This window comes from Delftia sp. WY8 (assembly GCF_018437695.1).
GTDB classification, from domain to species: domain Bacteria; phylum Pseudomonadota; class Gammaproteobacteria; order Burkholderiales; family Burkholderiaceae_C; genus Comamonas; species Comamonas tsuruhatensis.
Window position 1 is genome coordinate 1430008 of the sequence record NZ_CP049795.1, and the last position, 56135, is coordinate 1486142.

The window sequence follows — 56135 nt, forward strand, 5'->3', positions numbered from 1 at the left end:
ACCGCGAACTGGTCTACGAGGAGGCCCCCCAGGCCTACAAGGACGTGGACTCCGTCGTCGCCAGCCTGCAGGAAGCCGGCCTGGTGCAGCTGGTGGCGCGGCTGCGCCCCCTGCTGACCTACAAGAAGGGAGCCATGCAATGCTGCTGATCCAGCTGACCGCATCCCACGGCCCCGCCGAGTGCGAGCATGCCGTGCGCCTGACCCTGCGCGAGCTGCTGCGCGACTGCGCTGCCAGCGGCATCACCGTGGACGTGCTGGAAGAAACGCCCACGCCGGCCGGCTACAGGTCCGTGCTGCTGCGCTGCGAGGGCGACACCGGCCTGCTTCACGGCACGCTGGGCGCCTGGCTGGGCACCATCCAGTGGGTCTTCGACAGTCCCCTGCGCCCCCACCACCCGCGCAGGAACTGGTTCGTGGCCGTGCAACAGTGCGAGCCGCCCCGGCAATTGCCGGCCGATGGAGAGATCGTCTTCCAGGCCTGCAAGGCCTCGGGCAAGGGCGGCCAGCATGTCAACACCACGGACTCCGCCGTCCATGCCCTGCATGTGCCCAGCGGGATCTCGGTGAAGGTCATGAGCGAGCGCAGCCAGCACGCCAACAAGCGGCTGGCGCGCGAGCTGCTGGCCCTGAAGCTGGCGCGCCTCAACGCGCAGGGCGAGGGCCAGGCCCGGCGCACGCGCAGCCAGCAGCACTGGGAGGTGGAGCGCGGCAGCCCCGTGAAGGTTTTCCGCGCCTGAACGCCCCGGGGCTAGCCCCTGGCGCACATGTAGATGCCCAGGGCCAGCAGGCCCAGCATCAGCACGCGCTTGAAGACCTGGGGCGACAGCGACTGGCGCAGCCGCTCGCCCCAGGCCATGCCGGCCAGGGCGGGCAGCAGCATCAGCGCGGAAACCAGGGCCGTGGCCCCCCAGCCCGTCCAGGACGAAGCGGCATGGCCCGGCCCCTGCGCCAGCGCCATGCCCGCGCCCAGCGCCAGCGTGGACACCGTGAAGCACAGGCCCATGGCCTGCATCAGCGCCTGCCGGCCCAGCGCCAGCGATTGCAAAAAGGCCACGGCCGGCACCACGAACACGCCGGTCAGCGCCGTGATCCCGCCCGTCAACAGACCACACAACAGGCCCAGCCAGGCCTGATGCCTCTTGGGCAACTGCAGGTCCGGCCCCCACAGGCCCCAAAGGGCATACACAACCAGGGCCACGCCCAGCGCCGTGCGCGCCACGGCGGCCTCGCCCACCGGGCCCCACCACAGCATGCCGCCCACCGTGCCCGCGACAATGCCCAGCTGCATCCAGCCCAGGCGCCGCAGCAGCGGCCGCAGCGATGGCATGGGCCGCATCTGCACCACATTGGTCACCAGGGACGGCAGCAGCAGCCAGGCCGCCGCCTGCCCGGCCGGCATGAACAGCGCCAGCAGCGCCATGGACACCGTGGGCAGGCCCAGGCCCACCACTCCCTTGACGACACCGGCCAGCCCGAACACGGCCACCGCCGCCGCCAGCACCCACCACGCATCCCACATCACGGCCACCCTGCACTTTCCACCGACTTGGCTCAGGCCCTTCCTGAACCTCATGGCGCCATGCTCGTGCACCAACAAAAGGATCACAATCGGGAATCTTCAAACCAAGGCTCAGGCATGGCCTGATCCTTCAGCACCACAGGCCATGCGATTCGACCTCACCGACCTGCAGCTGTTCGTCCATATCCTCGACTGCGGCACGCTCACCGCGGCGGCCGGGCGCGCGCACATGACCCTGGCCTCGGCCAGCGAGCGCGTGCGCGGCATGGAGGCGCAACTGGGCTGCGCCCTGCTCGCGCGCCAAGCGCGCGGCGTGCGGCCCACGGCGGCCGGCCACACGCTGGGCCAGCATGCGCGTGACGTTCTGGCCCGGATGCAACGCCTGCGCGGCGACATGGCCGAGTACGGCGCGGGCCTGGCCGGGCATGTGCGCGTCTGCGGCAACACCTCGGCCGTGGGCGAGCACCTGCCGCTGGCCGTGTCGGGCTTTCTGCGCAGCCACCCGCGCGTGGCGCTGGAGCTGCAGGAATGCGGCAGCGCCGAAGTGCTGGACCGGCTGCGCCAGGGCCTGTGCGACATCGGCGTGGCCAGCGATGCGCAGGACACCACCGGCCTGCAGGCCACGCCCTGGCGCCCCGACCCGCTGGTGGCCGTGCTGCCGCGCGGCCACCGCCTGGCCCGGCGCACGCGCCTGGCCTTGCAGGAGCTGCTGGCCGAAGACTGGGTGGGCCTGCCGCACGATGCCGCCCTGCAGATGCTGGTGCGCCAGCAGGCCGCCTTGCTGGAAGGGCCGTCGGGAGGGCAGTTGCGCTGGCGTGCCCAGCTGCAGCACCTGGACAGCATCTGCCAGCTGGTGGGCCAGGGCGTGGGCGTGGCCGTCATGCCGGCGGCAGCCGCGCAGCGCCTGGCCCCGGCCAGCGGCGCCCGCGCCGTGCCCTTGAGCGATGCCTGGGCCCGGCGCCAGCTGCTGCTGTGCACGGCCCGGGAAGACCAGTTGCCCGCCCATGCCAGGCAGTTGCTGGAGCATCTGCAAGGGCTTGGTTCGCCTGAGCCTTAGCGAACCATGTTGGAAAGCGCTATGCAGGACAATACGGGGATCATGACCCTCAAAGCCCCCGAACTGCTGCTGCCGGCCGGCTCGCTCGACAAGATGCGCGCGGCCTACGACTTTGGCGCCGACGCCATCTACGCCGGGCAACCCCGCTACAGCCTGCGCGCACGCAACAACGAATTCCGCCTCGAACAGATCGCCCAGGGCATCTCCGAGGCGCATGCGCGGGGCAAGAAATTCTTCGTCACCAGCAACCTGATCGCCCACAACGACAAGGTGCGCACCTATATCCGCGACATCGAGCCCGTGATCGAGTGCAAGCCCGACGCGCTGATCATGGCCGACCCCGGCCTGATCATGATGGTCAAGGAAAAGTGGCCCGAGACCGAGGTCCATCTCTCGGTGCAGGCCAACACCACCAACTGGGCCACGGTGAAGTTCTGGCAGAAGGCCGGCGTCTCGCGCATCATCCTGTCGCGCGAGCTGTCGCTGGACGAGATCGAGAAGATCCGCCAGGAATGCCCGGACATGGAGATCGAGGTCTTCGTGCACGGCGCCCTGTGCATCGCCTACTCGGGCCGCTGCCTGCTGTCGGGCTACTTCAACCGGCGCGATCCCAACCAGGGCACCTGCACCAATGCCTGCCGCTGGGACTACAAGACGCATGACGCGGCCGTGGACCCCAATACCGGCGAGGCCCTGGCCCAGACCATGGAGCAGGACTTCAGCTTCGAGAAGGCCCGCGAGGAGGCCGACAGCCAGTTCACCAGCACCTGCGGCGACGGCGCGCGCCACCCCAAGGCCGAGCAGGTCTACCTGCTGGAGGAAAAGGGCCGCCCCGGCGAGCTGATGCCCATCATGGAAGACGAGCACGGCACCTACATCATGAACTCCAAGGACCTGCGCGCCGTGGAGCATGTGGAGCGCCTGGTGAAGATCGGCGTGGACTCGCTCAAGATCGAGGGCCGCACCAAGAGCCTGTACTACGTGGCCCGCACGGCCCAGGTCTACCGCCGCGCCATCGACGATGCCGTGGCCGGCCGCCCCTTCAACCCCCACCTGATCACCGAGCTCGAAGGCCTGGCCAACCGTGGCTACACGGGCGGCCTGCTGGAGCGCCGTCCCTCGCAGGACTACCAGAACTACGAGACCGGCCACTCGGTGCTGCAGCGCAGCCACTTCGTGGGCGAAGTGCGCAGCTATGCCGACGGCATGGCGGAGGTGGAGACCAAGAACCGCTTCTCGGTGGGCGACACGCTGGAGATCATCCACCCCCAGGGCAACCGCCAGGTGCTGCTGGAGAAGATGTTCAACCTCGACGGCGAGCCCGTGCAGGTGGCCCAGGGCAACCCGGTGCGCGTGCGCATCCCCCTGGAAGGCCCGGCTGAAGGCGCGCTGATCTCGCGCCTGCTCTGAGGGCGGGCTTCGCCCCTGCTTCCAGTTTTTCTTCTTGGCGGCCGTCCAGGTCCATTGCCGCAATGGCCTGGAGCGGGCGCCTTTTTCTTTCATTCCTCATTTCTGCACTGCCATGGACATCGTCGTCAACGAAGAACTCAAGGCCTACATCGACCCGCTGACCCCCGATGAACTCGACGCGCTGGAGCGCAGCATCCTGGCCGAGGGCTGCCGCGATGCGCTCGTGCTCTGGAACGACCTGCTCATCGACGGCCACAACCGCTACGCCATCTGCCAAAAGCACGGCCTGCCCTTCAACACCATCCAGGCCACGCAGTTCAAGAACATGGACGACGTGCACCTGTGGATGATCGACCAGCACCTGGGCCGCCGCAGCGTGTCCGACTTCCAGCGCGGCGTGCTGGCGCTGCGCAAGCGCGAGATCATTGCGGCCCGCCGCTCGGCCGCTGCCGCCGCCGTGATGGCGGCCAAGGCCGAGGCGCCGGCCCAGCCCGAAGGCGAAGCGCCCTGGGAAGGCGAGACCGACCCCGTGGTCGCCGCCGCCCTGGCCAGCGTGGCCAAGGTGCCCGATGAGGCCCTGGACACGCGCGAGGCCCTGGCCCGCGTGGCCCGCCTGTCCAGCAGCCAGGTCAAGCTGATCGAGACCATCCAGCAAAAGGCCGCGCCCGAAGTGGTGGCCGCCGTGCGCTCGGGCGACATCTCGCTGAGCACCGCCGCCGTGGTCGCCAGCCTGCCCGTGGATGAGCAGCAGGCCGTGGCCGCCGCCGGCGCCGACGAACTCAAGCAGGCCGCCAAGCGCGTGCGCGATGCCAAGAAAAAGCCCAAGGCCGCCAAGCCCGAAGCCGACGCTGCCGACGGCGAAGGTGCGGCCGTGACCGCCTCGCCCGAGGAACTGCAGCAGCGCGTGAACGAACTTGAAGCCGAGAACGAGCGCCTGCGCCAGCAGATCAAGGCCTTGCAGGAACTGCTGGCCGAACAGGGCTGATCCCCGGGCCGCGACCTCCCCAGGCATGACGCGCTACCAGGAACTGGCCGACGATATCGAGGCCTCCATCGCCGCAGGCGTGCTGCGCGCGGGCGACAAGCTGCCCTCCGTGCGTCACACCAGCGAGCGGCGCGGCGTCAGCGCCTCCACGGTGTTCCAGGCCTACTACCTGCTGGAGGCACGCGGCCTGGTGCGCGCGCGCGAGCGCTCGGGCTACTTCGTCGCGGCGCGGCCGCACAGCGCCCCGCCCGAGCCCACGCAGCTGTCGGCCCCCCCGGGCGAGCGCTTTGCCGTGGTCGATGTGAGCGAGCGGGTGTTCGAGGTTCTGGAATCGTCCATGGACCGCGATGTCGTGCCGCTGGGCTCGGCCTTTCCCTCGCCGCGCCTGTTCCCGCTGCAGCGCCTGGGCCAGGCCCTGGCCCGCGCCGCGCGCCAGGCCGATCCGCGCAGCGCCCTCGATGACCTCACGCCCGGCAGCATGGCATTGCGACGCCAGATCGCGCGGCGCTACCTGGCCGACGGTCTGGCACTGTCACCGTCCGACCTGGTCATCACCAATGGCGCGCTGGAGGCACTGAACCTGTGTCTGGCCGCCGTCACGCGGCCCGGTGGCGCCGTGGTCATCGAATCGCCCTGCTTCTACGGCGCGCTGCAGGCTCTGGAGCGCATGGGGCTGTCCGCCATCGAGGTGCCCACGCATCCCGGCGAAGGCATGGACCTGGCCGCGCTGGAGACCGCCGTGCAGCGCCACCGGCCCCAGGCCATCTGGTTGATGACCAGCTTCCAGAATCCGCTGGGCAGCCTGATGCCCGAGGCGCGCAAGAAGGCCCTGGTGGAACTGGCCACGCGCCACCAGCTGCCGCTGATCGAGGACGATGTCTACGGCGAGCTGTACTTTGGCGAACACCGCCCGCCACCGGCCAAGGCCTTCGACACCGAGGGCTGGGTGCTGCACTGCGCCTCGTTCTCCAAGTGCCTGGCGCCCGGCTGGCGCGTGGGCTGGACCGCTCCGGGCCGCTTCACGCGCGCCGTGGCGCGGCAAAAGCTCACCACCACGCTGGCCACCAATGCCCCCAGCCAGCAGGCGCTGGCCGACTACCTGGAAGGCGGTGGCGTGGACCGCCACCTGCGCCGCCTGCGCCAGAGCCTGGCCCTGCAGCGGGACCACATGGCATCGGCCATTGCCCGCCACTTTCCGCAAGGCACGCGGGCCACGCGGCCCGAGGGCGGCTACTTCATGTGGATAGAGCTGCCGCCGTACTGCGATGCGCTGGCCCTGCACCGCGCAGCGCTGGCGCGCGGCATCAGCGTGGCGCCGGGGCCGATCTTCTCGGCCTCGCAGGCCTTCGGCCATTGCCTGCGGCTGAACTACGGCCATGACTGGAGCGACGAGACCGGGCAGGCCCTGGCCACGCTGGGCGAGCTGGCCCGCGCAATGCAGTCCCTTCCCGCAGCAAAAGCAGCAGGGTAAGCGCCCGCTGCGCTGGAGGCACCTGCTGCGCTGTAGCGCCCGGGCAACGCGACCCCGCGCAGCTGCTGCCAGCCTGGTGCCGGCTGGATGATTCTCATTTAGACTCGCGCACCGAACCGGCATTGCCGCCATGCATGCTGACCGGTCCTTGTCTCCTGCTTCCGCCTCGCCCGCCGCCACGCGTCCTGCAGCCTGCCAGCCGACCCTTCAGCGCTGCACCATTCCCAGAGGCACAAAGGAAGTTTTCCATGGTTTCCAGCAATCACTGCGCCACGCTCACACGCTGCGCGGCCGCTGTCGCCGCCGCCCTGCTGTCGCTGCAGGCGTCGGCACAGGCACCATCGCCCACCACCACCGCACCCGAGGCCGGCCTGTCCACCATCACCGTCACGGGCAACTGGCTGGACAACCCCAGCGAGGAAAAAGTGCTGGACCATGCCGGCGCGCGCACCATCGTCGAGCGGCCGCGCATCGAGGAAACCGGCTCCTCCAGCCTGCGCGACGTGCTGCGCCTGGTGCCCGGCGTGCAGGTGCAGGACAGCAACGGCACGGGCGGCAGCGATGTGTCCCTGAACATCGGCGTGCGCGGCCTGACGGCACGCCTGTCGCCGCGCTCGTATGTGCTGATGGACGGTGTGCCCGTCTCCTACGCGCCCTACGGCCAGCCCCAGCTGTCGCTGGCGCCCGTCTCGCTGGGCAACCTGGAGTCGGTGGACGTGATCCGCGGCGCGGGCTCGGTGCGCTACGGCCCCCAGAACGTGGGCGGCATCATCAACTTCGTCACGCGCGCCATTCCCAAGACCTTCGCGGCCGAGGCCTCGGTGGGCGCCGAGTTCTACAGCCACGGCGGCAATGCCAAGACCACGCCCAGCCTCTTCGTGGGCGGCACCAGCGAATCCGGCCTGGGCCTGGCCCTGCTGTACTCGGGCACGCATGGCGACGGCTGGCGCGCAGGCAATGACAAGACCGACATCGACGACATCCTGGTCAAGGGCGCCTACCGCATCTCGGCCCAGGACGACATCGCCGTCTCGCTGCACCACTTCGAGGGCTCGGGCCGCATGCCCGGCGGCCTGACCACGGCGCAGTACGCGGCCGACCCGTTCCAGTCCACGCGCTCCTACGACAGCTTCGACGGCCGCCGCACCGATGCCTCGTTCAAGTACAACCACAAGGACGGGCGCAACAACTTCGAGGTGCTGGGCTACTACGTGGACTCGTTCCGCGGCAGCCACATCGAGCAGGACAACGCCAACCAGCGCCGCCTGACGGCCGCGCCGCGCAGCTACCACTACTTCGGCATCGAGCCGCGCTACTCGCGCCTGTTCGAGACCGGCTCCGTGGTGCAGGAAGTCAGCGTGGGCTACCGCTACCTCAAGGAAAGCAGTTCCGAGGTCGCGCTGCGCACCGCCTACTACAACCCCGCCACCATGGCCAACGCCATGGCCCTGCCGATCACGCCCTACCAGACCAGCCAGGGCGGCACCACGGCCCATGCCTTCTACATCGATGACCGCATCGACATCGGCAACTGGACCATCACCCCCGGCGTGCGCTACGAACGCATCAACTCCTTCAACAACGTCAGCAACCTGGGCGCCGACGGCAGCACCGTCACCAGCCAGCTGTTCCCCAAGGCCGAGGCACGCGAGCTCCTGCCCACGCTGTCCGTGCTCTACCGCATGAATGCGCAGTGGTCGCTGTTCGCCAACGCGGGCAAGTCCTTCGGACCGCAGCAGTATGCGCAGCTGGCCCAGACCGAGCGCGGCCTGCATCCCGAATCGGCCAAGACCTATGAGGTGGGCACGCACTACAACAGCCCGGCGCTGAACGCCGAGCTGACGCTGTTCAACATCGACTTCGACAAGGAACTGCTGCTGACCCGCGTGGGCGTGGACGGCATCTGGACCGACCTGGGCGCCACGCGCCACCGCGGCATCGAGTCCTCGCTGCGCTACGACCTGGGCCAGTGGAATGCCGCGCTCAAGGGGCTGACGGCGGGTGTGTCCTATACCTACACCGAGGCCGTCTCGCGCGCCGGCGATTTCGCAGGGCGCGACCTGCCGCTGTACTCGCGCCACACGGGCCAGCTGTGGGCGCGCTATGCGCTGGGGCAGTGGACGCTGAATGCGGACCTGGCCGCGCAATCGAAGCAGCGCTCTCCGGGGTCGGGCACGCAGTATGTGACGCAGGAAGATGCTGCGGGGCGGCTGGGCGATATTCCCGGGTTTGCAACCGTGGGCCTGCGTGCGGGCTATGACTTTGGCAAGTCGCTGGGCAATCTGCGGGTGGCCGTGGGGGTCAAGAATCTGTTTGATCGCAGGTACTACACGCGGTCTACGGACAACAACGGGGGCAAGTATGTGGGGATGCCTCGGACGTTGTATGTGCAGGGGACGTTGCCGTTCTGAGGCTTTGGTTTACGTGGGTCTGTTTTTGACCCTGCCGGGTGGTATTTTTCTGAGGCCGGGTCTCGGCCCGGCGGCCGACTGCCCTTTCTTGATTCGCCAAGAAAGGTCAGATCAAAGCAGGCGACCGGTACGACTCACACTCATAGGTGACACATCAGTACAAGGACATGGGTAACAGATCCAAGCTTGGCAGCTGGAGCCAACAGCAGCCAAGGAGCGATCACCATGCCCTGGAAGGAGTGCGCACCCATGGACGAGAAACTGCTCTTCATAGCCGACCACCTGCGCGGTGGTGCGCCGCTGAGCGAGCTGTGCAGGCGCTACGGCATCAGCCGCAAGACGGCCTACAAGTGGGTTGAGCGTTACCGCCAACTGGGCATGGATGGATTGCAAGAACGCAGTCGCAGGCCCCACGGGAACAATCAGGCGATCAGCTATGCACAGCGCCGGGCCATCATTGAGCTGCGCACGCAGCAAAGGTCACAGATGGGGCCCAAGAAGCTGCACGCCTTGCTCCTGCAGCGTTGGGGCCCACAGGAGACACCCAGCAAAACCACCATCTACAACGTACTGAAGGCAGAGGGGCTTGTTTGCAGCAGGCGTGTACGCAGACGCTCGGTGCCTACGGCCCAGCCCTTGCGAACGAGCAAGCAGCCCAATGGGGTGTGGAGTGCAGACTACAAAGGCCAGTTCAAGACAGCCGATGGTCACTGGTGCTATCCATTGACCATCATGGACCACGCCAGCCGCTATTTGCTGGCCGTGCATGTCTACGACAGCCCCAACTACGAGGATGCCAAACGCAGCTTCGAACAGGTGTTTCGGCAATACGGACTGCCCGAGCGCATACGCAGTGACAACGGTCCGCCGTTCGCCACTACTGGCGTGGCGGGCCTGTCACGCCTGGCGATATGGTGGATAAGGCTGGGCATCAGGCCGGAGCGCATCGAGAGGGGCAAGCCACAGCAAAACGGTCGCCACGAGCGGATGCACCGCACGCTCAAGCATGCCCTGGGCAAAGAGCCTGCGGCGGACAAAGCGGCATTGCAGATGCAGCTCGATGCCTTTGTGGAGCACTACAACCAGCATCGCCCGCATGAGGCCTTGCAGCAAAGCATGCCGGCCCAGCACTACAGCGACTCGGCCAGGCCATATCCCTCAAAGCTACCCGAGCTGCAGTACCCGAAGCATTGGGAACGAGTTCGGGTCAGCCACAACGGCTTGATTTACTGGCGAGCGCTGCGGGTCTACATAGGCTACCTGCTGGCGGGGCAGTGGATCGGGATGCAGGAGGTGGCCGCTGGCCAGTGGGATGTGTATCTGGGGCCGGTGCGACTGGGCTGCTTCAACGAAGAGGATGTGCGAGGACCTCAGAAGGACTATGTGAGCTTGAAGTGTTACCCATGTCTGTGAGCTGAGTTGTTACCCATGTCCTTGACACGTACAACCCGAATGTCCGCGACCCTCCGCTTCGCTGCGGGCAACCTGCGCTGACATACGGGGAGTGGGGAGTGGGCATGGAGCGGGCCGTCGCTTCGCTCGGCCCATTTTGTTCTTTTTAGCCCTCTGCTGTGAATCCCACGCGCTTGACGATGGGGCCCCATTTGGCGAGTTCGGACTGCAGCAGCGCGGCCAGTTCGGCGGGGGTGGAGGATTGGGCGTCCAGGCCGAAGGTGGCCAGGCTGTCCACCACGTCGGGCGTGGCCAGGGCCTTGCGCATGTGGCCGTTCAGGCGCTGCACGGTCTCGGCGGGGGTCTTGGCTGGCACGAAGAAGGCGAACCATTCGCTGTGCGCCATGTCCTTGTAGCCCTGCTCCACCAGCGTGGGCACCTGGGGTGCGAAGCGGCTGCGCTTGGCGCCGCTGACGCCCAGGATGCGCATCTTGCCGCCGGCCAGGTGCTGCAGCATGTCGCCCACGGGGCCGCAGACGGCGGAGACGTTGCCGCCCAGCATGTCCAGCAGCGCCGGCTGGGTGCCGCGGTAGCCGGCGTGCTTGAAGTCCACACCGGCATGCTGGCCCAGCAGGGCGCCGATGAAGTGCGGCGTGGAGCCGGGAGCGGGCGAGCCGAAGTTGGCGCCTGCGGGGTTGGCCTTGGCCCAGGCGAAGAATTCGGGCACGGTGGTCACGCTGGCGGGCACGGCGGGGCCGACGGCAAAGCCGAAGTCGAAGATGCAGCCCACGGTGACCGGCGCCAGGTCGGCCACCGGGTCATAGGGCAGCTTCTTGTAGATGTGCGGGTAGATGGACAGCATGGACGTGGGCGTCTGCAGCAGGGTGGCACCGTCTGCGGGCCGGCCCTTGACGTAGCTGATGGCGATCTGCCCGCCCGCGCCGGTGCGGTTTTCCACCACGGCGGTCTTGGCATAGCCCGACAGCTTGGTGCCCACGCGGCGGCAGATGGCGTCCGAGGTGCCTCCGGCCGCGAAGCCGGTGATGATGTTCAGGGTCTCGATGGGGCCCTGGGCCTGCGCCCAGGCCTGCTGGCCCAGGCTGGCCAGCAGCGCACCCGCTCCAGCGGTGCCCAGCCATTGGCGGCGGTCGATGTTCATGCGTATGTCTCCGGTTGAAATTGAAACTCTGAAAAAAAACAGTGGGGGAACAGCGGGGGAAATGCGTGCCAGCCCGGCGGCTTCAACTGTCGTCGCGCAGCCAGACCACCTGGCCCGAATGCGTGACCGCTCCCTGGTGGGCCGGGCGCACGGTGAGCGCGTATTTTTCCAGCACGCCGCCCAGCGGCGGCATCTGGCGGCGCGCGGCGGCTGATTGTTCCAGACGTTCGGCCAGTTCGGCCTCGCCGATTTCCACCGTGATGCTGCGCGCATCGGCGCGGGCGTCGATGGCGATGAGGTCGCCGTCGCGCAGTGCGGCAATGGGGCCGTTGTCGGCGGCCTCGGGGCCTGCGTAGCCGATGCACAGGCCGCGCGTGGCACCAGAGAAGCGCCCATCGGTCAGCAGGGCCACCTTGTCGCCCATGCCCTGGCCATAGAGCAGCGCCGTGATGCCCAGCATCTCGCGCATGCCGGGGCTGCCGCGCGGGCCTTCGTTGCGGATGACGATGACATCGCCGGCCGCGTACTGCATGGCCTGCACGGCGGCCTGGGCCTGTTCCTCGGACTCGAAGACGCGCGCGGGGCCCCGGTGCACCAGGGTCTTGAGGCCGGCCGTCTTCAGCAACGCGCCATCGGGGCAGAGGTTGCCCTTGAGCACGGTCAGGCCACCGTCGCGCGTGATGGGATTGCCGGGCGTGCGCACCACCTCGCCATCGGGCGGCGCGGCATCGGCCAGTTCTTCGGCCAGGGTGCGGCCCGTGAAGGTGAGCGCATCGCCGTGGACAAAGCCCTGCTCCATCAGCGTGCGCAGGATCACGCCGGCACCGCCGATGTAGTACACGTCGCGCGCCAGGAAGCGCCCGCCGGGGCGCAGGTCGGCGATCAGCGGCGTGCGCGCGAAGATCTCGGCCACGTCGTCCAGGTGGAAGCGGATGCCGGCCTCATGCGCGATGGCCGGCAGGTGCAGGGCGGCATTGGTCGATCCGCCCGTGGCGCTGACCACGGCGCAGGCATTCTCCAGCGCCCGGCGCGTGATGATGTCGCGCGGCAGCGGGCCGCCGCCTTCGGCGCTGGCCCACACGGCCTGCATGAGCTGGCGCGCGGCGCGGCGCATCAGCGGTGCGCGCTCGCTGAACACGGCGGGCACCATGCTGGAGCCGATGGGCGCCAGGCCCAGCGCCTCGCTCACCATGCCCATGGTGTTGGCCGTGAACTGTCCAGCGCAGGCGCCGGCCGTGGGCAGGCAGGCGCGGCTCATGGCCTCCAGGTCCTGCGCCGTGGCGGTGCCGGCCAGCACCTGGCCGATGGTCTCGTAGGTATCGACCACGTTCAGGTCGCGCCCGTGCACGCCGGGCGCCTGCCCCGGCAGGGCCGAGCCGCCATGCACGAAGACGCTGGGCACATTGCAGCGCACCATGCCCATCATCAGCCCCGGCAGGTTCTTGTCGCAGGCGCCGATGGCGAAGATGCCATCCCACTGGTGGCCGCGCACCGAGGCCTCCACGCTGTCGGCGATCAGCTCGCGCGAGACCAGCGAGAACCGCATGCCCGAATGCGCCATGGTCAGCCCGTCGCTGACCGACACCACCGGGCATTCATGCGGCGTACCGCCCCCGGCATAGATGCCGGTCTTGGCATGCTGGGCCTGGTCGCGCAGGTTGAGGTTGCAGGGGCTCATCTCCCCGCCCGTGTGGAACACGCCGATGTGCGGGCGCTCTATGTCTTCGTCGTCCTGGCCCAGGGCATGCAGGAAGCTGCGCGTGGTGGCACGGATGGTGCCGGAGCGGATCAGGGCGGAGCGAAAGGACGTGGGCGTGGGCGTGGCCGCTGCCGGGCTGCTGCCGGTGGTGCTGGTTGTGGTGGTGGAGGCGGCCAGCGATGCGGAGGCGCTGGATTCGGAAAAGACGTTGTCGGGGGAGGCAGGTTTCTTGTTCATACGCGGGACGGAAAACAGCCGCCCACCATAGCGGGGTCTGCGGATTTCCCTATGAGCATTTACACCAGATCGTGTCGCCCGGGAGTCGCCCGCATACCACCCTTGTGTCGCCCCGGCTCAGAGGATGGCCTGAAGGCCTTTGTCGGCGATGACGTTGAGCAGCTTGAGCGCCGGTCCGGCGGGACGGGTTTCGCCCTGCTCCCATTTGCGCACCGTGGAAGCCGTGGTGTGCAAATGCAGCGCGAACACCGGTTGGCTGAACTTCAAAGTCTCGCGCAGCTGTTTGATGTCGGCCGCCTCGAACTCCCGCACCGGGGGAGGACAGATCGCGTCGAACTCGCGCATCGTCACCTTGTCGATGGCGCCCGCTTCGTACAGCGCAGCCAGATCGCCGCGCAGGGATTCAATGATCTTGCTCACAATGCACCTCCAACAAAACGCCTGACTGCAAGGCTTCGGTAGACACAGGGTAATGCCAATGGGATGCAGCGTGCTGCCACATCCTGTCCGCACGAATCCTGACCCGTGTCGTCAAAGACTGTTCGCAAGTTTTGCCCCTGCCGGGCGGCAGCTTTTCGAGGCCGGGTCTCGGCCCGGCAGCCGACTGCCCTTTCTTGATTCGCCAAGAAAGGTCAGATCAAAGAAGGCGACCCGGTACGACTCACACTCATAGGTGACACATCAGTACAAGGACATGGGTAACAGATCCAAGCTTGGCAGCTGGAGCCAACAGCAGCCAAGGAGCGATCACCATGCCCTGGAAGGAGTGCGCACCCATGGACGAGAAACTGCTCTTCATAGCCGACCACCTGCGCGGTGGTGCGCCGCTGAGCGAGCTGTGCAGGCGCTACGGCATCAGCCGCAAGACGGCCTACAAGTGGGTTGAGCGTTACCGCCAACTGGGCATGGATGGATTGCAAGAACGCAGTCGCAGGCCCCACGGGAACAATCAGGCGATCAGCTATGCACAGCGCCGGGCCATCATTGAGCTGCGCACGCAGCAAAGGTCACAGATGGGGCCCAAGAAGCTGCACGCTTTGCTCCTGCAGCGCTGGGGCCCACAGGAGACACCCAGCAAAACCACCATCTACAACGTGCTGAAGGCTGAGGGGCTTGTTTGCAGCAGGCGTGTACGCAGACGCTCGGTGCCTACGGCCCAGCCCTTGCGAACGAGCAAGCAGCCCAATGGGGTGTGGAGTGCAGACTACAAAGGCCAGTTCAAGACAGCCGATGGTCACTGGTGCTATCCATTGACCATCATGGACCACGCCAGCCGCTATTTGCTGGCCGTGCATGTCTACGACAGCCCCAACTACGAGGATGCCAAACGCAGCTTCGAACAGGTGTTTCGGCAATACGGACTGCCCGAGCGCATACGCAGTGACAACGGTCCGCCGTTCGCGACTACTGGCGTGGCGGGCCTGTCACGCCTGGCGATATGGTGGATAAGGCTGGGCATCAGGCCGGAGCGCATCGAGAGGGGCAAGCCACAGCAAAACGGTCGCCACGAGCGGATGCACCGCACGCTCAAGCATGCCCTGGGCAAAGAGCCTGCGGCGGACAAAGCGGCATTGCAGATGCAGCTCGATGCCTTTGTGGAGCACTACAACCAGCAGCGCCCGCATGAGGCCTTGCAGCAAAGCATGCCGGCCCAGCATTACAGCGACTCGACCAGGCCATACCCCTCAAAGCTACCCGAGCTGCAGTACCCGAAGCATTGGGAAAGGGTTCGGGTCAGCCACAACGGCTTGATCTACTGGCGAGCGCTGCGGGTCTACATAGGCTACCTGCTGGCGGGGCAGTGGATCGGGATGCAGGAGGTGGCCGCTGGCCAGTGGGATGTGTATCTGGGGCCGGTGCGACTGGGCTGCTTCAACGAAGAGGATGTGCGAGGACCCCAGAAGGACTATGTGAGCTTGAAGTGTTACCCATGTCTGTGAGCTGAGTTGTTACCCATGTCCTTGACACGTACAACCCCGGATGTCCGCGACCCTCCGCTTCGCTGCGGGCAACCTGCGTCATGGCGGTTGCGGGGTTCGCTGCGGAACTCGCTTTGCGCTTCGCGCGCCGCTCAAACAACCGCAGCGAGTCAGATCACGAAGCAGTCCTGTCCTTCGGCAGGACTGCAACCCCGCAACCACCACGCCGCAGGCGCTGACATACGGGGAGCCGTGACGGGCCTTTGCTTCGCTCGGCCTCTGGTTTTAAGCAGCCAAGTTCACTCATGAAGCTGGCTGTGCCGACTGTGGAAGACGCATCAATCTCACTACAAAAAAAGGCCCCGGAGAAAATCCCGGGGCCTCAAAACCGATGCCAGCCCGCGCTGCAGCGGACCAGGCATCGTGCACAACAACTGCGCTGTACTCGTGAATCAATCCATCCAACTGGCCCTTCAGCGCGGCACCAGGAACGTGCTGTGCGCCTGCTTGGAAAGCGCCGGATCACCCACCGCCGTGGCCGTGATCTCCACGCCGTGCGAGCCAGGGCCGGCCGCGCCATAGGGCGCCTGCAGCCGCACCACGACCCAGCGGTCCTGGGCCGCACCCACGTCCACCTCGGTCTCCGAAGCCACGCGCAGGCCTTCGATGCCCGAGGCCGACAGCACATAGCGCTGGTCCTGCTCCGTGGCATTGCCGATCTGCACGCGGTAGATGTTCTCGATCTGGCCGCCGGCCACGATGCGCGACAGCGTGCCCCGGTCGCGCACCACGTCCACCTTCAGCGGCGTGCGCAGCGCCAGGCTGGCCACCATGGCCGTGGAGATGGCCACCAGCGCCGTGCCGTAGATGAGCACGCGCGGGCGGAAGATGCGGCGCACCAGCTCGCTCTGGCGCCAGCCCCGGGCCACGCCGTTCTGCGTGGACAGGCGGATCAGCCCGCGCGGGTAGTGCATGCGGTCCATGACGCTGTTGCAGGCGTCGATGCACAGGCCGCAGCCGATGCACTCGTACTGCAGGCCGTCGCGTATGTCGATGCCCACCGGGCAGACCTGCACGCACAGCGTGCAGTCGATGCAGTCGCCCAGGCCCTGGGCCCGGTAGTCCACGCCCTTGTGGCGCGGGCCGCGCGATTCGCCGCGTGCGGTGTCGTAGGTGACGACCAGGGTGTCCTTGTCGAACATGGCGCTCTGGAAGCGCGCATAGGGGCACATGTGCTTGCAGACCTGCTCGCGCAGGAAGCCCGCGTTGCCGTAGGTGGCCAGCGCATAGAACAGCACCCAGAAGATCTGCCACGCGCCGGTCAGAGCCAGCACCTCGGGCAGCAGGCTGCGGATGGGCACGAAGTAGCCCACGAAGGTCAGCCCCGTCCACAGCGCAATCAGCAGCCACAGCGCATGCTTGCCGCCACGCCGCGCGATCTTCTCCGGACCCCAGCCGCTGGCATCCAGGCGCAGGCGTGCGCTGCGGTCGCCTTCGAGCCGGCGCTCCACCCACATGAACAGCTCGGTGTAGACCGTCTGCGGGCAGGAAAATCCGCACCACAGCCTCCCCGCCACCGTGGTGAACAGGAACAGCGCCAGCGCCGAGACGATGAGCAGCACGGCCAGGTAGATGAAATCCTGCGGATACAGCAGCCAGCCGAAGATGTAGAAGCGCCGCTGCTCCAGGTCGAACAGCAGGGCCTGCCGGCCGTGGATCTGCAGCCAGGGTATGCCGTAGAAGAACAGCTGCGTGAGCCAGACCATGGCCCAGCGCCAGTTGGCGAAGCGCCCCGAGATGGAGCGCGGCTGGATCTTGCGGCGTGACTCGAACAGCGGGGAATCCGCGCTGGCGTCGGCGATGGGAATCACCTTGCGCGGCGCGGGCCGCGGCCGGGGGGCTGCGGCGGTTTCATCGGGAAGCGGTTTCGGTCGTTCTGACATGCGGGGCCTTCGCCCCGGCCGGTGCGCCCGTGATGCGGGCTTGTCATGAATTGCCGGGGACTGCCTGGACTATGCCCAGCGCCCTGCTCCGCGGGTAGCAGCAGATGCGGTGAATTCGACCGTATCAGATGGAGCTTCAGGCCTGGGGAGCACGAAGACGCGGCACCGCCAGCCGCAACCCCCACGCCACCAGGCACAGCCCCAGCAGCGACGTCAGCGTGCCGATGCGCACATCGGCCTGGAGCACGCCCCAGCGGCTGAAGATCTCCGTCCAGTCATGGTCGCCGCCGCCCACCAGCGGCAGGACCTGGGCGCGCGCGTCCTTCATGTAGCGGGCCACGTTCATCAGGTTCTCGCCCAACCACATCAGCGAGGCGATCCAGCCCGTGCGCTGGCCCTGCCTGCGGAAATGGCGCATGAACAGGGCGGGGAACAGCAACTGGAACAGCGTGCCGCCGTAGACCGAGAGATGCTGCGAGAACAGGGCCACCAGCGGGTGCCCGGCCTCGTGCAGCGCGAGGTTGGCGTTGTCCAGCAGCATCAGCCAGCGGTCCTCGCTGAAGAAGTGGCCCCAGATGATCCAGGCGCCGAAAGCCGTCAGCGCGATGGCGGCAGGGCGTGTGACCGGCGTCCATTCGACCGGGTCGTCGAAATCGTCGAGGTCGGCGCCGCGCTTCATGGCGCCAGCAACGCCGTTGCGTTCAAAGGGCATGCCAGCGGCTTGGCGGGGTACATGCGAGGTCGGCAAAAAGGGGCAGGCGCAGGATGCATGGCGGCAGTGTTCCGGAGAGTGGGAGGAAGATAGCAGGTTGCACCGGCACCGGGCTGCCGCGTTGCAATCCATCCCGGACAGGTTCTGGCAAAGTCGGGCATCCGCATCTTCAAGCCAAGGAACATCCACACCATGAACCTGCGCCCCTTATTGCATGAGCTTGTCCGCCAGCATGGCCTGGACCGCAAGGCCGCCGTGCAGCTGTTTGCACTGGCGGGATTCGAGCAGGAACCGGCCGCCCTCAGAACCCGCCTGTGGCCCGTGGTGGCCTTGCTGGGCGCGGCGCTGGGCGGGCTGGGCATCGTGCTGTGGATTGCCGCCAATTGGGAGAGCATGGGCCGCATGCAGCGCTTTGCCCTGCTGCAGGGCTTCGTGCTCGTGATGTGTCTTGGCGCGGCATGGCGCGCGGCGGCGCGCGTGCCGCTGTCCGTGCTGGCGCTGCTGGGCACGGGTGCGCTGTTCGCCTTTTTCGGGCAGACCTACCAGACGGGAGCGGACCCCTGGCAGCTGTTTGCGCTGTGGGCAGCGCTGACCCTGCCGCTGGCCCTGGCGGCGCGCAGCGATGGCGTCTGGGTGCCCTGGGTGGTGGTTGCCATGACGGGCATCGCGCTGTGGGCGCAGGCCCATACGCCGCAGTTCTGGGAGGTGGAGTCGCGCGACCTGGGCGTGCATGCCGTGGCCCTGGGCGCCGCCCTTGCCGTCACCGCAGTCATGGCACCGGCCCTGCGGCGCTTCACGGGCGCGGGGCTGTGGGCCTTGCGCGGCGCGGGCGCGCTGGCGCTGGCGATGATCACCTCCACCGCCATCAGCGGGCTGTTCCACAGCACGGTGGCGCCGCAGTACCCGCTGGGGCTGGTGCTGCTGGCAGGCGCGGCGGCGCTGGCGGGCCTGCGCAGGCATTTCGACATCTTCCTGCTCAGCGGTGCGGCGCTGGGCCTGAACGTGCTGCTGGTGTGCGGCCTGGTCTATCTGCTGCTGGAAAAACTGGGGGCGGACTTCACGGGCATGCTGCTGCTCGTCGGCCTGGGCGCTGCGTGCCTGCTGGCGGCCACGGTCAGCCTGGTGCTTCGAATGTCCCGCAACGCGGAAGGAGGCCTTCAATGAGCCACGAACACGACACCCTGCTGCGCCAGGCCGTGGACCAGGGCATCCTGCCGCCTGCCGCCTTGCAGGACCGCCGCCCTGCCGCCAACGACCGCCATTGGGCGGTGGTGCTGCTCACGGCGCTGGGCGCCTGGCTGGCCCTTCTTCCCTTGCTGATTCTGTTTGCGTTTGCCCTGTCCGACTGGATAGAGCGCGGCGCCGGCACCTATGTGATCGGCGCCATGATGCTGGCCGCAGCCGTGGCCGTGCTGCGCGCCGAGGAGCTGCCCGTCTTCCTGGAGCAGCTGGCCCTGCCTGCCATGCTGACCGGCGCCGGCCTGCTGGGCTTTGGCCTGGCGCGCGACCTGTCGGGGCAGGCTGCGGCCGCGATAGGCCTGGCCATTGCGCTGGCCTGCACGGCCGCCATTGCAAGGCCCTGGCTGCGCGTGCTGCTGGGCGCCGCCTGCGCGCTGCTGTTTTGCACCATGCTCTGGCCGGACAACGATCCATCCACCCTGTACGCAGGCCTGCCGACCTGGGTCATCGTGCATGCGGCGCTGCTGCTCTGGATGCTGCTGCTGGCAGCCCAGTGGCGCGCGCTGGGGCAGTCTGCGGCACAGACCCGCATGGCGGCGGCGCTGGAGCCCTTTGCCACGGGCTGGCTGCTGGCGGTGCTGGCTGGCCTGGCCTTTCTGTCCGGCAGGAGCTTCATGGTGGCCGGCGTGCTGGGCGGCGGCCTGGCGGGCGAGCTGGCGCAGGAAGCCGCCCCGAACATCTCCATGGGCGTACTGACGCAGGCCGGCTCGGCCGTGCTGGCCCTGGCAGCCGCCTGGTTCGCCCAGCGCGCATGGCCCACGCTGCGGCAGCCGCGCGCCGCCGTGGCTGCCGTGGTGCTGGCCGTGCTGAGTGCCTTCCTGCCCTGGCTGGGCGCCTGCCTGCTGGCGCTGGCGGTGACCGGCACCAGCGGCCGCTGGCGGCAGGCCGCAGCGGCCGCCCTGGCTGCGGCCTGGATCGTGGGCAGCTTCTACTACCAGCTGGCCTGGCCACTGGCCACCAAGGCCCTGGTGCTGGCCGGCTGCGGCGCCTTGCTGGGCCTGCTGGCCTGGGCAGGGCCGCGCGCCGCATCCCTGCCAGGCAGCGCGGAGACCGCCGCCGCATCGGGCGCCGTGCCCCTGCAGCGCTGGGCGCCGTGGCTGGTGGTGCTGACGGCGGCCTGCACGCTGGCGGTGGCCAATATCGGCATTGCGCAGAAGGAGCGCACCATCGCCCAGGGCCGCAAGGTGTTCGTGGAACTGGCGCCGGTGGACCCGCGCTCCCTGATGCAGGGCGACTACATGCGCCTGAACTTCCGCCTGCCTTCCGAGGACAGGGACGTGGAGAAAGAGAACCTGCGCAGCGGACGCCTCTACGCCATCGGCACGCTCGATGAACAGGGCGTGGTGCAGTGGCTGCGCACCGGCACGGCCAGCGAGCCGCTGGCGCCCGGCGAACAGCGCTTTGAACTCACCCCGCGCGGCGGCCGGTGGACGCTGGTGACCGATGCCTGGTACTTCCGCGAAGGCGATGGCCAGCGCTGGGAACAGGCCCGCTACGGCGAGTTCCGCGTGGAGCCCGACGGGCGTGCGCTGCTGGTGGGCATGGCTGACGCGCAACTGCGCCCCATCGTCCCCTGAGCGCACCACGCAAATCACTCGAAACTGTCGCCCTCGGCCAGCGGCGCATGCCGGTAGCTGGCCGGCGTGCGGCTGAGCTTGACGGGCGCGCCCAGGCCCCGGTAGCCGCCCTCCATCTCCACCACCATCTCGCGGTGCAGGGTATGCGGGTGGTTGAGCGCCGCGTCCACGCCCAGCACGGGTGCGGCGGGCACGCCGATGGCCATCAGCGCATCGGCCAGCGCGGGGCCGTCGCAGGACTGCAGGGCCTGCTCCAGCAGCGGCTTGAGCGCATCGCGGTGGTGGGAACGCTGGCCGGCCGTGGCAAAGCGCTCGTCGGCCACCAGTTGCGGGCATCCCAGGTGCTCGCACAGCAGGCGGAACTGGCGGTCGTTGCCCACGGCCAGGAAGACCGGCGTGGTGCCCGTGGCAAAGCTGTCGTAGGGATAGATGTTGGGATGGGCGTTGCCCGAGCGCCCTGGCGTCCTGCCGCTCATGAACCAGTTGCCCGCATGCGGGTGCAGCAGCGAGATGCCGCTGTCGTACAGCGAGACATCGACCAGCTGGCCCAGGCCGCTGCGCTGGCGCTCCTGCAGCGCCAGCAGCACGCCGATGACGCCGTTCATGCCCGTGACCATGTCCACCACCGGCAGGCCCACGCGCAGCGGATCGCCGCCGGCCTCGCCGTTGACGCTCATCAGCCCCGTCATGGCCTGGATGGCCGCGTCATAGCCGGGCCAGGCACCCAGCGGACCATCGGCGCCGAAGCCGCTGACGCGGCACCAGATGAGGCGCGGAAAGCGCTCGCGCAGCTGCTCCCAGCCAATGCCCCATTTCTCCATGGTGCCGATCTTGAAGTTCTCCACCACCACGTCGGCCTGCTCCATCAGCGCCAGCACGGCCTGCTGGCCTTCGGGCTGGGACAGGTCCAGGAACTGCAGCCGCTTGTTGCGGTTCAGGCCCCGGTAGTAGGAGGACACACCGTCCTGGAACGGCGGCCCCCAGGCGCGCGTATCGTCGCCCTGCGGCGGCTCCACCTTGAGCACGTCGGCGCCGTGGTCGCCCAGGATCTGGCCGCACAGCGGGCCACCAAGAATGCGGGAGAGGTCGAGGACACGGATGCCCTGGAGCGCTCCCGCGCGTTGATTTGTGTTCATGGGGATACTCTCGTCAGTCGAGCTTCGCGCCGGAGGCATCGACCACGGCCTTCCATTTCGTGACCTCCTGCGCGATGAAGGTCGACAGCCCCGCTGGCGAAAGATCGGAAGCCGGCTCCAGCCCCTGGTCGGCAAAGGTCTTGCGGATGCGCTCGCTGCTCAGGGCCTTGCGGAAGGACGCGTTCAGCGTCTCGATGCGGTCGGCCGGCGTGCCGGCCGGCGCCACCACGCCGAAGAACACGCTCACGTCGTAGCCGGGCAGGCCCTGCTCGGCGATGGTGGGGATGTCGGGCATGGCCTGGGAGCGCTTTTCCGTGGCCACGCCAATGGCCTTGAACTTGCCGGCCTTGATGTAGGGCATGGCCGTGAGGATGTCGGTGAAGGTCATGTTCACCTGCCCCGCCAGCAGGTCGTTGAGCGCCGGGCCCGTGCCCTTGTAGGGGATGTGCTGCAGCGAGGTGCCGGCCATCTTGTTGAACAGCACGCCGGCCAGGTGCGAGGAGGCACCGTTGCCCGAGGATGCATAGTCCAGGCTGCCCGGCTTGGCCTTGTCCTGCGCGATCAGCTCCTGCACGGTGGTGGCCTTGGTGGCCGGGTTCACCACCAGCACATTGGGCAGGTGGCCCACGCGGATGATGGGCGCGAAGCTGGTCTGCGGGTCGTAGTTGATCTTGCGGTACAGGTGCTTGTTGATGGCCAGCGGCCCCGAGGTGCCGAACATGATGGTGTAGCCGTCCGGCCTGGCGCGGGCCACGAAGTCGGCGCCGATGTTGCCGCCTGCGCCGGCCTTGTTCTCCACGATCACGCTCTGGCCCAGCGTCTCGGTCAGCGCCGTGGCCAGCACGCGTGCCATGGCGTCTGTAGGCCCGCCGGGCGGGAAGGGAACGACAAAGCTGATGGGCCGCTCGGGAAAACGCTCGGCCAGGGCGGCGGCCGGCAGCGCGGCGGTGGCGGCGAGCGCACAGGCGCACAGGAATCGGCGTTTCTGGAAGGACGGCTTCGGGTCAGTGCAAGGCATGGTGTTTGTCTCCGGTACTTGTGTGGTCATCCCTGTGGACGGGATGTGTGTTCTGGGTCGGTGCGGTCGATGGGCTCAGCGTGTCCAGCCTTCGGGCAGGTCGCCTGCCGCCAGCGGGTCGCGCGGCAGCACGCGGTGCAGCAGCACCAGCTGGGCCCAGCGCATGCGCTCGGCGCTGCCGGTGTACGAGGCCTCCCAGGCCATGGCCGTGGCCGTGAAGCAGTGGTACAGGCCCGAGGCGGCGGCGCGCGCCAGGCGGTCACCGCCCTCCTCGGCCGCGCGCAGGGCCAGGGCCGCAGCCTTGTCCATGCTGGCCGACAGCGCGGCCTTGAATTCCGTGGCCGCCTCGGTCTGGGCCAGCAGCTGGGCCGCGTGGTCGCACAGCACGGGCAGCGAGCCTTCTCGCTTGATGGCGCGGATCACGTCCAGCGCCACGATGTTGCTGGTGCCTTCCCAGATCGATCCCAGGTGGGAGTCGCGCACCAGGCGCGGATCGCTCCATTCCTCGATGTAGCCGCATCCGCCGCGCACCTCCATGGCATCGCCCGTGACCTTGCGCGCGTCGCGGCAGGCGCGGAACTTGATCATGGGCGTGAGGATGCGCAGCAGCGCGTAGGCGCCGTCTTCGCCTGCGTCCGAACGCTGCAGCGCCTGGGCCGTCTGCAGCACCATGGTGCGGGCCTGCTCGGAGTAGATGCGCAGCTTGTCGAGCTGGCGCTGCATCAGCGGCATGTCCTGCAGGGCCTTGCCGAAGGCGCGGCGCTCGCGCGCCACGTACTCGGCCTCGGCCACGGCACGGCGCATCAGCCCGGCCGAGCGCACGCCGTTGGACAGGCGCGAGTTGTTGACCATGTCGGCCATCTGCACGAAGCCCCGGCCCTGCTCGCCCACCAGGTAGGCGACGGCGCCGTCGAGCACGATCTCGCCGCTGGCCATGGAGCGCGTGCCCAGCTTGTGCTTGAGCCGCACGATGCGGTAGTGGTTGGCCGAGCCGTCATCGAGCCGGCGCGGCAGCAGGAACAGCGAGATGCCCTTCATGCCCGCGGGCGCGCCTTCCACGCGCGCCAGCACCATGGCGAAGTCGGCATCGGGGTTGGAGCAGAACCACTTGTCGCCCGACAGGCGCCAGCTGCCGTCGGCGGCCGGGCGGGCCAGCGTCTGGGTGTTGGAGATGTCCGAGCCGGCCGCCTGCTCGGTCATGAACATGGCGCCCTGGGCCTGGTCCTCGAAGCGCAGCTGCGTCATGCGCGGCCAGTACTTTTCGACCAGGGCCGGCTCGCCGTACTTGCGCAGCGTGCGCGCCAGCGAGTCCGTCATGGACAGCGGGCAGCACAGGCCGAACTCGGCCTGCACGAACAGATAGGTCAGCGCGTACTTGGCCAGCGGCGGCAGCTTGCCATCCCAGCCCAGCACGCCCGTGCGGTGCGACATGACGGCCAGGCCGAACTCGCCATAGGCAATGCGCTCCATCTCCACATAGGCCGGGTGCTTGACGATGCGCTGCGCATCGCGCCCCGTGCGGTCGCGGTGCTCCAGCTCGGGCGGATTGCGGTCGGCGGTCAGCGCCCATTCATCGATCTCGCGGCCGGCCAGCGCGCCCATGCGCTCCAGATAGGGCTGCAGGTGCGCGTTCACCTCGGGCGGCAAGTACAGCGCCAGCAGCGGCTGCAACTGCGAATCGGTGGTGTACAGGTTGCTGCCGTGGCGGTCGGGCACGGCCTGGAAAGCCTGGGCGGGGGAAGACTGCATGGCGGCCAGCGCCTGCGGTTCGGGGTTCATGGTCTGTCTCCTGTGCGGGAACCTGGCCCGGGCGCATGGGCTCCGGGTCTTGGGGATGCCCCCATTCTTGGAAACAGTCCTATTCGAGTCAAATATCGATAACGTATTGATCAATAGTCAAACCGGATAGAACGCCATGGAGCTGAGACAACTGAGGTACTTTCTGGTGCTGGCCGAGGAGCTGCACTTCAGCCGCGCAGCCCAGCGCCTGTCCATCTCCCAGCCGCCGCTGAGCGTGGCCATCCGCCAGCTGGAGGAAGAATTGGGCGCCCAGCTTTTCGAGCGCACCAGCAAGGAGGTGCGGCTCACGGCCGCCGGCAAGCACCTGCGCGTGCAGGCCCAGGACATCATGGAACAGGCCCAGCGCGTGCGCCAGGACATGCGCGCCATCGCCGACGGCGTGCAGGGCCGCATCCGGCTGGGCTTTGTGGGTTCGGCCATCTACCGCGGGCTGCCCGAGGCGCTGGAGAGCTTTCGCGCCCGGCACCCGCTGGTGCGCATCGACATGCTGGAGCTCAACAGCGCAGAGCAGATCGCCTCCCTGCAGCAGGAACGCCTGGACCTGGGCCTGCTGCACGCCACGCGCCCCGCGCCAGGCCTGCAATCACACACCCTGGTGAGCGAGCCGTTCATGGCCTGCCTGCCGGACAGCCACGCGCTGGCCGGACTGCGCAGGCTGCAGGTGCGCCAGCTGGCGGGCGAACGCATGGTGCTGTTCTCGCGCCAGGTCTCGCCCGACTACCACCAGCAGATATGGCAGATCTGCCAGAGCGAAGGCTTCACGCCCGACCTGCACCATGAGGTAAGGCACTGGCTGTCCGTGCTGTCCCTGGTTTCGCTGCGTCAGGGCGTGTCCCTGGTGCCGGCCTGCCTGCAGCGCGTGGGCTTCCCGGGGCTGGCCTTCGTGCCCATCCAGGGCCGGCACCCGCAGTCGCAGATGCAGGCCATGTGGCACCCGGGCCATGTGCAGCCCCTGGTCGAATCGCTGCTGGCCCACCTGCGCGACAGCGTGGGCAGGCTGGGACAGCAGCCCTAAACGCCACACCCTTGCTCAGTTCACTCTGTCCAAAACCGGCGTGACCCAGAAGCGAGGGACACCGAGCAAGGGCCGCCCCGCCGCCAGGGTGTCGTCCCCCTTGCAGGGGGAAGCCGCATAGCGGCTCAGGGGGTTTCCAACTTCATTCCAGGAGCTGCCTGAGAACGTACGGCAGGATGCCGCCGTGCCGGTAGTAGTCCACCTCGATGGGCGTGTCGATGCGCAGCTTGACCACCACGGTCTGCTTGCTGCCATCGGCACGCGTGATCACCAGCTGGGCCTCGCTTTGCGGTGCCAGGTCGGCGGCGGGAATCACTTCCACGAACTCCTCGCCCGTCAGGCCCAGGGTCTGCCAGCTGTCCGTGCCCAGGAACTGCAGCGGCAGCACGCCCATGCCCACCAGGTTGGAGCGGTGGATGCGCTCGAAGCTGCGCGCCACCACGGCCTTGATGCCCAGCAGCTGCGTGCCCTTGGCGGCCCAGTCGCGGCTCGATCCCGTGCCGTATTCCTCGCCCGCGAAGATCACGGTGGCACGGCCTTCGGCCTGGTACTTCATGGCCGCGTCGTAGATGGGCATCTTGGTGACCTGGCCCGTGCCGTCGCGGTACAGCGTCAGGCCGCCCTCCTCGCGCGAGCCATCGGCCTGCGCCGGAATCATCAGGTTCTTGATGCGCACGTTAGCAAAGGTGCCGCGCATCATCACCTCATGGTTGCCGCGCCGCGAGCCGTAGCTGTTGAAGTCGGCCTTTTGCACGCCGTGGGCCAGCAGCCACTGGCCTGCGGGCGAGCTTTCCTTGATGGAGCCGGCCGGCGAGATGTGGTCGGTGGTGATGGAGTCGCCGAACAGCGCCATCACGCGCGCGCCGTGCACCACGTAGGGGTTGGAGCCTTCGGCGCCGGCAGCACCGGCGGCACCGGCAGCAGGCGCGTCCAGCTGGAGCCGGAAATCATCGAAGAACGGCGGCTCGGCAATGTAGGTGCTCTCGGGCCAGGTATAGGTGGCGCCCGTCACGCCGTGGATCTTTTCCCAGAGCTTGCCGGGCTCGGAGCGCACCTTCTCGTAGTTCTCGCGGAAGGCCTTGCCGTTCATGGCGTACTTCATCAGCGCGTGGATCTCTTCGCTGGTCGGCCAGATGTCGCCCAGGTAGATGTCACGGCCGTTCTTGCCCTGGCCCACGGGCTCGGTCATCAGGTCACGGCGCACCGTGCCGGCAATGGCATAGGCCACGACCAGGGGCGGGCTGGCCAGGAAGTTGGCCTTGATGTTGGGGTGGATGCGCGCCTCGAAGTTGCGGTTGCCCGACAGCACGGCCGCGCAGACCAGGTCGTTGCTGGTGATAGCCTCGTTGAGCTCCGGCGTGAGGTCGCCCGCGTTGCCGATGCAGGTGGTGCAGCCGTAGCCGGCCAGCGCAAAGCCCAGCTTTTCCAGGTAGGGCAGCAGGCCGGCTTCGGTCAAATACTCGGTCACCACGCGCGAGCCAGGCGCCAGAGAGGTCTTGATGTGCGGCTGCACCGTGAGCCCGGCCTTCACCGCCTTCTTGGCCAGCAGGCCGGCGGCCAGCATCACGCTGGGGTTGGAGGTGTTGGTGCAGCTGGTGATGGCGGCAATCAGCACGTCGCCGTTGGCGATGCTCAGGCGCTTGGGCGGCGTGGGGGCATCGACCGGCGCCTCGCTGTGGGCGGCCTCCAGCTTGGGCTTGTTGGCCTCCATCTCGGCCAGCGAGCGCTGCGCGCCGGGCGGATGGGCCGGCGTCTCGGGAGCCACCTCGCCCTCGCCGCCACCGCCTACGGGAAAGCTCCGGCCCAGCCGTTCGATCGGCTGGTTGAACCCGTTGTGCGCCGCAGGGGCACTGAACAGCTCATCGAACTTGGACGACACATTGCCCAGCTCGATGCGGTCCTGCGGGCGCTTGGGTCCGGCCAGGCTGGGCGCCACCGTACCCAGGTCCAGGCGCACCACATGCGAGTAGTCGATCTCGCCGGCGGCCGGCACGCCGAACAGTTCCTGTGCGCGGAAATAGCCCTCGAAGGCCTCGATCTCGGCCTTGCTGCGGCCCGTGCCCTTGAAGTAGTCGATGGTCTTTTCATCGACGGGGAAAAAGCCCATGGTGGCGCCGTACTCGGGCGCCATGTTGCCGATGGTGGCGCGGTCGGGCAGCGCCAGGGTGCGCGTGCCTTCGCCGAAGAACTCCACGAACTTGCCCACCACCTTCTCGCGGCGCAGGATCTCGGTCACCGACAGCACCAGGTCGGTGGCCGTCACGCCCTCGCGCAGCTGGCCCGACAGCTCGAAGCCCACCACATCGGGCGTGAGGAAGTACACGGGCTGGCCCAGCATGGCCGCCTCGGCCTCGATGCCGCCCACGCCCCAGCCCACCACGCCGATGCCGTTGATCATGGTCGTGTGGCTGTCCGTGCCCACCAGGGTGTCGGGGTAGTGCACGCCGTCCTTGGTCTTGTGCACGCCGCGCGCCAAGTACTCCAGGTTCACCTGGTGGACGATGCCGAAGCCCGGCGGCACCACGCCGAAGGTGTCGAAGGCCTGCATGCCCCACTTCATGAACTGGTAGCGCTCCTTGTTGCGCTGGAACTCCAGCTTCATGTTCAGGTCCAGCGCCTTCTTGGTGCCGAAGTAGTCCACCATGATGGAGTGGTCCACCACCAGGTCCACGGGCACCAGCGGCTCGATGGACTTGGGCTTCTTGCCCAGCCTGGCGGCCGTGCTGCGCATGGCGGCCAGGTCGGCCAGCAGCGGCACGCCCGTGAAATCCTGCAGCACCACGCGCGATACCACGAAGGGGATCTCGTCCACCCGCTCGGCCTGGGGCTTCCAGTTCGCCAGCTGCTCCACATGCTCGCGCGTCACCTTGTTGCCATCGCAGTTGCGCAGCACGGACTCCAGCACGATGCGCAGCGACACGGGCAATCGCCGGACCTGTGGATATTGCCTTGCCAGTTCAGGCAGGGAAAAGAACTTGCCCTTCTTGCCCCCCGCCGCAGCAAAGGACTTGAGGGTGTTTTCATATTCGTGGCGCATCGTGAGACTCCTGGATGAAACTCTGGGAAGGCACATGCGCGCCGCCTTTTCCGGGCTGCTGGGCATGCACCAAGACTCTGATTTCCATTGTGCCCAGAAGTGCCCGCGGATGCTGTGGTCCATTGGCGATAGTCACACGCGGACAACGCTGTCCGCGCGGAAAAAGCGGCAGGCTTTCACAGGGCTGTCATCGGACCGGCCAGCGAAGCCCTGCTGCGCCACAACCCCGCGCACTGCAGATCGCCCAGCGCCACGCCGATGGCCGCCTGGCCCAGCACCCATGCCCAGCCTGCGGGCGCAGGCTCCAGCACGCCGCTGTACAGCACAACCCCGCAGGCCAGGGCCCAGCCGAAGTTGCCGAACACGGCAATGGCCACCAGCCCCCGGCTGCGCGGCATGCGGCACGCGCCCCAGCCAGCCACGCAGGCCCAGGCCAGCAAGAAGCACCCCGTGCCCAGCAGCAGCGCCTGCGGCAACCCCGTGACAACGGCCAGTGGCTGCGCGAAGGCCAGTTGCACCGCACCCGCGGCGGCGCAGCAGATGGCGTCGGCCCACAGGGTGCGGGGCAGGAAACGGGCATGGGAAAACATCGGCATCAGCACTCCTTGTGGATTGCCGGGCATGCACCTCGCAAGCCGGCCCTGCCGATGCTCCGCCGCCACCGCCCCCCGCGTCCATGACCTGCCAGGTCATGCCAGCCCCGCTGGAGCAACTCCAGTCGCTATGCCACAATCCGCACCAGCCCCCTGTCACGGGGCCGGTGCTTGAAAACACCTTTGAAGAATAGCGGAGCGGCCTCCCCGATAGCGAGGCCTTGTCACGTCTGATTTGCTTGGATCGTGGGCGCTTGCCTGCATCCGAACGGTTTGGGACGGGATGGGGCTCACCGCAAGGCTGCCCGCACGACTATTCTCGTGTTTTCAACATCCCGTCCACCATTGCTGTGCTTGAAAACCCGGCCTGGTGGTTCAGTCTCGAATAGGAGCACGGAACCATGTACATCGCATCCATCTCGATGGCCCGCCTCACCTTTGCACGGAGAGCCGAGCCATGACACCCAGACCCCCACCCAGCGCCGAGCATTTCACCCAGGTCGTGACCGAGGTGGACCGCCTGGTGCAGCAAGGCTGTGCCGAAATCTCGGCACTCTCCCGCATGGCCCTGCTGTGGCTGGAAACGCCCGAGACCAGCAACCACCTGGAGGTGCTCGCCAGCGCCCTGCGCACCATCCGCAACAGCGCCGACATGCTGGCCAGCGAAACCAGCGGCGAAGTCGTCGCCGTGGGCTGCTCCCTCCACGTCAAAAGCAGCGCCCCCCCCTGAACCGGGCCGAGCGCAGCAAAGGCCCGCACCAGCGCCCGCGTCGGGCCGCCTGCGGGGTTGCAGTCCTGCCGAAGGACAGGACTGCCTCGTCATCTGACTCGCCGTGATTGTCTGAACGTAGCGCGCAGCGCGAAGTGAGTTTCACGGCGAACCCCGCAGGCGGCCCGACGCAGGTTGCCCCGCAGCGCAGCGAAGGGGTCGCGGGCATTCGGGTCGTCTTTCTTTGGCCTACCTTTCTTCGGCCGGCGTACCGGTGACGAATCAAAGAAAGGTAGGTCGGCCGCCGGGCCGAGACCCGGCCTCGAAAAAACACCCCCCGGCAGGGCCAGAAACAGTCCCTCACCCGACAACCACGGACCGCGCAGCGCCAACCACATCCCGCGTGCGCCTCAACCCAGTCCACTGCAACTCAGCCAACACCACAACCACCAACGCCTGAGCCAACACCCACGCCACCCCCCAGGCAGACAACCCCAACCCACCAAACGCCAACAGCGCAACACAGCCCGCAGCCCACCCGAAATTCCCCACAACCACCAGCCCGATCAACCGCCGCGGCACAGGCGAGCGCGCCGCCATCCACGCAGCCAGCAGCGCATAGCCCAGCAAAAACCAGCCTGTGGACTGCAGCAGCGCCAGAGGCAACCCCGTCACATCCGACAGCGGCTGCCCCGCCACCAGTTGCAAGGCGCCCGAGGCGGCGCAGGAAGCAGCATCGGCCCACATCACGCGGGGCAGGAAACGGGGGGAAGCGAACATCGACATGGCGAACTCCTTGAGAGCAACAGGCACACACCGTGCATGCCATGGACTGCATGGTCCGCCGCAGGCTGCACAGGGTCGATAACCTCGCAGGTCATGGCCGCCACGCCAGCCCCGCCGCTACGATGCGGACCATGACCTCCACCGCCCATCCACCGTCCGCGCGCTCGCCCTTCGGCGACCATCTGCGCCACTGGCGCCAGCACCGCCGCCTGAGCCAGCAGGGCCTGGCGCTGGAGGCCGAGATCTCCACGCGCCACCTGAGCTATGTGGAAACCGGCCGCGCCCAGCCCAGCCGCGAGATGGTGCTGCGCCTGGTGGAGCGCCTGGGCGTGCCGCTGCGCGAGCGCAACGCGCTGCTGGTGGCCGCAGGCTATGCGCCCATGTACCAGGCCCGGCCGCTGGACCACCCTGACCTGGCCGCCGCGCGCCAGGCCGTGGACCTGGTGCTCAAGGGCCACGAACCCAATCCGGCCCTGGCCGTGGACCGTCACTGGAACCTGGTGGCCGCCAACGCCATCGTGCCGCTGCTGCTGGCCGGCGTGGCGCCCTGGCTGCTGGAGCCGCCCGTCAATGTGCTGCGCCTGAGCCTGCACCCCGAAGGCCTGGGCCCGCGCCTGGCCAATGCAGCCCATTGGCGCGCGCATCTGCTGCACCGCCTGCAACAGCAGATTGCCGCCACGTCGGATGCGCAGCTGCAGGCGCTGCACGACGAGATTGCCGCCTACCCGTTCAAGGAAGATGAAGCGGACTCACATGGCGCAGCACCTGCCAGCCACATTGCCGTGCCCTTCGCGCTGGACACCGACCATGGCCGGCTGAACTTCATCAGCACCATCACCATCTTCGGCACGCCGGTGGATGTGACACTGCAGGAGCTGGCCGTGGAGTCGTTCTTTCCGGCGGATGCGCAGACGCAGGAGGTGCTGGGACGGTTGAAGCAGACTGCGTAAACCGGAAAGTACAGAGCCAGAAAGCAGCAAAGCCCGCCGAAGCGGGCTTTGCTCATGGAGCCGGATCAGGCCGGACTCAGGCGCTCACGCCCTTGGCCACGTCCGCGTACTCTTCGATCTGGTCGAAGTTCATGTAGCGGTAGACGCTGGACTTGTCGGCATCGATCACGCCCATTTCCTTGAGGTATTCCTCCTTGGTGGGCAGCTTGCCAAGGCGCGATGCGATGGCGGCCAGCTCGGCCGAGCCCAGGAACACGTTGGTGTTCTTGCCCAGGCGGTTGGGGAAGTTGCGGGTCGAGGTGGAGATCACCGTCGCGCCTTCGCGGACCTGGGCCTGGTTGCCCATGCACAGCGAGCAGCCCGGCATTTCGGTGCGGGCACCGGCCGTGCCGAAGGCGGCGTAGTGGCCTTCCTTGATCAGCTCGTTCTGGTCCATCTTGGTGGGCGGAGCCACCCACAGCTTGACGGGGATGTCGCGCTGGCCGCCCAGCAGCTTGGCTGCTGCGCGGAAGTGGCCGATGTTGGTCATGCACGAACCGATGAAGGCTTCATCGATCTTGGTGCCGGCCACTTCGGACAGGAACTTGGCGTCATCGGGATCGTTGGGGCAGCAGACGATGGGTTCCTTGATGTCGGCCAGGTCGATCTCGAACACGGCAGCGTATTCGGCGTCCTTGTCGGCTTCGAGCAGGTCGGGCTTGGCCAGCCAGGCTTCGACCTTCTCGATGCGGCGCTGCAGCGTCTTGGCGTCGGCGTAGCCGTCGGCGATCATGTTCTTCATCAGAACGATGTTCGAGGTCAGGTACTCCTTGATCGGCTCGGGGTTGAGCTTGATCGTGCAGCCGGCAGCCGAGCGCTCGGCCGAGGCGTCGGACAGCTCGAAGGCCTGTTCCACCTTGAGGTCGGGCAGACCTTCGATTTCCAGGATGCGGCCCGAGAAGATGTTCTTCTTGCCGGCCTTGGCCACGGTCAGCGCGCCTGCCTTGATGGCGTACAGGGGAATGGCATGCACCAGGTCACGCAGGGTGACGCCGGGCTGCATTTCGCCCTTGAAGCGCACGAGCACGGACTCGGGCATGTCCAGGGGCATCACGCCTGTGGCGGCGCCGAAGGCCACCAGGCCGGAACCTGCAGGGAAGGAGATGCCGATGGGGAAGCGCGTGTGCGAGTCGCCGCCCGTGCCCACGGTGTCGGGCAGCAGCAGGCGGTTGAGCCAGGAGTGGATCACGCCGTCACCGGGACGCAGGGCCACGCCGCCGCGGTTGCTGATGAAGGCGGGCAGCTCGCGGTGGGTCTTGACGTCCACGGGCTTGGGGTAGGCGGCCGTGTGGCAGAAGGACTGCATGACCATGTCGGCCGAGAAGCCCAGGCAGGCCAGGTCCTTGAGCTCGTCGCGGGTCATGGGGCCGGTGGTGTCCTGCGAACCCACGGTGGTCATGCGCGGCTCGCAGTAGGTACCGGGGCGCACGCCCTGGCCTTCCGGCAGGCCGACGGCGCGGCCGACCATCTTCTGGGCCAGCGTGAAGCCGGCGTTCGAAGCAGCGGGCGCCTGAGGCAGGCGGAACACGGTGGAGGCAGACAGGCCCAGGAATTCGCGGGCCTTGGCGGTCAGCGAACGGCCGATGATCAGGTTGATGCGGCCGCCGGCGCGCACTTCGTCGAACAGCACGTCGCTCTTGAGCTGGAACTCGGCGACGGTCTCGCCGTTCTTGACCAGCTTGCCGTCATAGGGCAGCACGTCGATGACGTCGCCCATCTCCAGCTTGGAGACGTCCACTTCGATGGGCAGCGAGCCGGAGTCTTCCTGCGTGTTGAAGAAGATGGGGGCGATCTTGCCGCCCAGGGTCACGCCGCCGAAGCGCTTGTTGGGCACGAAGGGGATGTCCTGGCCCGTGGCCCAGACGATGGAGTTGGTGGCCGACTTGCGCGAGGAGCCGGTGCCGACCACGTCGCCCACGTAGGCGACCAGGTGGCCCTTCTTCTTGAGGTCGTCGATGAACTGCATCGGGCCGCGCTTGCCGTCTTCCTCGGGCTTGAAGGCCGCGTCGGGACGGGTGTTCTTGAGCATGGCCAGGTAGTGCAGCGGGATGTCCGGACGGCTCCAGGCATCGGGTGCAGGCGACAGGTCGTCGGTGTTGGTCTCACCGGGCACCTTGAAGACGGTGACGGTGATCTTCTTGTCCACTTCGGGGCGCGAGGTGAACCACTCGGCGTCAGCCCAGCTCTGCATGACTTCCTGGGCCTTGGCGTTGCCGGCCTTGGCCTTGGTGGCCACGTCGTTGAAGAAGTCGAACATCAGCAGCGTCTTCTTCAGCGCATCGGCAGCGACGCCGGCGACTTCGGCGTCGTCCAGCAGCTCGATCAGGGGGTGCACGTTGTAGCCGCCCACCATGGTGCCCAGCAGCTCGGTGGCCTTGGCCTTGGAGATGAGAGCCACCTGGATGTCACCGTGGGCCACGGCTGCCAGGAAGCTGGCCTTGACCTTGGCGGCATCGTCCACGCCCGGAGGAACGCGGTGCGTGAGCAGGTCGAGCAGGAAGGCGTCCTCGCCAGCGGGCGGGTTCTTGATCAGCTCGATCAGTTCGGCAACCTGCTTGGCATCCAGCGGCAGCGGGGGGATACCGAGCGCGGCGCGTTCGGCCACGTGGTCACGGTAGGCTTTCAACATGATTCTCTCTCCATGGTTTTCTAAAGTGGGGCTGCTTGCGGGACGCTCAGGTCCGGGCCTGGATTACTGGCCGGCGGGCTTGGGTGCTTCCAGCAGGCTGGGAGGCGGGTTCTTCTTGATGGCCTCGGCCACCTGAAGCTGGTCAGGGCTCATGCATTCGTCGGCCAGGCGCTGGCCGACCTTCTGGTTCATGAGCATGGACTTGTTGGCGATCTGCAGCCAGACGGCGCCGGCATGCTTGTCTTCCAGGCGCACGGTGCCGGTCGAGGTCTTGACGGGCGCCATGTGGTACTTGAAGCCCTTGCCGTCGATGTTGAAGTAGCCGGGGTTGGACTGGTCGGCCGTCACATTGACGAAGGCGCCCAGCTCGCAGGGAATGCGGCCGGTGTGCACGCGCTCCGAGATGGCCAGGTCTTCGGCGGACAGCGGCTGCTGGGCAGCAGCTGCCACGGCCGCCGCACCGCCGACTGCGGCAGCGCCGGCAGCGGCCTTGGCCGCGGTGGACTTCTTGGCGGGAGCCTTCTTGACCGCAGGCTTGGCGGCGGCCTTGGCCGGAGCCTTCTTGGCAGGTTCGGCGGCGCTGGCGCCCAGGCCCATGGCCAGCAAGGGGGCTGCGATCAGGATGGAGGCGATAGCTGTCTTCATACGTTGGGCTCCTGCAAATTCCCGGTGTGGGCTAAGCAAGTGATTCTGATGCAAACCAGGGCTGCACCTGCGGGGGCAGCGCCTGGCCGGTCTGGTGGGCACGTGTGAGCAACTGCCAGAAATAGCGGTAGCTCGCCCGGTCATGTAATACACCATCCACGCTGACGGGCGCCCAGTCGGCGGCCTCGGCGGCGGTAAGTATTTGTGCGGCCTGCGCCACTTCGTCGGCCTGGGGCGCGAACGCGGCGAGGATGGGACGGATCTGGTCCGGGTGGATGCTCCACATGCGGGTATAGCCGAGCCGCCGTGACGCCTGTGTGGCAGCGGCCTGCAGCGCCTGTGGATTCCTGAACTCGGTGACCACGCAGTGCGAAGGCACCTTTCCGTGCGCGTGGCAGGCAGCTGCGATCTCCAGCTTGGCACGCACGACCAGCGGATGGTCGAACTGGCCGGCCGAGCCCATGGCCGAGGCAGGAATCGCGCCGCCATGGGCCGAGACGAAGTCCATCAGGCCGAAGGAAATGCTCTGCACGCGCGGGTGTGCCGCGATGTCGAAGGCGCGGTGCACGGCGGCGGGCGACTCGATGAGCACATGCAGCGGCAGTTCGCGGCAGCCCAGTCGGCCCAGATGCCGCTCGGCCAGCAGCACGTCGTCCACGCTTTCCACCTTGGGCAGCATGAGGTGGCACAGGCGGTCGCCGGCCTCGCCGACGATGATGTCCAGGTCCTGCGCGAAGCTGGCGTGGTCCACGGCATGCACGCGCGCAGCCACGCGGGCGCCGGGCGCGGCATCACGCGCCAGCGAGGCCACCAGGCGCGCATGGGCGGCCTCCTGGCCCACGGGGGCGCCGTCCTCGCAGTCCAGCGTGACGTCGAACACGCAGGTGCCGAACTCGGCCATCATCTCGGCCTGCAGCTGCAGGCTCTTGCGCATGCGCACTTCCACGCCGCTGTAGTGGTCGCAGACGGGCAGGTGCAGGGCACCGCCCTGCGCATCGAGCAGCACCTGGGCCGGGTGTGCGCGAGAGGGTGTGGACGTGGCGGCGGTCATGGCTTGCGCTGGGCGACGATGAACAGGCGGGGGAAGGCCAGCAGGCGCCGGCCGTCGGCGCGCACGCCGTAGGCGGCGTCCACGCGGTTTTCGTATTCGGTGAGGAAGTCGGCCTGCAGGGCTTCCGGCAGGCCTTCGACGAAGGGCTTGAGGCCGGTGCCGCGCAGCCACTGGACGATGGCGCCGGCCGAGTCCATGGGATGCTGGTAGACGGTGTGCCAGACATCGACGGCGCCGGCCTCGACGCCGGCCTGCTCCTGCGGTCCGGCCAGCAGGTCGTAGTAGCTGCGGATGGGCAGGATGTCGGCCCGCACCTTGGCGGCATCGCCGATGTAGGCGGCAAACTTGGGCAGGCTGGCGATCTCGCGCATCACGCGGTGCGTGGCTTCCTGCCGGTTGTCGGGCATCTGTATCGCCAGCACGCCCCCTGGCGCCAGTTGGGCGAACAGGCGGGGTATCAGCGTTTCATGCTCCCCCACCCACTGGAGGGAGGCATTGGCATAAATCAGGTCGGGAGCGCTCTCGCCGGGGGCGGGCGTCCAGGAAGCAATGTCGGCCAGCGCGAAGCGGGCCTCAGGCAGATGCTGGCGCGCGGTGGCCAGCATCGCCTGGGAGTTGTCTATACCGGTGATCGTGGCACCGGCATAGCGCTGTGCAAGCAGCTCGGTGGAATTGCCCGGCCCGCATCCCAGGTCCACCACATGGCGGGCCTGGGCCAAGGGCACACGCGCCAGCAGCTCGGCTGCGGGGCGCGTACGCTCATTGGCGAAACGCAGGTAAAGCGCGGGATTCCAGTCGAGCATGGCTTGCCGGCGGCTTACAGCAGGTGCTTGACGCCGTCCTGTTCGCCTTGCAGCTCGGCCAGGGTCTTGTCGATGCACTCTTGCGAGAAGGCGTCGATTTCCAGGCCTTCGACGATCTTGTACTCGCCGTTCTCGGTGGTGACCGGGAAGCCGAAGACGATGCCGGCGGGGATGCCGTATTCGCCGTTGGAGGGCACGCCCATGGTGACCCATTCGCCGCCCGAGCCCAGGGCCCAGTCGCGCATGTGGTCGATGGCGGCGTTGGCAGCCGAGGCAGCCGAGGACAGGCCGCGCGCTGCAATGATGGCGGCGCCACGCTTGCCGACGGTGGGCAGGAACACGTCCTTGTTCCAGGCCTGGTCGTTGATCTTGGCCTTGACGCTTTCACCGTTGACGGTGGCGAAGCGGTAGTCGGCGTACATCGTGGGCGAGTGGTTGCCCCAGACGGTCAGCTTGCGGATGTCGCCGACCTTGAAACCGGCCTTGGCAGCCAGCTGCGATGCAGCGCGGTTGTGGTCCAGGCGCAGCATGGCGGTGAAGTTCTTGGCCGGCAGGTCCGGAGCCGACTTCATGGCGATGTAGGCGTTGGTGTTGGCGGGGTTGCCGACGACCAGCACCTTCACGTTGCGCGAGGCCACGGCGTTCAGCGCCTTGCCCTGGGCCGTGAAAATCTGTGCGTTGGCAGCCAGCAGGTCGGCACGTTCCATGCCGGGGCCGCGGGGACGCGCGCCGACCAGCAGGGCGTAGTCGGTGTCCTTGAAGGCTTGCAGGGGGTCGGAGTGGGCTTCGATGCCGGCCAGCAGGGGGAAGGCGCAGTCTTCGAGTTCCATGATCACGCCCTTGAGCGCGTTCTGGGCCTTCTCGTCGGGAATCTCCAGCAGTTGCAGAATGACGGGCTGGTCCTTACCCAGCATTTCGCCGGAGGCGATGCGAAACAGCAGGGCGTAACCAATTTGACCGGCGGCACCGGTGACGGCGACACGAACGGGCTTCTTGCTCATGATGAAACTCCAGGGATGGGGAAAAAATCAGGTGTTATCGGCGCCAGGTCGCACCAGCGTCAGAAACCAGCAGCCCGTGCTCCGCAAACAACGCGAAAGTGTACTCCCGATTTCGGAGCCCGGTCAATTTGTCTTATGTCTTATATAAGATATGATCGACGTCTGTTTCCAAGTCTTTCATCTGCGTCGCCGGGAGCCTCCCCACCCCGAACTTTCCCATGCCAGCCCTGCCTCCCCTCGCCTCTGAAACCGCCGCTGCCACCATCGGCGCGGGCGCATCGACCCCGGCCTTCAGCCCGCTGTACCAGCAGATCAAGGGACTGATACTGCAAAGCCTTGAAGCAGGCGAATGGCGGCCCGGCGAGCTGATCCCCAGCGAGATGGAGCTGGCGGCGCGCTTTCGCGTGAGCCAGGGCACGGTGCGCAAGGCCATCGACGAGCTGGCCGCGGAAAACCTGGTGATGCGCCGTCAGGGCAAGGGCACCTTCGTGGCCACCCACGCGGCCCAGCATGTGCAGTACCGCTTTCTCAAGCTGCAGCCCGACGGCGGCGACCAGCAGGGCGAGGGCCGTGCCGAGCGCCGCATCATCGACTGCCGGCGCCTGCGCGCATCGGCGGACGTGGCGCGCGGCCTGGCGCTGCGCAGCGGCGATGCCGTGATGCATGTGCGCCGCGTGCTGTCGTTCTCCGCAATCCCGACCATTTTGGAAGACATCTGGCTGCCGGGCCACGCCTTCAAGGGCCTGACCGCCGAGCAGATGTCCGCCTACCAGGGCCCCACCTACGCCATGTTCGAGCTGGACTACGGCGTGCGCATGGTGCGCGCCGACGAAAAGATCCGCGCCGTCCTGCCCGAGGCCGAACAGGCCCTGCTGCTGGACGTGCCCAGCACCACGCCCCTGCTGAGCGTGGAGCGCACCGCTTACACATACAACGATGTTCCCATGGAGTTACGCCGTGGCCTGTACCGCACCGACACCCATCACTACCGCAACGCGTTGAGCTGAACGATCCGTTCCCCAGAGAAGCGGGCGAAAATACGCAATTCCCAGCAAAGCTGTTTTTATTGCATTGCAATAGAATTTTGCATCGCCGCCCCTGAGCGATTACGAAGCAGTTACATCCACGAAAGTACCCTGCCATGACTGAGCAAGCCAAAAAGCGGCCAGAGTTCCGCAACATCAACTTCTTCAAGGACCTCCCCACCTACCGGTTGCCGCCGGCCGGCATCGTGTCCATCCTGCACCGCATCAGCGGCCTGCTGATGTTCATCCTGCTGCCTTTCATCCTGTGGATGATGGACATGTCGCTGACCTCGGAGATCTCCTTCGACGGCTTCACCTCGGTTTTCGCGGGTCCCTTCGGATGGTTCCTCAAGCTCGTGTGCCTGGCATTGATCTGGGCCTACCTGCACCACTTCTGCGCCGGCCTGCGCCACCTGTTCATGGACGTGAACCACCATGCGGTTAACAAGCAGTTCGGCAAGACCTCCGCCCTGGTGGTGCTGGTGCTGAGCGTGGGCCTGACCCTGATCCTGGGCGCCAAGCTGTTCGGCCTGTACTGATAGACGATCTCCCCTCACGATAAGGAAAAAGAACCATGTCCGTGAATTACGGCTCCAAGCGCACCGTGGTCGGTGCGCACTACGGCATCCGCGACTGGATGGTGCAGCGCGTCACCGGCGTGCTGATGGCACTGTTCACCATCGTGCTGCTGGCCAAGCTGATCTTCAGCACCGGCTCCGTCGGCTATGACCTGTGGGCCGGCATCTTTGCCCCGCAGTGGATGAAGTTCCTGACCTTCGCCGTGATCGTCTCGCTGGCCTGGCACGTCTGGGTCGGCGTGCGCGACATCTGGATGGACTACGTCAAGCCCGTGGGCCTGCGCCTGGTGCTGAACGTTTTCACCCTGGTCTGGCTCGTCGGCTGCGCCGGCTGGGGCATCCAGATCCTGTGGCGTATCTGATAGAGACGCGGTCTCCACGATTGAAGGTTAAGAATGAGCTACTCCAAAGCAAACATCACCAAGCGCAAGTTTGACGTCGTCATCGTCGGCGCTGGCGGCTCCGGCCTGCGTGCCGCGCTGGAACTGTCGCGCGCCGGCCTGTCCGTGGCCTCGCTGTCCAAGGTCTTCCCCACGCGCTCGCACACCGTGGCCGCGCAAGGCGGCGTGTCCGCTTCGCTGGGCAACATGAGCGAGGACAACTGGCACTACCACTTCTACGACACCATCAAAGGCTCCGACTGGCTCGGCGACCAGGATGCGATCGAGTTCATGTGCCGCGAAGCGCCCAACGTCGTGATCGAGCTGGAACACTTCGGCATGCCGTTCGACCGCAACCCCGACGGCACCATCTACCAGCGCCCCTTCGGCGGCCACACGGCCAACTACGGTGAAAAGCCCGTGCAGCGCGCCTGCGCCGCGGCCGACCGTACCGGCCACGCCATGCTGCACACGCTGTACCAGCAGAACGTCAAGTCCAAGACCAACTTCTTCGTGGAGTGGATGGCGCTGGACCTGATCCGCAACACCCAGGGCGACGTGGTCGGCGTGACCGCCATCGAACTGGAAACCGGCGACCTGTACGAGCTGCACGCCAAGGCCGTGCTGCTGGCCACGGGTGGCGCTGGCCGCATCTTCCAGGCATCGACCAATGCCTTCATCAACACCGGCGACGGCCTGGGCATGGCTGCACGCGCAGGCATCCCGCTGCAGGACATGGAGTTCTGGCAGTTCCACCCCACCGGCGTGGCCGGCGCGGGCGTGCTGCTGACCGAAGGCTGCCGTGGCGAAGGCGCCATCCTGCTCAACAGCGAAGGCGAACGCTTCATGGAGCGCTACGCTCCCACGCTGAAGGATCTGGCTCCGCGTGACTTCGTGTCCCGCTCCATGGACCAGGAAATCAAGGAAGGCCGTGGCTGTGGTCCCAACAAGGACTACATCCTGATGAAGCTGGACCACCTGGGCGCCGACACCATCCGCAAGCGCCTGCCTTCGGTGGAAGAGATCGGCCACAACTTCGCCAACGTGGACATCACCAAGGAACCGATTCCCGTGGTGCCCACCATCCACTACCAGATGGGCGGCATTCCCACCAACATCAACGGCCAGGTCGTGGTGTGGGACGGCCAGCAGAACAACGTGGTCAATGGCCTGTATGCCGTGGGCGAATGCTCGTGCGTGTCGGTGCACGGCGCCAACCGCCTGGGCACGAACTCGCTGCTGGACCTGCTGGTCTTCGGCAAGTCGGCCGGCAAGCACATCGTGCAGTTCGTCAACGGCTTCGGCGACCACAAGCCCGTGCCGGCCGATGGCTCGGAGCGCACGCTCACGCGCCTGAACCAGCTCGACGACTCCAAGGAAGGCACCTACGCCCAGGACCTGGCTGGCGACATCCGCGCCACCATGCAGCAGCATGCCGGCGTGTTCCGCACGCAAAAGAGCATGGACGAAGGCGAAGTCAAGATCAACGCCATCCGCGAACGCGTGGGCTCCGTGACCCTCAAGGACAAGTCCAAGGTCTGGAACACCGCCCGCATGGAAGCGCTGGAAGTGGACAACCTGATCGAAGTGGCCCAGGCCACCATGATCTCGGCCGCTGCCCGCCACGAATGCCGCGGCGCCCACACCGTGTACGACTACGAGCATCCTGCCGACCACGCCGAGTTCCCGCTGGGCCGCAATGACAAGGAATGGCTCAAGCACACCCTGTGGTACAGCGCTACCAACAGCCTGGACTACAAGCCCGTGAACCTGAAGCCCCTCACGGTGGACAGCGTGCCGCCCAAGGTCCGCACGTTCTAATCCAGCAGCCCACGAGAGAACAGACAAATGAAGCGCACTTTCAAGATCTACCGCTACGACCCGGACAAGGATGCCAAGCCCTACATGCAGACCGTCGAGGTCGAGCTGGACGGCCACGAGCGCATGCTGCTGGACGCCCTGGTCAAGCTCAAGGAGATGGACCCCTCCATCTCGTTCCGCCGCTCCTGCCGCGAAGGCGTGTGCGGCTCGGACGCGATGAACATCAATGGCAAGAACGGCCTGGCCTGCCTGACGAACATGAAGACCCTGCAGGGCGACATCGTTCTCAAGCCCCTGCCCGGCCTGCCCGTGATCCGCGACCTGATCGTGGACATGACGCAGTTCTTCAAGCAGTACCACTCGATCAAGCCGTACCTGCAGAACGACAGCTTCGCGTCTCCCACCAAGGAACGCCTGCAGTCGCCTGAAGAGCGCGAAGAGCTCAACGGCCTGTACGAGTGCATTCTGTGCGCCAGCTGCTCCACCAGCTGCCCCAGCTTCTGGTGGAACCCCGACAAGTTCGTGGGCCCGGCCGGCCTGCTGCAGGCCTACCGCTTCATCGCGGACAGCCGCGACGAGGCCACGGGTGACCGCCTTGACAACCTGGAAGATCCGTACCGCCTCTTCCGTTGCCACACCATCATGAACTGCGTGGACGTGTGCCCCAAGCACCTGAACCCCACGCAGGCCATTGGCAAGATCAAGGAACTGATGGTCCGCCGGGCCATCTGATGACCATGACGAATACTCTGCTCGACGAACGCGAGCGAGACCTGCTGCGCTGGCGCTGCCGGCGCGGCCTGGTCGAGAACGACCTGTTCATCGCGCAGTTCTTCGCCACCTACGGAGACCAGCTCACGCGGAGACACGCGAGCGGTCTGTCTGCCTTGATGGACCTGGCAGACAACGACCTGATGGACCTCTTCTTGCGCCGCAAGGAGCCTGAAGGTGAACTCGATACCCAAGAAATCAGGGAAGTTCTGGAACTGGTGCGCAAGCGCAAGCCCGGTTCTCTCCCGCTAGTAGGCTAGGCAATCTAGAGAAGGAAGTTTGGAAATGAAACTCGCAGACAACAAAGCAACGCTGTCTTTCAGCAACGGCGCCCCCAGCGTCGAGCTGCCCGTCTACCAGGGCAACGTCGGTCCCGACGTGGTGGACATCCGCAAGCTGTACGCGCAGACCGGCATGTTCACCTATGACCCGGGCTTCCTCTCTACCGCCTCGTGCCAGTCCGCCATCACCTACATCGATGGCGACAAGGGCGAGCTGCTGTACCGCGGCTACCCCATCGAGCAGCTGGCCAAGAACTGCGACTACCTCGAGACCTGCTACCTGCTGCTGTACGGCGAGCTGCCCAACGAGTCGCAGAAGGCCGACTTCGTCGAGCGCGTGACCAAGCACACCATGGTCAACGAGCAGATGCAGTTCTTCCTGCGTGGTTTCCGCCGTGACGCCCACCCCATGGCCGTCCTGACGGGTCTGGTCGGCGGCATGTCGGCCTTCTACCACGACAACATGGACATCAACAACGCCGAGCACCGCGACATCGCCGCGATCCGCCTGATCGCCAAGATGCCCACGCTGGTCTCCATGGCCTACAAGTACGGCATCGGTGCGCCGTACATGTACCCCAAGAACGACCTGAGCTACGCCGGCAACTTCATGCGCATGATGTTCGGCAACCCCTGCGAGGAGTTCAAGGTGAACCCCGTGGTCGAGCGCGCGCTGGACCGCATCTTCATCCTGCACGCAGACCACGAGCAAAACGCCTCCACCTCCACCGTGCGCCTGTGCGGCTCGTCGGGCACCAACCCCTTCGCCGCCATCTCGGCCGGCGTTGCCTGCCTGTGGGGCCCTGCCCACGGCGGCGCCAACGAAGCCTGCCTGAACATGCTGGAATACCTGCAGGCCAACGGCGGCGTTGCCAAGGTCGGCGAGTTCATGGAACAGGTCAAGGACAAGAACAGCGGCGTCAAGCTGATGGGCTTCGGCCACCGCGTCTACAAGAACTACGACCCCCGCGCCAAGCTCATGCAGGAAACCTGCAATGAAGTGCTGGCCGAACTGGGCCTGGAAAAGGACCCCCTGTTCGCCCTGGCCAAGGAAGTCGAGAAGATCGCCCTGGAAGACGACTACTTCGTGCAGCGCAAGCTCTACCCGAACGTGGACTTCTACTCCGGCATCGTGCAGCGCGCCATCGGCGTGCCCGTGAACCTGTTCACCGGCATCTTCGCCCTGGCCCGCACCGTGGGCTGGATCGCCCAGCTCAACGAGCAGATGGCCGACCCCGAGTACAAGATCGGCCGTCCCCGCCAGCTGTTCACGGGCTCCGTGTCCCGCGACGTCAAGCCGATCGGCCAGCGCTGATCGCAGGTCCGGGCATCAGCGGCCCGGCACCCAAAAGCCCCATGCCTTTGCATGGGGCTTTTTTCATGGGCGAGTCCACCGTTCCAGAAGGCCACGCCACTCCTAGGAACACCATTCTGGCTATCGTGACATGGACCTCGATTGATCACATCTACCCTAAGGTGACCGTTGACCCTCCCTGAAACGGGATGGAGGCGCAGCGCAATGCCCGCTGCCGTTCAACGCAACCCCGGGACTCACATGCTTGTCGAAATCACCAAGGACGGAATGCTCATCCATGCGCGCGTCAAGAATGCGCGCAGCCCCGCCATCGAGAGAGGAAAGCGGACCGCCGCCATCACCGGCATCGTCGTGCACCAGACCGATGCCAACACGGCCCAGTCTTCGCTCAACAGCTACAAAAACCCGAAGGCCAATGCGGCACACTTTCTCATCGACAAGGACGGCACCATCTACCAGACGGCGGCCATCTACCAGCGCACCAACCATGTGGGGCCGCTGAAGGCAAGATGCCTGCTTGTGGGGAAATGCAGGGCCAAGGACTATGAAGGAGCAGGCGTAAAGGGAATGCACCGCATCGAGATGATGAAAGCCCCTGGCGATCGCTATCCGAGCAACATGGAAGCCATAGGCATCGAGATGGTTGGCAGGGCTGTGCTGCCGAAAGGGTTCAAGCCCCCTCAGCGACGAAAGGAACTGAGTCCGGAAGGGATTCGGGGAGAATTTGGCGTCTACCCCACACCGACTGAGGCACAAAACCGTGCTCTGACATGGCTGGTTGAAGCACTGCAAGATTCCATGCAACTATCGCCCAGTGAAGTCTTCAAGCACCCTGAAGTAAGCCGGAAGAACCTGTCCGAGGCAGAAGGCGCAAACTGGGAAATGGCACCATGAGCTTCATTTTCTTTCGCACTGTGACTGTGATTTCGGCAATGGCCATAGCATCGATGCTCCATGCGGCCGATGCCAGATACCCAGTCAGGCAAGTACAGAAAATCGACATCATCGAGCCCTCAGGCGGCTCTTCTTGGGAAGACAAGAACTGGCTTGATTGCAACGATGTGATATTGACCGAAGAGGATGTGCGATATGCGCTGCAGCACATGCGCAAAATTTCAGAGAAGCACTACTTCGGTGAATATATGGAAAGAACAGGGTGTTCAGGAGGAGCGTCCGTCAAGTTCAAGAGCGGAAAAATCATCGTCATGGGAATCGAACCCACAGGACGTATTAATCTTTTCGAGGCCAACAAAAAGCTGGACCCTATTGGAGTACCTGGAAGCTTCTACGACTGCCAACCCTGCAACAAACGCAAGATGGACCTGCTGCAGGACGCCCTGGACCGCGCAACCGAACGACGGCTCAAGGAGCTGAAGAGGCAGGGACGACGTCCTCCATGAGCCGCCTCCATTCGATCTTCTGGGCACTCATTTCGGCGATGCCCGATCCCTGGACAGGCATGCGCCACCGGCCCGGCTGCAACGGCTGGCGGCCTGGTGAACAGCCTGCTGGTCGGCAGCGCCGCCTGGCCTGAGCGCCCGGGCCAAGCCCCCTGCTTCACGCAGCGGCGCGGTTTCGCCGACAATGCCCCCCCGGCCCTCGTGGCCGGGCCTTTCTTGCGCCGGGGTTCCGGCCCCAGCCACTCCCTGCACACCATGAACTTTGCCTCCCTCGGCCTGAGCCCGGCGCTGGTCTCCAGCCTCCAAGACCTGGGCCTGGTCGATCCCACGCCCATACAGACCCAGTCCATCGCCCCCGTGCTTGCGGGCCGCGACCTCTGGGCCTGTGCTCCCACGGGCTCGGGCAAGACGGCCGCCTACCTGCTGCCGCTGCTGCAGCGCTGGATGGATGGCGGCAAGGCCCAAGGTGCCCAGGGCGGCTTTGTGCGAACGCTGACCACGCTGATCGTGGTACCCACGCGCGAGCTGGCCCAGCAGGTGGGCGAGACGCTGTCCGACCTGGGCCGCACGCTCAGGCAGCCGCCGCGCATCGGCGTGGTCTATGGCGGCGTGTCCATCAACCCGCAGATGATGATGCTGCGCGGCAGTGCCGACTTCCTGGTGGCCACGCCGGGCCGCCTGCTGGACCTGGTGGAGCACAACGCCGTGCGCCTGTCCGCCGTGCGCCATCTGGTGCTGGACGAGGCCGACCGCCTGCTGGACCTGGGCTTCCAGGAAGAGCTGCAGCGCGTGCTGGCCCTGCTGCCGAAGCAGCGCCAGACCCTGCTGTTCTCGGCCACCTATCCCGATGCCGTGCAATCGCTGGCCACAGGCCTGCTGCACGATCCCGTTCAGGCCCGCGTCGATGCCGCCGAAGGCCAGGATGCCGCCAGCCCCCAGAGCATTGCCCAGCGCGCAATTGCCGTGGACCGTGCGCGCCGCACCCAGCTGCTGCGCACACTGGTACAGGGGGAGACGGCGCCCGGCACCGACCCCGCCACGCTGGAGCGCGCCCTGGTCTTCGTGGCCACGCGGCACACGGCCGAACTGGTGGCGGAAAAGCTCTACAAGGCCGGCATCTTCGCCACGGCCTTCCATGGCGACCTGAGCCAGGGCGCACGCAAGGAAGCGCTGGCCGACTTCAAGGCCAGGCGCTGGCAGGTGATGATCACCACCGACCTGGCGGCGCGCGGCATCGATATCACCCAGTTGCCCCTGGTCGTCAACTACGACCTGCCGCGCTCGGCCACCGACTATGTGCACCGCATCGGCCGCACGGGCCGCGCGGGCGAGGACGGCACGGCCATCAGCTTTGTCACGCCGGCCGACCAGGCGCACTGGGCGCTGATCTGCAAGCGCAACCAGCTGGACCTTGAACTGGAGCAACTGCCAGGCTTCGAGCCCACCGAGCCCGTGCCGCCGCCCCCGGTGGCCCAGGACGGCAACGGCGGCATCAAGGGCCGCCGCCCAAGCAAAAAAGACAAGCTGCGTGCCGCGGCCGCCGAAGCAGCCAAGACCGCAAAAAAGAACTGAGCGTTTCCGGTTCAGCCCGCGCCGCCGCGCCCGCCAAAGCGATCCCGGTACGCCACCGGGGTAATGCCCAGGTGGCGCACGAACAGGTGGCGCAGCGCCTGCTCCGAGCCCAGGCCCACGCGCGCGGCCACGGTCTTGAGCGGCAGATGGGCCTGGCTTTCCAGCAGTTGCTTGGCCGCCTCCAGCCGCGCGCTCTCCACAAAGGCCGTGGGGCTTTGCCCGGTTTCCTGCTGGAACACGCGGCGCAGGTGCCGCTCGCTCATGTGCGCCTGCTCGGCCATCTGCGCAAGGGTCAGAGGCTCGGCCAGATGGGTCATCACCCACTGCTGCACGGCCTGCACGCCGCCGTGCTGCGCGGCCTGGGCCGCCAGCGGCACGCTGAACTGCGACTGGCCACCGGGACGCTTGAGGTACATGACCAGGTCACGCGCCACCTCCAGCGCCAGCGCGTGGCCGAAATCCTCTTCGACCACGGCCAGGGCCAGGTCGATGCCGGCCGTCACGCCGGCCGAGGTCCACAGCTGGCGGCTGCCTTCGCCATCGCGGATCTCCTCGCGCAGGTAGATGGCATCGGCATCGACCTGCACGCGCGGATGGCGCTGGGCCAGTTGCGCCGTCACGCTCCAGTGCGTGGCCGCGCGCCGGCCGTCCAGCAAGCCCGCCTCGGCCAGGAAGAAGCTGCCCGAGCACAGCGCAATCAGCCGCTGCACGCGTGGCGCCACGCGGCCCAGCCAGGCGACCAGCTCGCCCGAGCCACCCAGCACCTGCTCGATATGGCGCGAGCCCACGACGACCACGGTGCAGCCCATGCCTGCAGCCTCCAGCCCGGCCAGCGTATGCGTGGCCTCCAGCGACATCAGCGTGTCCGAGCGCACGGGCCCTTGCCGCTGCGAGACCACGCGCACCTCGTAGCCGTCGCTCTGGCCGCGCGCGCGCAGGTGCACGTTGGCATAGTCGAACACCGACATGGGTCCTATGGCCTCCAGCGCCTTGAAGCCGGGGTAGACGACAAGATCGATGCGGTGGGCGCTGGCGTGGCGGTGGTCCATGGGAAACGGCGGGCTCGGAGGCGGTCAGGGTGGAAAGAATGGGGCGGACTATACGAAAAGACGCAAGCACCCACGGCCTGCAGGCCCGGCCGAAGCCGGCCACACCCCTCAGATTCGGACATATCACCTGAGGCTGCGGCCATGATGCGGCCGGCCCCCGCGGCCATGGCCTACATTCAAGGCTTCGCGGAGCGCGCGCACTGCCGCTCCTGAGCCACCCCGACAGAAAGACACGCCCATGAAATCCAAAGCCGCCGTCGCCTTCAAGGCTGGAGAACCCCTGCAGATCGTCGAGATCGACGTGGCCCCCCCGAAGAAGGGCGAGGTCCTGATCAAGATCACCCACACCGGCGTCTGCCACACCGACGCGTTCACGCTGTCGGGCGACGACCCGGAAGGCATCTTCCCCGCCGTGCTCGGCCATGAAGGCGCGGGCATCGTCGTCGAGGTCGGCGAAGGCGTGACCAGCGTCAAGCCCGGCGACCACGTCATCCCGCTGTACACCGCCGAATGCGGCGAATGCCTGTTCTGCAAGAGCGGCAAGACCAACCTGTGCGTTTCCGTGCGCGCCACCCAGGGCAAGGGCGTGATGCCCGACGGCACCACGCGCTTTTCGTACAACGGCGAGCCCATCTACCACTACATGGGCTGCTCCACCTTCAGCGAATACACCGTGGTCGCCGAAGTCTCGCTGGCCAAGATCCACCCCGATGCCAACCCCGAGCAGGTCTGCCTGCTGGGCTGCGGCGTGACCACGGGCCTGGGTGCCGTCAAGAACACCGCCAAGGTCCAGGAAGGCGACACCGTGGCCGTGTTCGGCCTGGGCGGCATCGGCCTGGCCGTGATCCAGGGCGCCAAGCTGGCCAAGGCCGGCCGCATCATCGCCGTGGACACCAACCCCTCCAAGTTCGACCTGGCCCGCACCTTCGGCGCCACCGACTGCGTGAATCCCAAGGATTTCGACAAGCCCATCCAGCAGGTCATCGTCGAGATGACGGGCTGGGGCGTGGACCACAGCTTCGAATGCATCGGCAACGTCAACGTGATGCGTGCCGCCCTGGAATGCGCGCACCGCGGCTGGGGCCAGTCGGTCATCATCGGCGTGGCCGGCGCGGGCCAGGAAATCTCCACACGACCCTTCCAGCTGGTGACGGGCCGCAAGTGGCTGGGCACGGCCTTCGGCGGCGTCAAGGGCCGCAGCGAGCTGCCCGGCATGGTCGAGCAGGCCATGAGCGGCGAGATCCAGCTGGCCCCCTTCGTCACGCACACCATGGGCCTGCCGGAGATCAACGAGGCTTTTGACCTGATGCACGAAGGCAAGTCCATCCGCTCCGTCGTCGTGTACTGAAGCTCCCCCTGAGGCGCTGCGCGCCCTCCCCCGTTGCACGGCGCCTCTCTACTCGCTACGCGAGGGAGGGGGACGACGCCCTCGGCTGGGCGCCCCCGCCGCGAGGCGGCTCTTGCTCGGCGCCTCTCGCCTGGGCAGCGCCAGTTTCATGGGCCGTTGACCGTGTATAGCGTATCAACTCCCATCTTTGAATGCTGCACGCACCGCTTGCCAAGGTGCCCGTAGCATTTTTCTTTTTGAGGAACACCATGTCCGCACTGCCGCCCCTGGAACTCAAGAACGCCCATGCCTGCTTCGGCGGCGCACAGCGTTTCTACGAGCATTTCTCCGCCGAGATCGGCCTGAACATGAAGTTCTCGGTCTTCCTGCCGCCCAAGGCCGTGGCCGGCGAGAAGGTGCCCGCCGTGCTCTACCTGGCCGGGCTGACCTGCACCGAAGAGACCTTCATGACCAAGGCCGGCGCCCAGCGCCTGGCCGCCGAGCTGGGCATTGCGCTGATCGCGCCCGACACCAGCCCGCGCGGCGCAGGCCTGCCCGGCGAGGCCGATGCCTGGGACTTCGGCGTGGGCGCGGGCTTCTACCTGGACGCCACCACCAGGCCCTGGGCACTGCACTGGCGCATGGAAAGCTATCTGCTGGGCGAGCTGCTGCCGCTGATCGCCGCGCGCCTGCCCATCGACGCGCAGCGGCTGGGCATCTTCGGCCACTCCATGGGCGGCCACGGCGCGCTCACGCTGGCGCTGCGCCATCCGGGCCGCTTCAAGAGCCTGTCGGCCTTCGCGCCCATCGCCAACCCCGTCAACTGCCCCTGGGGCCAGAAAGCCTTCTCAGGCTATCTGGGCGATGACCGCAAGGCTTGGGAAGCGCATGACGCCAGTTGCCTGATGGCCGCCCAGACCCAGGCGCCCTACCCGGCCGGCATCCTCGTGGACCAGGGCCTGGCCGACAAGTTCCTGATCGAAAAGCAGCTGCTGCCCGAAGCCTTCGAGGCCGCCTGCGCCCAGGCCGGCCAGCCGCTGACGCTGCGCCGCCACGGGGGCTACGACCACGGGTACTACTTCATCCAGAGCTTCATTGATGACCATCTGCGCCATCATGCAAAGCAGTTGAGTACCCCCTGAGGCGCTTCGCGCCTTCCCCCTCTCTCGCTTCGCGGGAGGGGGACGACGCCATCGCCGCGAGGCGGCTCTTGCTCGGCGTCCCTGTTTTTTTGGCCGCGCCAGTTTCAAAGGGTGATGCGCCCAACAGGTGCAGGGCAGCTTGCCTCAACCTGGCCTATGGCCAGCGCGCATGTCCTGCGCAATACGCTCCAGTACCTGCGGCAGGTCCTTCACGCTGGCGATCACGTGGTGGGCGCCGGCTGCGCGCAGCTTGGCCTCGGCGCGGGCCACGCGCTCGCGCACTTCTTCGGCGGGGGCGGCGGCCAGTTCGGCGGGGGAGTAGCCGACTTCGTTGCCGGACAGGGTCAGGCCCACGGTCCACATGCCGGCGTTGCGGCCTTCCTCGATGCCGGGCACGGTGTCGTCCACCTTCACGCAGGCACGCACGTCGCCGATGCCCAGCGCCAGCACATTGGCCAGCGCCATGAAGGGGCCGGGGCGGCCGCCTGCGGCCATTTCATCGCCGGCCACCACATGGTCGGGAGCCAGGCCGTTGGCCGCTGCCTGGGGCAGCAGCTGGTTCAGGACTTCACGCGGATAGCCCGAGCACGAGCCCACCTTCAGGCCCCGCGCGCGCAGCCAGCCCAGCAATTCAGGCGCGCCTTCGATGGGTGCCGAGAACTCGCCGACCTTGGCGATCTGCATGGGCATGAAGCGGGCGTAGATGGCATCCACGTCGGCGTCGCCAGGCGGCTGGCCGAAGGCCTTGTGCCATTGCGCGCGGATGCCCTCGTCCTGCAGCAGCTCGTGGATGTGCTGCCACTTGGACAGGCCCATGGGGCCGCGCGCCTGGGCCAGGGTGATGGTGATGCCGAAGCTGGCAAAGGCCTCGACAAAGATCTGCGTGGGTGCCAGCGAGCCGAAATCGACCAGGGTGCCGGCCCAGTCGAAGATGACGGCCTGCAGCGGCGACAGATCGGCGGCGGCGGCGGTGGAGACGGTGGTGTGGTTCATGGTGCTTTTTGACAAGGAAAGAGGTTCAAACAAAAGAGGGCCGCACGCGCCTGTTCATTCCAGCGTGCGGATGAAATTGCGCCCGCGCGGGCCGGATGCGGCCGACTGCAGCAGCTGCTGCCACTCATCCCCAGGCACGCCGTAGTGGGCGGGATCGGTGGCCACGCCCAGGCCTTCGAGGAAGTTGCGCAGGCGCTGCACGGCCAGCTCGCCCGTGGCGGCATCGAAGATGGACAGCAGGGCCGCATCGGCCTGGTCGTCGGCGCCCAGGGCCATCTCCAGCACCAGCGGCAGGCTGAACGAGCAGGCAATGCCGTGGGCCACGCCATGGCGCAGCGTGATGTCGTAGGACAGCGAATGCGCCAGCGCCGTGCGGGTGTTGGAGAAGGCCAGGCCGGCCATCAGGGCGGCCTCGGCCATGCGGCTTCGCAGCGGCAGGCTGCCCAGGTCCTGCATCAGCGCGGGCAGCGTGGCCAGGGTGCGGCGCGCGGCGCCCACGGCCAAGGTGGTGGAGACGGGATTGCGGTGCCGGTTCCAGATGGACTCCAGCGCATGCGACAGCGCATCCAGCCCCGAGGCCAGCGTGGCGCTGGCCGGCAGGCTTTGCATGAGCTGCGCGTCGATGATGGCGGCCTCGGGCCAGGTCCAGTGCTGGTGCAGCGAGTGCTTGCGGCCAGCGGCCTGGTCCCAGATCGTGGCCCAGGGCGTGACCTCGCTGCCCGTGCCGGCCGTGGTGGGAATGGCGATCAGCGCCTTGTGGCCTGCGGCCGGCAGGGCCAGCCCCTGCTCCAGGGCCTGCAGCAGTGCGCCGAAACGCCGCGTGGGCGTGGCGCACATCAGCGCCTTGGCCGAGTCGATGGCGCTGCCGCCGCCCAGGGCCACGATGCACGGGACCTCGGCGTATTCGCGGTGCACGCGGTCATACAGCGGGGCCAGCCACTGCACATCGGGATTGGGCGCAATGCCGTCCACCACGCCGCGCAGCTGGCTGCCCAGCCGTTGGCGCAGCTGCTGCACCAGGCCCAGGGATTCGGCCTCGGGAAACGTCACCAGCAGGCAGTCGCGCCCGGCCAGCAGCTCGGGCAGGCGGTCCAGGCGGCCGGGGCCGGCATGGATGGCAACGGGGTTGTGATAGGTCCACACAAATCGGTCCTTTGAATGAAACGGGGGCGCCGGGAAAAGCGCGGCCCTCAATGGCGGGTGCCCTGCTGGATGCGACGGCGCAGCCAGTGGGAGACGAGATCGGCCGCGATCACCATCACGGTGATGACCACGATGCAGGTGGCCGTCTCCTGGTAGCGGAACAGCTTGAGGCTGCCGACCAGCTCGAACCCCAGCCCGCCCGCGCCCACCATGCCCAGCACCGTGGCCGAGCGCAGGTTGACCTCGAAGCGGTAGAGCACGACCGCGATCCAGGCCGTGATGGCCTGCGGTATCACGCCGAAGACGATGAGCTGCAATTGCGTGGCGCCTGCGCTGCGCAGGGCCTGCAGCGGGCCGTCGTCGATCTCTTCGATGCTCTCGGCGAAGAACTTGCCCAGCATGCCCATGCCATGCAGGGCCAGGGCCAGCACGCCGGGAAACGGCCCCAGGCCCACGGCCGAGACAAAGACCAGCGCCAGGATCAGCTCGTTGATGCTGCGCACCACGTTCAGGAACTGACGCGTGATGCGCCGCAGCCAGTGCCAGCCATGCAGGTTGCTGGCCGCGATGAAGGACAGCGGCAGCGCCAGCACCACGGACAGCAGCGTGCCCCAGATGGCGATCTGCACCGTCTCCAGCGCGGGCGCCATCAGGCGCGGCAGCATGCTCCAGTCCGGCGGCACGGAGCGCGCCACGAAGTCTGCGATCTGGGGCATGCCTGCCGCCAGTTCGCCCCAGCTCATCTGCGCGCCGCCCGCGCTCCAGTGCAGCACCCAGGCGATGGCCAGGGCCGCAGCCGCATAGCCTGTCCAGCCCAGGGTGCCGTGGGGGCGCGGCGCGGTCCATTGCCAGCGGTCGCGCGGCTCGGGGCTCCAGGAATTGGCGCTGGTCATCACAATCCTCCTGCGGGCGCGCTGGCCCGCATCCACGAGGCAGGCACCGGCGCCTGCGCATGCGGGCCGGCAGGCCCTATGGCCGCCGTGCCCGGTGGTGTGTCCGGTTCTGCGCCCTGCCCTGCAGTGGGCTGCGCATGGTAGATGGCCTGCAGCGCGGCCTCGTCCAGCGCCTGCGGCGATCCGTCAAAGACCATGCGGCCCTGGGCCAGGCCCAGCACACGGTCGCCGAACTCCCGCGCGTAGTCCACCTGGTGCAGGTTGCAGACCACGGCAATGCCCAGCCCGCGCGTGGCATCACGCAGGTACTGCAGTACGCTGCGCGCGGTCTTGGGGTCCAGGCTGGCCACGGGCTCGTCGGCCAGGATGACCTGGGGCTGCTGGGCCAGCGCGCGGGCAATGCCCACGCGCTGCATCTGCCCGCCCGACAGTGCCTCGGTGCGCTCCAGCGCCTTGTGGGCCAGGCCCACGCGCTCCAGGCACTGGTCGGCCAGGCGGATATCGCTTTCGCGGAACAGCTGCAGCACCGAGGCCAGGGTGCCGGTCTGGCCCAGGCGCCCGGTCAGCACGTTCTTACGCACCGACAGGCGCGGCACCAGGTTGTGGTGCTGGAAGACCATGGCCACGTGGCGAGCCAGCTCGCGCCGGCTGTGCCTGCCGCCGCCCAGCATCAGGTCCATGCCGCCCACCTCCAGCGTGCCGCTGTCGGCGCGGGCCAGGCCGTTCATGCAGCGCAGCAGCGTGGACTTGCCGGCCCCCGACAGGCCCAGCATGACGACGAACTCGCCGGGCTGCACATCCAGGTCGATGCCATGCAGCACGTGGTTGCTGCCATAGCTCTTGCGCAATTGGCGGATGCGGATCATTTCATGCTCCCGAGGTCCAGCTTCAGGGCCTTGGCCGTCTGGCGCACCACGTCGTAGGCCTTGTCATCCGTGGCCGCGAAGCCGTCGAGCACGCCCTGGTCACCCCAGGGCAGGTCCTTGACCTCGGCCAGGGCCGCAGCCACCTTCTGCTTGGTGCCGGCGTCCAGGTTCTTGCGCCAGGTCATGGGCGACTCGGGGATGGGCTGGGAGCGCCAGACGATCTGGAAGTCCTCGCGCTTGACCAGGCCCTTGTTCACGGCGGAGTCGAAGATGCGGTCGGCCACGGCCGCCGCATCCACCTTGCCGTTGGCCACGGCCATGATGCTGGCGTCGTGCGAGCCCGAGAAGATCACGCGCGAAAAGCCCTTGTCCGCATCGAAGCCCTCGGCGATCAACCCCGCCTTGGGAAACAGGTGGCCCGACGCCGAGGTCGGGTCCACAAAGGCAAAGCTGCGGCCCTTGAGATCGGCCACGCTGGCCGGGCCCTTGTCCTTGCGGGAGATCACCATGCTGTGGTAAGCGCTCTTGCCCGTCTTCTTGGTCACGGCCACGGCAAAGGCCTCGGCGCCTGCCACCTGGCTGGCCAGCACGTACGAGAACGGGCCGAGGAAGGCGATGTCGATCTTGTTGGAGCGCAGCGCCTCGATCACGCCGTTGTAGTCATTGGCCACGAAGGGCCGCACCTTCATGCCGGTGCGGGTGGCCAGTTGGTCCATGACCTGCTGGCTGGCGCGGATCATGGCCTGCGCGTCCTCCGAGGGGATCAGGCCCACGCGCAGCTCGGCGCTCTGGGCAAAGGCGGCAGTGGTAGCGGTGGAGGCGGTGGCGGCCAGGGCCAGCATGGCGCCGGCATGGCGCAGCCAGGTCTTGCGGTTCATCTTCATGGGAGCGTTCCTTTGCATCAGGTCAGGCACATCGGCGGATCGGTGGATCCGTGAATCGCCGGTCAAATCGCCAGGCGGGTGGGTATGGCTGAATGCTAGGAGCGACATATTTCTGCCATGTGAAAGTTTCAGAATCGGTTTTGACAGCATCCATAGACAAAACCTTGAGATACCGACTTTCGTGAGCAACGCCCGCTACCGCGCCTTCATCGCCGTCGCCCACCATGGCAGCCTCAGCGCCGCCGCCCGCGCACTGGGCGTGAGCCAGCCCACCATCTCCACCCAGATCGCCACGCTGGAGCGCCAAAGCCAGATCGAGCTGTTCCACCGCCGCGGCTACCGCATGACGCTCACGGGCGCAGGCGCCAGACTGCTGCCCATGGCGCAGAAAATCATGGCGCTGGAGGCCGAGGCCGAATTCTTCCTGCGCGACTCGGGGCAGTTGCACCAGGGCGAGCTCAAGATCGGCGCCGTGGGGCCCTTCCATGTGATCGAGATGGTGGCCGCCTACCGCGCACGGCACCCGGGCATGCAGCTGTCCATCCGCATGGGCAACTCGCAGCAGGTGCTGGCCGACCTGGAACGCTACGACACCGACGTGGCCGTGCTCGCCGGCCTCTACGACCGCCCGGAGCTGCTGGCGCGCGAGTACGCGCGCCACGCCATCATCCTGTTCGCCCATGTCGCCCATCCCTTCGCGCGGCGCAGCGAAATCGCGCTGTCCGAACTGCAGGGCCAGCCTCTGCTGCTG

General features: G+C 67.1%; 50 protein-coding genes (2 of these 50 only partly in view). 27 read left to right on the forward strand and 23 right to left on the reverse strand.

All coding sequences use genetic code 11. The features are described 5' to 3' along the window. Window positions 1-149 carry the 3' end of an RNA ligase RtcB family protein gene (locus G4D77_RS06640; RefSeq protein WP_154834864.1) on the forward strand. The gene continues 1138 nt to the left of window position 1, outside the view, so only the last 149 of its 1287 coding nucleotides appear in the window; the start codon falls outside the window, past its left edge; it ends in the stop codon at window positions 147-149. Further along, window positions 140-739, forward strand: coding sequence for a peptide chain release factor H (gene prfH / locus G4D77_RS06645; RefSeq protein ID WP_046985674.1), 600 nt, complete (start codon window positions 140-142; stop codon window positions 737-739). Before G4D77_RS06640 ends, prfH begins: the two co-directional genes overlap by 10 nt. Window positions 740-750: 11 nt before the next feature. Here the strand turns inward: prfH and G4D77_RS06650 are convergent, their stop codons facing one another. Further along, window positions 751-1521, reverse strand: coding sequence for a sulfite exporter TauE/SafE family protein (locus G4D77_RS06650; protein WP_154836395.1), 771 nt, complete (start codon window positions 1519-1521; stop codon window positions 751-753). A 145-nt stretch (window positions 1522-1666) separates the two neighbouring features. Here G4D77_RS06650 and G4D77_RS06655 point away from each other — a divergent pair, with 145 nt between their 5' ends. The 6 genes from G4D77_RS06655 to G4D77_RS06680 all read left to right on the forward strand — a co-directional run bounded on the left by G4D77_RS06655 (window position 1667) and on the right by G4D77_RS06680 (window position 10268). Continuing rightward, on the forward strand, window positions 1667-2578 hold the full coding sequence (locus G4D77_RS06655) for a LysR family transcriptional regulator (RefSeq protein ID WP_154834865.1): 912 nt from the start codon (window positions 1667-1669) through the stop codon (window positions 2576-2578). A gap of 21 nt (window positions 2579-2599) precedes the next feature. Continuing rightward, window positions 2600-3988 (forward strand): prephenate-dependent tRNA uridine(34) hydroxylase TrhP, encoded by a 1389-nt coding sequence (trhP, locus tag G4D77_RS06660; RefSeq protein WP_016453913.1) that lies wholly within the window; start codon window positions 2600-2602, stop codon window positions 3986-3988. A 112-nt stretch (window positions 3989-4100) separates the two neighbouring features. Next, window positions 4101-4973: a hypothetical protein gene (locus G4D77_RS06665; protein ID WP_016450446.1), complete on the forward strand. Its 873-nt coding sequence runs from the start codon at window positions 4101-4103 to the stop codon at window positions 4971-4973. Between the two features lie 25 nt (window positions 4974-4998). After that, window positions 4999-6444, forward strand: a complete 1446-nt coding sequence (locus G4D77_RS06670) for an aminotransferase-like domain-containing protein (RefSeq protein WP_154834866.1) — start codon at window positions 4999-5001, stop codon at window positions 6442-6444. A gap of 248 nt (window positions 6445-6692) precedes the next feature. After that, window positions 6693-8855 (forward strand): TonB-dependent receptor family protein, encoded by a 2163-nt coding sequence (locus G4D77_RS06675; protein WP_213757933.1) that lies wholly within the window; start codon window positions 6693-6695, stop codon window positions 8853-8855. A 225-nt stretch (window positions 8856-9080) separates the two neighbouring features. After that, entirely contained in the window at window positions 9081-10268 is a 1188-nt protein-coding gene (locus G4D77_RS06680; RefSeq protein WP_154835021.1) for an IS481 family transposase, read from the forward strand. A gap of 145 nt (window positions 10269-10413) precedes the next feature. On the opposite strand, the gene G4D77_RS06685 is transcribed toward G4D77_RS06680, so the two are convergent. The 3 genes from G4D77_RS06685 to G4D77_RS06695 form a co-directional block, all read right to left on the reverse strand. After that, a complete protein-coding gene (locus G4D77_RS06685; protein WP_012204371.1) occupies window positions 10414-11406 on the reverse strand; it encodes a Bug family tripartite tricarboxylate transporter substrate binding protein in 993 nt (330 codons plus the stop codon). An 82-nt stretch (window positions 11407-11488) separates the two neighbouring features. Then, a complete protein-coding gene (ilvD, locus tag G4D77_RS06690; protein ID WP_193726156.1) occupies window positions 11489-13342 on the reverse strand; it encodes a dihydroxy-acid dehydratase in 1854 nt (617 codons plus the stop codon). 117 nt (window positions 13343-13459) lie between these two features. Then, on the reverse strand, window positions 13460-13762 hold the full coding sequence (locus G4D77_RS06695) for a helix-turn-helix domain-containing protein (protein ID WP_016450218.1): 303 nt from the start codon (window positions 13760-13762) through the stop codon (window positions 13460-13462). A gap of 332 nt (window positions 13763-14094) precedes the next feature. Here G4D77_RS06695 and G4D77_RS06700 point away from each other — a divergent pair, with 332 nt between their 5' ends. Next, window positions 14095-15282 (forward strand): IS481 family transposase, encoded by a 1188-nt coding sequence (locus G4D77_RS06700; protein ID WP_012202818.1) that lies wholly within the window; start codon window positions 14095-14097, stop codon window positions 15280-15282. Between the two features lie 452 nt (window positions 15283-15734). On the opposite strand, the gene ccoG is transcribed toward G4D77_RS06700, so the two are convergent. Together ccoG and G4D77_RS06710 are read right to left on the reverse strand one after the other, a co-directional pair. Further along, window positions 15735-17204, reverse strand: coding sequence for a cytochrome c oxidase accessory protein CcoG (gene ccoG / locus G4D77_RS06705; protein WP_016450216.1), 1470 nt, complete (start codon window positions 17202-17204; stop codon window positions 15735-15737). A gap of 136 nt (window positions 17205-17340) precedes the next feature. Beyond that, window positions 17341-17916, reverse strand: a complete 576-nt coding sequence (locus G4D77_RS06710) for a hypothetical protein (protein ID WP_034368158.1) — start codon at window positions 17914-17916, stop codon at window positions 17341-17343. A gap of 192 nt (window positions 17917-18108) precedes the next feature. Between G4D77_RS06710 and G4D77_RS06715 the strand changes: the two genes are divergently transcribed. Both G4D77_RS06715 and G4D77_RS06720 read left to right on the forward strand, forming a co-directional pair. After that, entirely contained in the window at window positions 18109-19080 is a 972-nt protein-coding gene (locus tag G4D77_RS06715; protein ID WP_016453918.1) for a DUF2157 domain-containing protein, read from the forward strand. Next, entirely contained in the window at window positions 19077-20732 is a 1656-nt protein-coding gene (locus G4D77_RS06720; protein WP_154834868.1) for a GDYXXLXY domain-containing protein, read from the forward strand. Before G4D77_RS06715 ends, G4D77_RS06720 begins: the two co-directional genes overlap by 4 nt. Before the next feature lie 14 nt (window positions 20733-20746). On the opposite strand, the gene G4D77_RS06725 is transcribed toward G4D77_RS06720, so the two are convergent. The 3 genes from G4D77_RS06725 to G4D77_RS06735 form a co-directional block, all read right to left on the reverse strand. Next, window positions 20747-21868 (reverse strand): CaiB/BaiF CoA transferase family protein, encoded by a 1122-nt coding sequence (locus tag G4D77_RS06725; protein WP_154834869.1) that lies wholly within the window; start codon window positions 21866-21868, stop codon window positions 20747-20749. Window positions 21869-21881: 13 nt separating this feature from the next. Further along, entirely contained in the window at window positions 21882-22886 is a 1005-nt protein-coding gene (locus G4D77_RS06730) for a Bug family tripartite tricarboxylate transporter substrate binding protein (protein ID WP_154834870.1), read from the reverse strand. 75 nt (window positions 22887-22961) lie between these two features. After that, on the reverse strand, window positions 22962-24665 hold the full coding sequence (locus G4D77_RS06735; RefSeq protein ID WP_154834871.1) for an acyl-CoA dehydrogenase family protein: 1704 nt from the start codon (window positions 24663-24665) through the stop codon (window positions 22962-22964). 136 nt (window positions 24666-24801) lie between these two features. On the opposite strand from G4D77_RS06735, the gene G4D77_RS06740 reads away from it, so the two are divergent. Continuing rightward, entirely contained in the window at window positions 24802-25701 is a 900-nt protein-coding gene (locus G4D77_RS06740; protein ID WP_154834872.1) for a LysR substrate-binding domain-containing protein, read from the forward strand. 142 nt (window positions 25702-25843) lie between these two features. Here G4D77_RS06740 and G4D77_RS06745 read toward each other — a convergent pair whose 3' ends face one another. Continuing rightward, window positions 25844-28738, reverse strand: a complete 2895-nt coding sequence (locus tag G4D77_RS06745; RefSeq protein WP_154834874.1) for an aconitate hydratase — start codon at window positions 28736-28738, stop codon at window positions 25844-25846. 176 nt (window positions 28739-28914) lie between these two features. Further along, window positions 28915-29334 carry a hypothetical protein gene (locus tag G4D77_RS06750; RefSeq protein ID WP_154834875.1) on the reverse strand — a complete coding sequence of 140 codons (420 nt, stop codon included), beginning with the start codon at window positions 29332-29334 and terminating at the stop codon, window positions 28915-28917. A 454-nt stretch (window positions 29335-29788) separates the two neighbouring features. On the opposite strand from G4D77_RS06750, the gene G4D77_RS06755 reads away from it, so the two are divergent. Next, window positions 29789-30061, forward strand: a complete 273-nt coding sequence (locus G4D77_RS06755) for a hypothetical protein (protein ID WP_154834876.1) — start codon at window positions 29789-29791, stop codon at window positions 30059-30061. Window positions 30062-30400: 339 nt separating this feature from the next. On the opposite strand, the gene G4D77_RS06760 is transcribed toward G4D77_RS06755, so the two are convergent. Continuing rightward, window positions 30401-30826: a hypothetical protein gene (locus tag G4D77_RS06760; protein ID WP_154834877.1), complete on the reverse strand. Its 426-nt coding sequence runs from the start codon at window positions 30824-30826 to the stop codon at window positions 30401-30403. Between the two features lie 131 nt (window positions 30827-30957). On the opposite strand from G4D77_RS06760, the gene G4D77_RS06765 reads away from it, so the two are divergent. Continuing rightward, the gene (locus G4D77_RS06765; RefSeq protein ID WP_016453928.1) at window positions 30958-31776 is read left to right on the forward strand and encodes a helix-turn-helix domain-containing protein; all 819 of its coding nucleotides are present in this window, start codon (window positions 30958-30960) and stop codon (window positions 31774-31776) included. Window positions 31777-31852: 76 nt separating this feature from the next. Here G4D77_RS06765 and acnB read toward each other — a convergent pair whose 3' ends face one another. The 5 genes from acnB to G4D77_RS06790 form a co-directional block, all read right to left on the reverse strand. Beyond that, the gene (acnB, locus tag G4D77_RS06770; protein WP_016450204.1) at window positions 31853-34444 is read right to left on the reverse strand and encodes a bifunctional aconitate hydratase 2/2-methylisocitrate dehydratase; all 2592 of its coding nucleotides are present in this window, start codon (window positions 34442-34444) and stop codon (window positions 31853-31855) included. A gap of 63 nt (window positions 34445-34507) precedes the next feature. Next, a complete protein-coding gene (locus tag G4D77_RS06775; RefSeq protein ID WP_154834878.1) occupies window positions 34508-35089 on the reverse strand; it encodes a hypothetical protein in 582 nt (193 codons plus the stop codon). Between the two features lie 31 nt (window positions 35090-35120). Then, window positions 35121-36140 carry an HpcH/HpaI aldolase/citrate lyase family protein gene (locus tag G4D77_RS06780; protein ID WP_012204351.1) on the reverse strand — a complete coding sequence of 340 codons (1020 nt, stop codon included), beginning with the start codon at window positions 36138-36140 and terminating at the stop codon, window positions 35121-35123. Further along, on the reverse strand, window positions 36137-36943 hold the full coding sequence (tam, locus tag G4D77_RS06785) for a trans-aconitate 2-methyltransferase (protein WP_013803434.1): 807 nt from the start codon (window positions 36941-36943) through the stop codon (window positions 36137-36139). Before tam ends, G4D77_RS06780 begins: the two co-directional genes overlap by 4 nt. 14 nt (window positions 36944-36957) lie before the next feature. Then, the gene (locus G4D77_RS06790; RefSeq protein WP_012204349.1) at window positions 36958-37944 is read right to left on the reverse strand and encodes a malate dehydrogenase; all 987 of its coding nucleotides are present in this window, start codon (window positions 37942-37944) and stop codon (window positions 36958-36960) included. 218 nt (window positions 37945-38162) lie between these two features. Here G4D77_RS06790 and G4D77_RS06795 point away from each other — a divergent pair, with 218 nt between their 5' ends. From G4D77_RS06795 to G4D77_RS06840, 10 genes are all read left to right on the forward strand, one after another. Next, complete coding sequence (locus tag G4D77_RS06795) at window positions 38163-38951, forward strand: GntR family transcriptional regulator (RefSeq protein ID WP_154834880.1); 789 nt, start codon at window positions 38163-38165, stop codon at window positions 38949-38951. Window positions 38952-39085: 134 nt separating this feature from the next. Beyond that, window positions 39086-39508: a succinate dehydrogenase, cytochrome b556 subunit gene (gene sdhC / locus G4D77_RS06800; protein WP_016450200.1), complete on the forward strand. Its 423-nt coding sequence runs from the start codon at window positions 39086-39088 to the stop codon at window positions 39506-39508. Window positions 39509-39543: 35 nt separating this feature from the next. Next, entirely contained in the window at window positions 39544-39909 is a 366-nt protein-coding gene (sdhD, locus tag G4D77_RS06805) for a succinate dehydrogenase, hydrophobic membrane anchor protein (RefSeq protein WP_012204346.1), read from the forward strand. A gap of 33 nt (window positions 39910-39942) precedes the next feature. Continuing rightward, window positions 39943-41748, forward strand: a complete 1806-nt coding sequence (gene sdhA / locus G4D77_RS06810) for a succinate dehydrogenase flavoprotein subunit (RefSeq protein WP_016450199.1) — start codon at window positions 39943-39945, stop codon at window positions 41746-41748. Between the two features lie 27 nt (window positions 41749-41775). Continuing rightward, window positions 41776-42480, forward strand: a complete 705-nt coding sequence (locus G4D77_RS06815; RefSeq protein WP_012204344.1) for a succinate dehydrogenase iron-sulfur subunit — start codon at window positions 41776-41778, stop codon at window positions 42478-42480. After that, the gene (locus G4D77_RS06820; protein WP_012204343.1) at window positions 42480-42779 is read left to right on the forward strand and encodes an FAD assembly factor SdhE; all 300 of its coding nucleotides are present in this window, start codon (window positions 42480-42482) and stop codon (window positions 42777-42779) included. The genes G4D77_RS06815 and G4D77_RS06820 overlap by 1 nt, the downstream gene beginning before the upstream one ends. A 25-nt stretch (window positions 42780-42804) precedes the next feature. Beyond that, window positions 42805-44115, forward strand: a complete 1311-nt coding sequence (locus G4D77_RS06825; RefSeq protein WP_016450198.1) for a citrate synthase — start codon at window positions 42805-42807, stop codon at window positions 44113-44115. A 240-nt stretch (window positions 44116-44355) separates the two neighbouring features. Beyond that, a complete protein-coding gene (locus tag G4D77_RS06830) occupies window positions 44356-45009 on the forward strand; it encodes a peptidoglycan recognition protein family protein (protein ID WP_227469545.1) in 654 nt (217 codons plus the stop codon). Continuing rightward, entirely contained in the window at window positions 45006-45515 is a 510-nt protein-coding gene (locus G4D77_RS06835; RefSeq protein WP_154834921.1) for a hypothetical protein, read from the forward strand. The genes G4D77_RS06830 and G4D77_RS06835 overlap by 4 nt, the downstream gene beginning before the upstream one ends. A gap of 255 nt (window positions 45516-45770) precedes the next feature. After that, complete coding sequence (locus G4D77_RS06840; protein ID WP_193726157.1) at window positions 45771-47087, forward strand: DEAD/DEAH box helicase; 1317 nt, start codon at window positions 45771-45773, stop codon at window positions 47085-47087. A gap of 11 nt (window positions 47088-47098) precedes the next feature. Here G4D77_RS06840 and G4D77_RS06845 read toward each other — a convergent pair whose 3' ends face one another. Next, window positions 47099-48136 (reverse strand): GlxA family transcriptional regulator, encoded by a 1038-nt coding sequence (locus G4D77_RS06845; RefSeq protein ID WP_154834923.1) that lies wholly within the window; start codon window positions 48134-48136, stop codon window positions 47099-47101. 238 nt (window positions 48137-48374) lie between these two features. Here G4D77_RS06845 and G4D77_RS06850 point away from each other — a divergent pair, with 238 nt between their 5' ends. Both G4D77_RS06850 and fghA read left to right on the forward strand, forming a co-directional pair. After that, window positions 48375-49484 carry an S-(hydroxymethyl)glutathione dehydrogenase/class III alcohol dehydrogenase gene (locus G4D77_RS06850; protein ID WP_012204334.1) on the forward strand — a complete coding sequence of 370 codons (1110 nt, stop codon included), beginning with the start codon at window positions 48375-48377 and terminating at the stop codon, window positions 49482-49484. A gap of 248 nt (window positions 49485-49732) precedes the next feature. Continuing rightward, window positions 49733-50605: an S-formylglutathione hydrolase gene (gene fghA / locus G4D77_RS06855; protein ID WP_154834924.1), complete on the forward strand. Its 873-nt coding sequence runs from the start codon at window positions 49733-49735 to the stop codon at window positions 50603-50605. Window positions 50606-50749: 144 nt separating this feature from the next. Here fghA and phnX read toward each other — a convergent pair whose 3' ends face one another. Genes phnX through phnD form a run of 5 tightly spaced genes read right to left on the reverse strand, consistent with a single transcriptional unit; the run spans window position 50750 to window position 55384 of the window. Beyond that, on the reverse strand, window positions 50750-51598 hold the full coding sequence (gene phnX / locus G4D77_RS06860; RefSeq protein WP_154834925.1) for a phosphonoacetaldehyde hydrolase: 849 nt from the start codon (window positions 51596-51598) through the stop codon (window positions 50750-50752). A gap of 54 nt (window positions 51599-51652) precedes the next feature. After that, window positions 51653-52741, reverse strand: coding sequence for an iron-containing alcohol dehydrogenase PsrA (psrA, locus tag G4D77_RS06865; RefSeq protein WP_213757934.1), 1089 nt, complete (start codon window positions 52739-52741; stop codon window positions 51653-51655). 47 nt (window positions 52742-52788) lie between these two features. Continuing rightward, complete coding sequence (gene phnE / locus G4D77_RS06870) at window positions 52789-53634, reverse strand: phosphonate ABC transporter, permease protein PhnE (RefSeq protein ID WP_016450190.1); 846 nt, start codon at window positions 53632-53634, stop codon at window positions 52789-52791. Then, entirely contained in the window at window positions 53634-54500 is an 867-nt protein-coding gene (gene phnC, locus G4D77_RS06875; RefSeq protein ID WP_154834927.1) for a phosphonate ABC transporter ATP-binding protein, read from the reverse strand. Before phnC ends, phnE begins: the two co-directional genes overlap by 1 nt. After that, window positions 54497-55384, reverse strand: coding sequence for a phosphonate ABC transporter substrate-binding protein (gene phnD, locus G4D77_RS06880; protein ID WP_154834928.1), 888 nt, complete (start codon window positions 55382-55384; stop codon window positions 54497-54499). The genes phnC and phnD overlap by 4 nt, the downstream gene beginning before the upstream one ends. A gap of 181 nt (window positions 55385-55565) precedes the next feature. On the opposite strand from phnD, the gene G4D77_RS06885 reads away from it, so the two are divergent. Next, window positions 55566-56135, forward strand: the 5' portion of a protein-coding gene (locus G4D77_RS06885; RefSeq protein ID WP_047325748.1) for a LysR substrate-binding domain-containing protein. 285 nt of this gene lie beyond the right edge of the window; 570 of the gene's 855 nt are visible here — the first part of the coding sequence; its start codon is at window positions 55566-55568; its stop codon lies beyond the right edge, outside the window.

What these genes read in the sequence shown, in the direction of transcription:
- prfH (WP_046985674.1), top strand. Translation starts at nt 140, where the DNA reads ATGCTGCTGATCCAGCTGACCGCATCCCACGGCCCCGCCGAGTGCGAG.
- G4D77_RS06650 (WP_154836395.1), bottom strand. Translation starts at nt 1,521, where the DNA reads ATGTGGGATGCGTGGTGGGTGCTGGCGGCGGCGGTGGCCGTGTTCGGG.
- G4D77_RS06655 (WP_154834865.1), top strand. Translation starts at nt 1,667, where the DNA reads ATGCGATTCGACCTCACCGACCTGCAGCTGTTCGTCCATATCCTCGAC.
- trhP (WP_016453913.1), top strand. Translation starts at nt 2,600, where the DNA reads ATGCAGGACAATACGGGGATCATGACCCTCAAAGCCCCCGAACTGCTG.
- G4D77_RS06665 (WP_016450446.1), top strand. Translation starts at nt 4,101, where the DNA reads ATGGACATCGTCGTCAACGAAGAACTCAAGGCCTACATCGACCCGCTG.
- G4D77_RS06670 (WP_154834866.1), top strand. Translation starts at nt 4,999, where the DNA reads ATGACGCGCTACCAGGAACTGGCCGACGATATCGAGGCCTCCATCGCC.
- G4D77_RS06675 (WP_213757933.1), top strand. Translation starts at nt 6,693, where the DNA reads ATGGTTTCCAGCAATCACTGCGCCACGCTCACACGCTGCGCGGCCGCT.
- G4D77_RS06680 (WP_154835021.1), top strand. Translation starts at nt 9,081, where the DNA reads ATGCCCTGGAAGGAGTGCGCACCCATGGACGAGAAACTGCTCTTCATA.
- G4D77_RS06685 (WP_012204371.1), bottom strand. Translation starts at nt 11,406, where the DNA reads ATGAACATCGACCGCCGCCAATGGCTGGGCACCGCTGGAGCGGGTGCG.
- ilvD (WP_193726156.1), bottom strand. Translation starts at nt 13,342, where the DNA reads ATGAACAAGAAACCTGCCTCCCCCGACAACGTCTTTTCCGAATCCAGC.
- G4D77_RS06700 (WP_012202818.1), top strand. Translation starts at nt 14,095, where the DNA reads ATGCCCTGGAAGGAGTGCGCACCCATGGACGAGAAACTGCTCTTCATA.
- ccoG (WP_016450216.1), bottom strand. Translation starts at nt 17,204, where the DNA reads ATGTCAGAACGACCGAAACCGCTTCCCGATGAAACCGCCGCAGCCCCC.
- G4D77_RS06710 (WP_034368158.1), bottom strand. Translation starts at nt 17,916, where the DNA reads ATGCCCTTTGAACGCAACGGCGTTGCTGGCGCCATGAAGCGCGGCGCC.
- G4D77_RS06715 (WP_016453918.1), top strand. Translation starts at nt 18,109, where the DNA reads ATGAACCTGCGCCCCTTATTGCATGAGCTTGTCCGCCAGCATGGCCTG.
- G4D77_RS06720 (WP_154834868.1), top strand. Translation starts at nt 19,077, where the DNA reads ATGAGCCACGAACACGACACCCTGCTGCGCCAGGCCGTGGACCAGGGC.
- G4D77_RS06725 (WP_154834869.1), bottom strand. Translation starts at nt 21,868, where the DNA reads ATGAACACAAATCAACGCGCGGGAGCGCTCCAGGGCATCCGTGTCCTC.
- G4D77_RS06730 (WP_154834870.1), bottom strand. Translation starts at nt 22,886, where the DNA reads ATGCCTTGCACTGACCCGAAGCCGTCCTTCCAGAAACGCCGATTCCTG.
- G4D77_RS06735 (WP_154834871.1), bottom strand. Translation starts at nt 24,665, where the DNA reads ATGAACCCCGAACCGCAGGCGCTGGCCGCCATGCAGTCTTCCCCCGCC.
- G4D77_RS06740 (WP_154834872.1), top strand. Translation starts at nt 24,802, where the DNA reads ATGGAGCTGAGACAACTGAGGTACTTTCTGGTGCTGGCCGAGGAGCTG.
- G4D77_RS06745 (WP_154834874.1), bottom strand. Translation starts at nt 28,738, where the DNA reads ATGCGCCACGAATATGAAAACACCCTCAAGTCCTTTGCTGCGGCGGGG.
- G4D77_RS06750 (WP_154834875.1), bottom strand. Translation starts at nt 29,334, where the DNA reads ATGCCGATGTTTTCCCATGCCCGTTTCCTGCCCCGCACCCTGTGGGCC.
- G4D77_RS06755 (WP_154834876.1), top strand. Translation starts at nt 29,789, where the DNA reads ATGACACCCAGACCCCCACCCAGCGCCGAGCATTTCACCCAGGTCGTG.
- G4D77_RS06760 (WP_154834877.1), bottom strand. Translation starts at nt 30,826, where the DNA reads ATGTCGATGTTCGCTTCCCCCCGTTTCCTGCCCCGCGTGATGTGGGCC.
- G4D77_RS06765 (WP_016453928.1), top strand. Translation starts at nt 30,958, where the DNA reads ATGACCTCCACCGCCCATCCACCGTCCGCGCGCTCGCCCTTCGGCGAC.
- acnB (WP_016450204.1), bottom strand. Translation starts at nt 34,444, where the DNA reads ATGTTGAAAGCCTACCGTGACCACGTGGCCGAACGCGCCGCGCTCGGT.
- G4D77_RS06775 (WP_154834878.1), bottom strand. Translation starts at nt 35,089, where the DNA reads ATGAAGACAGCTATCGCCTCCATCCTGATCGCAGCCCCCTTGCTGGCC.
- G4D77_RS06780 (WP_012204351.1), bottom strand. Translation starts at nt 36,140, where the DNA reads ATGACCGCCGCCACGTCCACACCCTCTCGCGCACACCCGGCCCAGGTG.
- tam (WP_013803434.1), bottom strand. Translation starts at nt 36,943, where the DNA reads ATGCTCGACTGGAATCCCGCGCTTTACCTGCGTTTCGCCAATGAGCGT.
- G4D77_RS06790 (WP_012204349.1), bottom strand. Translation starts at nt 37,944, where the DNA reads ATGAGCAAGAAGCCCGTTCGTGTCGCCGTCACCGGTGCCGCCGGTCAA.
- G4D77_RS06795 (WP_154834880.1), top strand. Translation starts at nt 38,163, where the DNA reads ATGCCAGCCCTGCCTCCCCTCGCCTCTGAAACCGCCGCTGCCACCATC.
- sdhC (WP_016450200.1), top strand. Translation starts at nt 39,086, where the DNA reads ATGACTGAGCAAGCCAAAAAGCGGCCAGAGTTCCGCAACATCAACTTC.
- sdhD (WP_012204346.1), top strand. Translation starts at nt 39,544, where the DNA reads ATGTCCGTGAATTACGGCTCCAAGCGCACCGTGGTCGGTGCGCACTAC.
- sdhA (WP_016450199.1), top strand. Translation starts at nt 39,943, where the DNA reads ATGAGCTACTCCAAAGCAAACATCACCAAGCGCAAGTTTGACGTCGTC.
- G4D77_RS06815 (WP_012204344.1), top strand. Translation starts at nt 41,776, where the DNA reads ATGAAGCGCACTTTCAAGATCTACCGCTACGACCCGGACAAGGATGCC.
- G4D77_RS06820 (WP_012204343.1), top strand. Translation starts at nt 42,480, where the DNA reads ATGACCATGACGAATACTCTGCTCGACGAACGCGAGCGAGACCTGCTG.
- G4D77_RS06825 (WP_016450198.1), top strand. Translation starts at nt 42,805, where the DNA reads ATGAAACTCGCAGACAACAAAGCAACGCTGTCTTTCAGCAACGGCGCC.
- G4D77_RS06830 (WP_227469545.1), top strand. Translation starts at nt 44,356, where the DNA reads ATGCTTGTCGAAATCACCAAGGACGGAATGCTCATCCATGCGCGCGTC.
- G4D77_RS06835 (WP_154834921.1), top strand. Translation starts at nt 45,006, where the DNA reads ATGAGCTTCATTTTCTTTCGCACTGTGACTGTGATTTCGGCAATGGCC.
- G4D77_RS06840 (WP_193726157.1), top strand. Translation starts at nt 45,771, where the DNA reads ATGAACTTTGCCTCCCTCGGCCTGAGCCCGGCGCTGGTCTCCAGCCTC.
- G4D77_RS06845 (WP_154834923.1), bottom strand. Translation starts at nt 48,136, where the DNA reads ATGGACCACCGCCACGCCAGCGCCCACCGCATCGATCTTGTCGTCTAC.
- G4D77_RS06850 (WP_012204334.1), top strand. Translation starts at nt 48,375, where the DNA reads ATGAAATCCAAAGCCGCCGTCGCCTTCAAGGCTGGAGAACCCCTGCAG.
- fghA (WP_154834924.1), top strand. Translation starts at nt 49,733, where the DNA reads ATGTCCGCACTGCCGCCCCTGGAACTCAAGAACGCCCATGCCTGCTTC.
- phnX (WP_154834925.1), bottom strand. Translation starts at nt 51,598, where the DNA reads ATGAACCACACCACCGTCTCCACCGCCGCCGCCGCCGATCTGTCGCCG.
- phnE (WP_016450190.1), bottom strand. Translation starts at nt 53,634, where the DNA reads ATGACCAGCGCCAATTCCTGGAGCCCCGAGCCGCGCGACCGCTGGCAA.
- phnC (WP_154834927.1), bottom strand. Translation starts at nt 54,500, where the DNA reads ATGATCCGCATCCGCCAATTGCGCAAGAGCTATGGCAGCAACCACGTG.
- phnD (WP_154834928.1), bottom strand. Translation starts at nt 55,384, where the DNA reads ATGAAGATGAACCGCAAGACCTGGCTGCGCCATGCCGGCGCCATGCTG.